Origin of the sequence: Mammaliicoccus sciuri (assembly GCF_025561425.1) — a bacterium.
In the GTDB taxonomy this organism is placed as follows: domain Bacteria; phylum Bacillota; class Bacilli; order Staphylococcales; family Staphylococcaceae; genus Mammaliicoccus; species Mammaliicoccus sciuri_A.
On sequence record NZ_CP094824.1, the window covers coordinates 230,686 to 288,356 of the forward strand.

At 33.7% G+C, this 57,671-nt stretch carries 49 protein-coding genes and 6 pseudogenes (2 of these 55 only partly in view); 39 read left to right on the forward strand and 16 right to left on the reverse strand.

The genetic code is table 11. The features are described 5' to 3' along the window. On the forward strand, positions 1–921 hold the 3' portion of the coding sequence (locus MUA60_RS01025; RefSeq protein ID WP_262649211.1) for an LLM class flavin-dependent oxidoreductase. It extends 45 nt beyond the left edge of the window; the window shows 921 of its 966 coding nt (coding positions 46–966); the start codon falls outside the window, past its left edge; it ends in the stop codon at positions 919–921. Positions 922–1,106: 185 nt separating this feature from the next. Here MUA60_RS01025 and MUA60_RS01030 read toward each other — a convergent pair whose 3' ends face one another. The 3 genes from MUA60_RS01030 to MUA60_RS01040 form a co-directional block, all read right to left on the reverse strand. After that, the gene (locus tag MUA60_RS01030) at positions 1,107–2,909 is read right to left on the reverse strand and encodes an acyltransferase family protein (protein WP_262649212.1); all 1,803 of its coding nucleotides are present in this window, start codon (positions 2,907–2,909) and stop codon (positions 1,107–1,109) included. Between the two features lie 193 nt (positions 2,910–3,102). Further along, positions 3,103–4,197, reverse strand: a complete 1,095-nt coding sequence (locus MUA60_RS01035) for an IS30 family transposase (protein WP_262649213.1) — start codon at positions 4,195–4,197, stop codon at positions 3,103–3,105. A 201-nt stretch (positions 4,198–4,398) separates the two neighbouring features. Then, positions 4,399–4,701 carry a hypothetical protein gene (locus MUA60_RS01040; protein WP_262649214.1) on the reverse strand — a complete coding sequence of 101 codons (303 nt, stop codon included), beginning with the start codon at positions 4,699–4,701 and terminating at the stop codon, positions 4,399–4,401. Positions 4,702–4,956: 255 nt separating this feature from the next. Here MUA60_RS01040 and opp4A point away from each other — a divergent pair. Both opp4A and MUA60_RS01050 read left to right on the forward strand, forming a co-directional pair. After that, a pseudogene (gene opp4A, locus MUA60_RS01045) lies at positions 4,957–6,690 on the forward strand (oligopeptide ABC transporter substrate-binding protein). Between the two features lie 125 nt (positions 6,691–6,815). Beyond that, positions 6,816–7,826 (forward strand): ABC transporter ATP-binding protein, encoded by a 1,011-nt coding sequence (locus MUA60_RS01050; protein ID WP_262649215.1) that lies wholly within the window; start codon positions 6,816–6,818, stop codon positions 7,824–7,826. A gap of 76 nt (positions 7,827–7,902) precedes the next feature. Here MUA60_RS01050 and MUA60_RS01055 read toward each other — a convergent pair whose 3' ends face one another. From MUA60_RS01055 to MUA60_RS01065, 3 genes are read right to left on the reverse strand one after another with little or no spacing between them, the layout of a single operon-like run. Next, complete coding sequence (locus MUA60_RS01055; protein WP_262649220.1) at positions 7,903–8,766, reverse strand: IS3 family transposase; 864 nt, start codon at positions 8,764–8,766, stop codon at positions 7,903–7,905. Next, on the reverse strand, positions 8,730–9,062 hold the full coding sequence (locus tag MUA60_RS01060) for a helix-turn-helix domain-containing protein (protein WP_262649221.1): 333 nt from the start codon (positions 9,060–9,062) through the stop codon (positions 8,730–8,732). Before MUA60_RS01060 ends, MUA60_RS01055 begins: the two co-directional genes overlap by 37 nt. After that, a complete protein-coding gene (locus MUA60_RS01065; RefSeq protein ID WP_262649222.1) occupies positions 9,022–9,282 on the reverse strand; it encodes a transposase in 261 nt (86 codons plus the stop codon). Before MUA60_RS01065 ends, MUA60_RS01060 begins: the two co-directional genes overlap by 41 nt. 55 nt (positions 9,283–9,337) lie before the next feature. Here MUA60_RS01065 and MUA60_RS01070 point away from each other — a divergent pair, with 55 nt between their 5' ends. From MUA60_RS01070 to mqo, 4 genes are all read left to right on the forward strand, one after another. Beyond that, positions 9,338–10,291 carry an ABC transporter ATP-binding protein gene (locus MUA60_RS01070; protein ID WP_262650551.1) on the forward strand — a complete coding sequence of 318 codons (954 nt, stop codon included), beginning with the start codon at positions 9,338–9,340 and terminating at the stop codon, positions 10,289–10,291. Then, entirely contained in the window at positions 10,272–11,234 is a 963-nt protein-coding gene (gene opp4B / locus MUA60_RS01075) for an oligopeptide ABC transporter permease (protein WP_262649224.1), read from the forward strand. Before MUA60_RS01070 ends, opp4B begins: the two co-directional genes overlap by 20 nt. Positions 11,235–11,245: 11 nt before the next feature. Continuing rightward, on the forward strand, positions 11,246–12,139 hold the full coding sequence (gene opp4C, locus MUA60_RS01080; protein ID WP_262649225.1) for an oligopeptide ABC transporter permease: 894 nt from the start codon (positions 11,246–11,248) through the stop codon (positions 12,137–12,139). A 212-nt stretch (positions 12,140–12,351) separates the two neighbouring features. Next, positions 12,352–13,836 carry a malate dehydrogenase (quinone) gene (mqo, locus tag MUA60_RS01085; RefSeq protein ID WP_025907630.1) on the forward strand — a complete coding sequence of 495 codons (1,485 nt, stop codon included), beginning with the start codon at positions 12,352–12,354 and terminating at the stop codon, positions 13,834–13,836. A gap of 105 nt (positions 13,837–13,941) precedes the next feature. On the opposite strand, the gene MUA60_RS01090 is transcribed toward mqo, so the two are convergent. Next, a protein-coding gene (locus MUA60_RS01090) for an IS3 family transposase (RefSeq protein ID WP_262648726.1) occupies positions 13,942–15,494 on the reverse strand; the annotation gives its coding sequence in 2 pieces (ribosomal slippage) (positions 13,942–14,817 and positions 14,820–15,494; 1,551 coding nt in all). A 625-nt stretch (positions 15,495–16,119) separates the two neighbouring features. Here MUA60_RS01090 and fadX point away from each other — a divergent pair. From fadX to MUA60_RS01115, 5 genes are all read left to right on the forward strand, one after another. Next, the gene (gene fadX / locus MUA60_RS01095) at positions 16,120–17,697 is read left to right on the forward strand and encodes a fatty acid degradation protein FadX (RefSeq protein ID WP_262649227.1); all 1,578 of its coding nucleotides are present in this window, start codon (positions 16,120–16,122) and stop codon (positions 17,695–17,697) included. A 14-nt stretch (positions 17,698–17,711) separates the two neighbouring features. Continuing rightward, a complete protein-coding gene (gene fadD, locus MUA60_RS01100) occupies positions 17,712–19,211 on the forward strand; it encodes a long-chain-fatty-acid--CoA ligase FadD (protein WP_262649228.1) in 1,500 nt (499 codons plus the stop codon). An 80-nt stretch (positions 19,212–19,291) separates the two neighbouring features. Further along, positions 19,292–20,497, forward strand: a complete 1,206-nt coding sequence (fadE, locus tag MUA60_RS01105; protein WP_262649229.1) for an acyl-CoA dehydrogenase FadE — start codon at positions 19,292–19,294, stop codon at positions 20,495–20,497. 54 nt (positions 20,498–20,551) lie between these two features. After that, positions 20,552–22,810, forward strand: a complete 2,259-nt coding sequence (gene fadB, locus MUA60_RS01110; RefSeq protein WP_262649231.1) for a 3-hydroxyacyl-CoA dehydrogenase/crotonase FadB — start codon at positions 20,552–20,554, stop codon at positions 22,808–22,810. A gap of 31 nt (positions 22,811–22,841) precedes the next feature. Then, a complete protein-coding gene (locus MUA60_RS01115; RefSeq protein ID WP_262649232.1) occupies positions 22,842–24,029 on the forward strand; it encodes a thiolase family protein in 1,188 nt (395 codons plus the stop codon). Between the two features lie 157 nt (positions 24,030–24,186). On the opposite strand, the gene MUA60_RS01120 is transcribed toward MUA60_RS01115, so the two are convergent. Next, entirely contained in the window at positions 24,187–25,062 is an 876-nt protein-coding gene (locus MUA60_RS01120; RefSeq protein WP_316964796.1) for an IS3 family transposase, read from the reverse strand. Next, positions 25,059–25,595 (reverse strand): transposase, encoded by a 537-nt coding sequence (locus MUA60_RS01125; protein ID WP_262648361.1) that lies wholly within the window; start codon positions 25,593–25,595, stop codon positions 25,059–25,061. The genes MUA60_RS01120 and MUA60_RS01125 overlap by 4 nt, the downstream gene beginning before the upstream one ends. A gap of 19 nt (positions 25,596–25,614) precedes the next feature. Here MUA60_RS01125 and MUA60_RS01130 point away from each other — a divergent pair, with 19 nt between their 5' ends. From MUA60_RS01130 to MUA60_RS01170, 10 genes and pseudogenes are all read left to right on the forward strand, one after another. Further along, positions 25,615–26,481 (forward strand): NADH dehydrogenase subunit 5, encoded by an 867-nt coding sequence (locus tag MUA60_RS01130; RefSeq protein WP_262649233.1) that lies wholly within the window; start codon positions 25,615–25,617, stop codon positions 26,479–26,481. Position 26,482: 1 nt separating this feature from the next. Beyond that, positions 26,483–27,013, forward strand: a complete 531-nt coding sequence (locus tag MUA60_RS01135; RefSeq protein WP_262649234.1) for a proton-conducting transporter membrane subunit — start codon at positions 26,483–26,485, stop codon at positions 27,011–27,013. After that, on the forward strand, positions 26,985–27,152 hold the full coding sequence (locus MUA60_RS15420) for a hypothetical protein (RefSeq protein WP_316964763.1): 168 nt from the start codon (positions 26,985–26,987) through the stop codon (positions 27,150–27,152). The genes MUA60_RS01135 and MUA60_RS15420 overlap by 29 nt, the downstream gene beginning before the upstream one ends. Before the next feature lie 9 nt (positions 27,153–27,161). Next, entirely contained in the window at positions 27,162–29,534 is a 2,373-nt protein-coding gene (locus tag MUA60_RS01140; protein WP_316964764.1) for a DUF2309 domain-containing protein, read from the forward strand. 51 nt (positions 29,535–29,585) lie between these two features. Beyond that, positions 29,586–30,068: a carbonic anhydrase gene (locus tag MUA60_RS01145; RefSeq protein ID WP_262649235.1), complete on the forward strand. Its 483-nt coding sequence runs from the start codon at positions 29,586–29,588 to the stop codon at positions 30,066–30,068. 29 nt (positions 30,069–30,097) lie between these two features. Beyond that, positions 30,098–30,466 carry a Na-translocating system protein MpsC family protein gene (locus MUA60_RS01150; protein ID WP_126477819.1) on the forward strand — a complete coding sequence of 123 codons (369 nt, stop codon included), beginning with the start codon at positions 30,098–30,100 and terminating at the stop codon, positions 30,464–30,466. A gap of 148 nt (positions 30,467–30,614) precedes the next feature. After that, positions 30,615–32,267, forward strand: coding sequence for a Na/Pi cotransporter family protein (locus MUA60_RS01155; protein ID WP_262649236.1), 1,653 nt, complete (start codon positions 30,615–30,617; stop codon positions 32,265–32,267). 403 nt (positions 32,268–32,670) lie between these two features. Beyond that, a complete protein-coding gene (locus MUA60_RS01160; RefSeq protein ID WP_262649237.1) occupies positions 32,671–33,747 on the forward strand; it encodes a Gfo/Idh/MocA family protein in 1,077 nt (358 codons plus the stop codon). 15 nt (positions 33,748–33,762) lie between these two features. Further along, complete coding sequence (locus MUA60_RS01165; protein WP_262649238.1) at positions 33,763–34,479, forward strand: ThuA domain-containing protein; 717 nt, start codon at positions 33,763–33,765, stop codon at positions 34,477–34,479. 17 nt (positions 34,480–34,496) lie between these two features. Continuing rightward, a pseudogene (locus tag MUA60_RS01170) lies at positions 34,497–34,979 on the forward strand (Gfo/Idh/MocA family protein); the annotation flags it as partial. Between the two features lie 30 nt (positions 34,980–35,009). Here the strand turns inward: MUA60_RS01170 and MUA60_RS01175 are convergent. Beyond that, positions 35,010–35,873: an IS3 family transposase gene (locus tag MUA60_RS01175; RefSeq protein ID WP_103361549.1), complete on the reverse strand. Its 864-nt coding sequence runs from the start codon at positions 35,871–35,873 to the stop codon at positions 35,010–35,012. Beyond that, a complete protein-coding gene (locus MUA60_RS01180; protein ID WP_025907016.1) occupies positions 35,837–36,388 on the reverse strand; it encodes a helix-turn-helix domain-containing protein in 552 nt (183 codons plus the stop codon). Before MUA60_RS01180 ends, MUA60_RS01175 begins: the two co-directional genes overlap by 37 nt. Positions 36,389–36,442: 54 nt before the next feature. Here MUA60_RS01180 and MUA60_RS01185 point away from each other — a divergent pair. Together MUA60_RS01185 and MUA60_RS01190 are read left to right on the forward strand one after the other, a co-directional pair. After that, positions 36,443–36,766: pseudogene (locus tag MUA60_RS01185) on the forward strand (Gfo/Idh/MocA family protein); the annotation flags it as partial. A 12-nt stretch (positions 36,767–36,778) separates the two neighbouring features. Continuing rightward, on the forward strand, positions 36,779–37,747 hold the full coding sequence (locus MUA60_RS01190; RefSeq protein ID WP_262649239.1) for a sugar phosphate isomerase/epimerase family protein: 969 nt from the start codon (positions 36,779–36,781) through the stop codon (positions 37,745–37,747). Positions 37,748–38,150: 403 nt separating this feature from the next. Here MUA60_RS01190 and MUA60_RS01195 read toward each other — a convergent pair whose 3' ends face one another. The 5 genes from MUA60_RS01195 to scdA form a co-directional block, all read right to left on the reverse strand. Continuing rightward, complete coding sequence (locus tag MUA60_RS01195; protein WP_262649240.1) at positions 38,151–39,317, reverse strand: IS256 family transposase; 1,167 nt, start codon at positions 39,315–39,317, stop codon at positions 38,151–38,153. 463 nt (positions 39,318–39,780) lie between these two features. Further along, positions 39,781–40,422 carry a nuclease-related domain-containing protein gene (locus MUA60_RS01200; protein ID WP_262649241.1) on the reverse strand — a complete coding sequence of 214 codons (642 nt, stop codon included), beginning with the start codon at positions 40,420–40,422 and terminating at the stop codon, positions 39,781–39,783. Positions 40,423–40,533: 111 nt separating this feature from the next. Further along, the gene (locus MUA60_RS01205) at positions 40,534–40,971 is read right to left on the reverse strand and encodes a VOC family protein (RefSeq protein ID WP_262649242.1); all 438 of its coding nucleotides are present in this window, start codon (positions 40,969–40,971) and stop codon (positions 40,534–40,536) included. 58 nt (positions 40,972–41,029) lie between these two features. Beyond that, positions 41,030–41,785, reverse strand: a complete 756-nt coding sequence (locus tag MUA60_RS01210; protein ID WP_262649243.1) for a class I SAM-dependent methyltransferase — start codon at positions 41,783–41,785, stop codon at positions 41,030–41,032. Between the two features lie 25 nt (positions 41,786–41,810). Next, entirely contained in the window at positions 41,811–42,494 is a 684-nt protein-coding gene (gene scdA, locus MUA60_RS01215; protein WP_262649245.1) for an iron-sulfur cluster repair di-iron protein ScdA, read from the reverse strand. 214 nt (positions 42,495–42,708) lie between these two features. Between scdA and MUA60_RS01220 the strand changes: the two genes are divergently transcribed. From MUA60_RS01220 to sat, 15 genes and pseudogenes are all read left to right on the forward strand, one after another. After that, on the forward strand, positions 42,709–43,272 hold the full coding sequence (locus tag MUA60_RS01220; RefSeq protein ID WP_394812730.1) for a PadR family transcriptional regulator: 564 nt from the start codon (positions 42,709–42,711) through the stop codon (positions 43,270–43,272). Positions 43,273–43,285: 13 nt separating this feature from the next. Beyond that, the gene (locus MUA60_RS01225; RefSeq protein ID WP_262649246.1) at positions 43,286–44,434 is read left to right on the forward strand and encodes an FAD-dependent oxidoreductase; all 1,149 of its coding nucleotides are present in this window, start codon (positions 43,286–43,288) and stop codon (positions 44,432–44,434) included. A 70-nt stretch (positions 44,435–44,504) separates the two neighbouring features. Further along, entirely contained in the window at positions 44,505–45,839 is a 1,335-nt protein-coding gene (locus MUA60_RS01230) for a sodium-dependent transporter (protein WP_262649247.1), read from the forward strand. Positions 45,840–45,874: 35 nt separating this feature from the next. Beyond that, positions 45,875–46,771, forward strand: coding sequence for a cidABC operon transcriptional activator CidR (gene cidR / locus MUA60_RS01235; RefSeq protein ID WP_262649248.1), 897 nt, complete (start codon positions 45,875–45,877; stop codon positions 46,769–46,771). 148 nt (positions 46,772–46,919) lie between these two features. Next, positions 46,920–47,303, forward strand: a complete 384-nt coding sequence (locus MUA60_RS01240) for a CidA/LrgA family protein (RefSeq protein WP_058612111.1) — start codon at positions 46,920–46,922, stop codon at positions 47,301–47,303. Further along, positions 47,300–47,989 (forward strand): LrgB family protein, encoded by a 690-nt coding sequence (locus MUA60_RS01245; protein ID WP_262649249.1) that lies wholly within the window; start codon positions 47,300–47,302, stop codon positions 47,987–47,989. Before MUA60_RS01240 ends, MUA60_RS01245 begins: the two co-directional genes overlap by 4 nt. A gap of 337 nt (positions 47,990–48,326) precedes the next feature. Then, a pseudogene (locus MUA60_RS01250) lies at positions 48,327–49,640 on the forward strand (BCCT family transporter); the annotation flags it as partial. 63 nt (positions 49,641–49,703) lie between these two features. Beyond that, a complete protein-coding gene (locus MUA60_RS01255) occupies positions 49,704–50,435 on the forward strand; it encodes a phosphoadenylyl-sulfate reductase (RefSeq protein ID WP_262650555.1) in 732 nt (243 codons plus the stop codon). 100 nt (positions 50,436–50,535) lie between these two features. Next, positions 50,536–52,356 carry an assimilatory sulfite reductase (NADPH) flavoprotein subunit gene (locus MUA60_RS01260; protein WP_262649250.1) on the forward strand — a complete coding sequence of 607 codons (1,821 nt, stop codon included), beginning with the start codon at positions 50,536–50,538 and terminating at the stop codon, positions 52,354–52,356. A 53-nt stretch (positions 52,357–52,409) separates the two neighbouring features. Continuing rightward, a pseudogene (cysI, locus tag MUA60_RS01265) lies at positions 52,410–54,074 on the forward strand (assimilatory sulfite reductase (NADPH) hemoprotein subunit). Between the two features lie 20 nt (positions 54,075–54,094). Beyond that, entirely contained in the window at positions 54,095–54,862 is a 768-nt protein-coding gene (cobA, locus tag MUA60_RS01270) for a uroporphyrinogen-III C-methyltransferase (RefSeq protein WP_262649252.1), read from the forward strand. 18 nt (positions 54,863–54,880) lie between these two features. After that, on the forward strand, positions 54,881–55,621 hold the full coding sequence (locus MUA60_RS01275) for a sirohydrochlorin chelatase (protein ID WP_262649253.1): 741 nt from the start codon (positions 54,881–54,883) through the stop codon (positions 55,619–55,621). A gap of 25 nt (positions 55,622–55,646) precedes the next feature. Then, the gene (locus MUA60_RS01280; protein ID WP_262649255.1) at positions 55,647–56,261 is read left to right on the forward strand and encodes an NAD(P)-binding protein; all 615 of its coding nucleotides are present in this window, start codon (positions 55,647–55,649) and stop codon (positions 56,259–56,261) included. Between the two features lie 21 nt (positions 56,262–56,282). Further along, positions 56,283–57,190, forward strand: a pseudogene (locus MUA60_RS01285) (sulfite exporter TauE/SafE family protein). Between the two features lie 15 nt (positions 57,191–57,205). Then, positions 57,206–57,671, forward strand: partial view of a sulfate adenylyltransferase gene (gene sat / locus MUA60_RS01290; protein ID WP_262649257.1) — the 5' end (the start) only. It continues 713 nt past the right edge of the window; only the first 466 of its 1,179 coding nucleotides appear in the window; it begins with the start codon at positions 57,206–57,208; its stop codon lies beyond the right edge, outside the window.

Sequence of the window (57,671 nt, forward strand, 5' to 3'; positions counted from 1 at the left end):
ACAGCGAGTGACGCTTTTAAAGATTCTTTGGCATTAGCACAATTAGGAGAGAAACTAGGTTATGAAAGGTATTGGTTAACTGAACATCACGGTTTGTCTAACCTTGCAAGTTCAGCGCCAGAAGTATTACTTTCTTATATTGGTGCGCATACAAACCGTATAAGAATTGGTGCAGGTGCCATATTGTTACCACATTATAGACCGTATAAAGTTGCCGAGCAGTTTAATACTTTGGCTACTTTATTTCCTAATAGAGTAGATTTAGGTATAGGTAGAGCACCTGGTGGCTCAGCTGAAGCAACGAATGCATTATCGACGCAGTTTTTGAAGCAAGTGTGGGCTTTACCAGAACTGTTAGAAGAATTATTGATGTTCTTGGAGGGGCAGTTTCCTTTAGATCATGAATATCATAAAGTAAACGTGTTACCTCAACCTGATGTACCATCAACACCATGGTTATTAGGAACAAGTGAGAAAAGTGCTTTACTTGCTGCTAAAAATGGCATGCCATATGTGTTTGGAGCTTTTATGAGTGATCAAGATGGCCGTGCAATTGTGGATCGTTACCGTGAACATTTTGAACAAAGAAATCAAGAAACACCTAAAGTGATTGTAACGGTATCTGTCATATGTGCAGAGACTAATCAAGAAGCGGAAACACTTGCTATAGAAAGTTTAATACCTAAAGCACAAGGTGAAGATAAAAAAGAAAAAGTACAAACGTTTGATGCGTTAAGTGAACGTGAAAAAGAAATGCTTTATGACATGAAAGACAATATGATTATTGGTGATGTCGAAACCGTTCAATCAAGACTTCAAGCGATTCAAGCAGAATATCAATGTGATGAAATCATGGTGAGCACAAATACAATAACACATGATGATAGAATGCAATCTTATAGATTATTAGCACAAATATAAATACTTGTTTCAGAACTCAAATATGATATTAAAGGGTGATTTCGTATGATTTTATTAATAGGAAAAATCATCATCTCAGTCGGTCTCATAGTCGGTTCAATTATAGAAGAAACAATACGAGCTAAACGAAAGAAACAGTCTAGAACAAAATAAGGTTCTAGACTGTTTTTTGTTAATTTCATGTATCATGACTTGATATGTTTATTAATTTCGGATACGAGTGCTTGTACGCCTTTATATTCTAAATGCACGCCGTCATAGGCGAAGTATTCTGAATGGCCGTGTGCTTTACTATACCAATCTATCAGTTTGACGTTCTTATGTGCTTGAGCAATCTTTGATAATTTCTCATTCACACTTTGTTCCCAATCTCTTGGTACGTGTGTATTCACGACATATACATGCGCATTACCAAACATTTTAATGAGCTTCGTCAAATCATCAAATGAAAAATCTCCATTCGTACCAAGTTCAAGTACAACTTGTTGATTGGCTTTGTTAAATGTACTGTATTTCTCTTGAACGAGTGGGATAGCATCATTTAAATTACGACCGACTTTACCATCTATTATTGCATCTGGATATGCTTTATGTATTTCTTCGCCGATATCAACCATGACGGAATCACCGATAAATAACATCTTATCTTGATGTTTCCCTTTATGATTAATGGTTTCTTCGCTATTTACATTAATTTTAGGAATAGGTAATATCAAACTATTTTTATGGTCGTGATTTGAAACTTTAAAAGTCGTCTTGGCATGATGATGTTGCGTTTGTTGTAAATAATCAAAATGTCCTGAAAGTATTGTTAACATAAGACCAATTAATACTAAAATAATGCTACTCTTAGCAATGAGTGATTTTAATTGAGCTTTTCCAGGTTTGAAATATGCTAACCCACGTACTCTAATGGGTACTTCAACATAGCGATATGAACATTCAGCTAACAGTAACGTTAATACGATTTCTATCAATATCATATAAAAGGGGATTTGACCTTGAACGAAATGTTTATTGATAAATGTTATGACAGGGTAATGCCATAAATATAAACTATAAGATCTCTGTCCAATCCATAACAATAATCGATTACCTAATACTTTAGATAATAATGTGCTAGGGTGAACAGCACTCGCAATGACAGGTAATGAACTTAAAGAGATAAGATAAATACCACCAAAGTATAACCAATTGTCATTGGATGAAACAGTCAACATAAAGTAAATTAATAGCGCAATTGAAATACAACCTATCGTTTCAATTCCAATCTTTAACGGTGTTATAATTTGCTGTTTCAATCTAAAAGGCGACCATATGTATGCTAGTAATACACCTAATAACAAAGTTTGTAATCTAGTGTCTGTTCCAAAATATACTCTTGAATTATTAACATTCGGTTCAGCAATTAATATCATTAACAATAAAGAAATAAGAGAAGCTATAAATACAACTAAAACAAAATGCCTTTTTAACTTTTTAATGCGAAGTAATATCATTAATAAAATTGGCCAAAAAACATAAAATTGTTCTTCAATCGCTAAACTCCATAAATGTTTAAGTGGCATCACTTTGAAGCTATCAAAATAACTAACATGATGAAAAATATACCACCAGTTGGATACATAAAATAAAGCAGCAAACGTATCTTGTTTTACACTTTTAATAATGCTCGGTTCAAATAATAAGGTATATGTAAGTACAATACTTAATAAAAATAAGACTGCCGGCAGTATCCTTTTAATACGTTTCTTCCAAAAATGTAAGAGGTCTATCGTGCCTGTATGTTGATATTCATGGATTAATAAGCTCGTAATTAAATAGGCAGAAATGATAAAAAAAGTATCCACACCTAAAAAACCACCCGATAACCACTTAGGATTAAGGTGATAAATGATGATAGCTATAACCGCAATTGCACGTAAGCCATCTAGACCATATAAATAGCGAATTGGGTGTGACTTTATCTCTTTCATTTGATCATTCATTTCTCATTGACTCCTCAATAAATTGTAAAAATCTCTAATAAGAAATATTGTACCATAATTTACCGAGGATTTCAAGTTTAAGTTAGCCACCTATAATGACTGAGGTGTACACAAGGGTTAACCGTATTCGAACCTGTTGAGGATTGATTGGTTTTAATCAATTAATACTCAACAGGTAACCAAAGCTAAGACTTTAGCTTTGGAAAGATTCATACAGATTGAGGTGCTTTAAACTTTCTGCCATATTATGATGAGCTGTGTTGTAATTTAAAGTCTTTCTAGGATAGTCATTCATATATTGTTGTATGGCTTTTATGAAGCGTTTTTGAACATTGGATAAATCATGTGCTTTTGGAATAAAACGACGAATCATTTTATGTTGGTTTTCACTTGTCCCACGTTCATATGATGAGAATGGATGTGTGAAGTATATTTCTATCATATGGCCAAATTCTTCATACAGCGATGCAAATTCTGAACCATTGTCAGATGTGATAGATTTGAAGATTTTTGGTGCTTTTTCGTCTAAGGAGTCAAATAAGTTTTTCAATGCGTGAGACACCGCATCAGCACTTTTACTCTCTATTATTTCTAGTATTTCAAAACGCGTTTGTCTCTCAACAAGTGTTAAGATAACTGGCTTTGACTTGTTTTTAGTTCCTATTACGGTATCTATTTCCCAGTGACCAAAAGACTGACGTGATTCAATTTCACTAGGACGTGTCTCAATACTTGGACCGAGCACTCGACTGTGTGGATGATTATGGTAGCTATTCTGAGTAGAGTGACGTCTTTTTAATTTTTCTAGTAGATCAATATTCTTAGTTTCCATGATTTGTTGATCTATCCAAGCATATACTGTCGTTGTTGAAGGGATTTTTTCTCTTTCAAAACATTGTTCCTTGTGAGCATATGCCACGACTGCTTCAGGTGACCAGCGTTTCTTTTTCATGAGGTGATCTGCCCATGGAATAAATAATGGGTTCTTCTTCCATAAGGGCTGAGCACCACATTGTTGTCTGTTTTGTCGATAACGTTGTTGACCTAGTGAAGAAAAATAAATTTGCGTCTCATATTCATAGACTTTATGTTGTTGTTTTTGTCGTTTAATTTGACGTGTTGTTCCTCGATGAATTTCGTTATTGATTGTTTGAGGTGCACGTCCTAATTCACGCGCGATTGCACGATTTGAAAAACCTAAATTTTTAAGTGTTTCTATTTGAACACGTTCTTCATAACTTAAGTGTGTTCCTTTATGGTTTGTCATGTTAGAATAAGTATGCGTCATGTGAATTCATTCCTTTATTGATTTGGTCTGGTAGCCTCAATAATAACATGAAATTCACGTGGCGTTTTTTGTCTAAAGGTGGCTAAGTTGATTATAAAATCCACCAAACCGAAACAAGATCGTTAGCCGACAAAAAATACAAAAAAATACAAAAAAACTGGACCATATCAATCATGGTCCAGCCTCATAATATAAATCTACTTAACACATTCGTTTCAATAACTCAGCTTTAATAATATTTTGTGCTTCTTTGTAATTCTCTGCAGTATGTTCCTGTGCATTTACAATAAGTAAGTCAATTAAATCAGAATCACTTTTTTGACTAACTTCAACTTCGAATTGGAAAATGTTTTCTTCTGTTTCCCTATGGCTCGCGTTTGGCTTAATAATTTGATAGTAATTATCAGCGCCTAATCCACCTTCTTCAATCATAACTGAAATCTCTGAAGATCTTTGTTCATTCTGCCGGTTCACTTTTATAAGATTCTTACCTTCAACAGTCATTTGAAAAACCTCCTTGATTACTCATAATGAATATCCAAAATTCAAAGCAAGAGACAAATATCTATTTAACAATAGTGTATTATTACACAGTCGAAATTACAAATAGAACGCTCAAATAAAAATGCAATATTTTACATACGTCAAATTTGGAAAATAGTAAAATTATAATTATTTTACCAGTTATTGACAAAGTTTACAGAATAATTAAAATATTTATTACATATATATAACTTAAATAAACAAGGGGGTCTGAAAATGAAACCATATTGGAAAACTTTTTTATTAGTATGTTTAAGTTTAATGCTTGTATTAGCAGCATGTGGCAAAGGGGAAAATAAGGATTCTAAAAAGGAATCAGCTATGGAAAATAAAACTGGAAAAAGTGATGCTAGAGGTGGCACTTTGAAAGTTGGTATTGGCGATGCACCTGAAGGTAATTTCCAAGGTATTTTTGCTGGTACGGCAGGTGATTCTGAAGTTATCGGTTATTTCAACGATGGCTTAGTAGATTTCGATGACCATTTACAAATAAAGCCACATATTTTGTCATGAGATAAGAAAGATGGAGACAATCTAACTTATACATTCAAAATGAAAAAAGGCATTAAGTGGCATGATGGCAATCCACTTACTATGAACGATTGGATTTTTACTTTAGAAACATTAGCAAATAAAGATTATGATGGTCCACGTTATAGTGGTGTTGAGCTAATTAAAGGTGCCGAAGAGAAACATGCTGGTAAAGCAGACAAAGTAGAAGGTATTAAGAAAATAGATGACTACACTGTAGAAATTACATTTAAGAAAGAAAAATCAAACAACTTATATGCTTTATGGACTGGATCGCTTATTAGTGAAAAAGTATTTAAAGATATTCCTGTAAAAGAGATGGCTAAATCTGATGCAGTACGTAAACATCCAATAGGAATAGGTCCATTTAAAGTTAAAAATATTGTTGATGGTGAGTCAGTTGAATTTGTTAAGAATAAAGATTACTGGCAAGGTGAACCTAAGTTAGACAAAATTAATTTAAGAGTTGTAGAACAAACTTCAATTGCACAAGCTTTAGAAAAAGGTGAAATTGATATGTCTTCTGTTTCACCACCGATTGCTAAAGAAATTAAAGATAGTAAATCTGAAAACGTTAAATTATTAGAAGCACCTTCAACGTCTTATGCAATTATTGGTTTTGTGTTGAATGATTATGATAAAGAGAAGAATGAAATTGGTAAACCACGTCCTAAATATCAATCTAAGGAATTAAGACAAGCTATGGCATATGCGATCAATCGTGATGAATGGATTAAAGCATTCTATCATGGTTATGGTAAACCGTTAAATGGTTTAATTCCATCATCACACTGGAGTGGTGCTAAAAAAGGTGAAGTAACAGAATACAAATATGATGTTAAAAAAGCAGAAAAATTATTAGATAAAGCTGGATACAAAGATAAAGATGGTGATGGCTTTAGAGAAGATCCAGATGGTAAAAAGTTTGAAATCAATCTTAAGCACTATGCAGGAACGAACCCAACATTTGAACCTCGTACAGCAGCACTTAAAGGATATTGGGAAAAAATTGGTCTAAAAACAAAAGTAGAAATGGTTGAGTTTGGTAAATATAACGATGATTTAGAGAAAGGCTCTAAAGATATGGAAGTTTACTTCCGTACTTGGATTCAAGGAGCGGACCCAGATCCATCAGAAATGTACAAATCAACAGCACTTTGGAACGAAACAAGATATAAAAATGAAAAAGCTGACAAGTTATTAGATGAAGCTATCGACTCTAAAATTGTTGGTGATGACCAAGATAAACGTAAGAAGAAATACTTAGAGTGGCAAAAAATCTGGGCAGAAGAAATTCCAGCAATACCACTTACTGAATTAATTGATACAACAGCTGTAAATAAAAGAGTTAAAAATTATGAAGTTTCATTAAAAGGTGCAAATCCAATCTACGAATGGACTGTAGAGAAAGACAAATAAATAATTTAGTGCGGTAACTTTTAGGAGTCTGGAACAGTCTGTCGTTCCAGGCTCTTATTATATATAAGCGTTACATTAATAACTTTAAAAAGTGTAATGGATTTATAAGCTATCGGGGGGATAATATGCATGGTAATCATTTGTTAGAAATACATAATTTAAGTACAGGATTTGATATAAACGGTAAGAACTACAATGCGATTTCTAATGTTAATTTAACTTTAGAGAAAGGTGGAATATTGGGGGGTGTAGGAGAATCTGGTTCTGGGAAACCAGTGTTAAGTATGTCGATTTTAAAATTATTACCTGAAAAAATTGCGAAAATTAATTCTGGTGAGATCAAATATATGGGTGAACGTATTGATCAATATACGAATGAACAATTAAATAATATTAGAGGAAAAGAACTTGCTATGATTTTCCAAGAGCCGATGACATCACTTAACCCAGTATTTACAATAGCTAATCAATTGATCGAAATGATGCTATTACACTTAAATATTTCTAAGAAAGAAGCTAAAGAAAGAGCGATAGATCTATTGAAAAAGGTAGGCATACCAAGAGCGCAGCAAGTTATTAACGAGAACCCTCACCAATTATCTGGAGGTATGAGACAGAGAGTCATGATTGCTATGTCGATTTCTTGCTACCCTAAATTACTTATTGCGGATGAACCTACAACAGCACTCGACGTAACTGTTCAAGCGCAAATATTAGATTTATTGAAGAAGGTTCAAGATGAAACGGATATGGGCGTTATCTTTATATCACATGACTTAGGTGTTATTGCAGAAATATGTGATACTGTCGCAGTTATGTATGCAGGTAAAATTGTTGAACGTGCTTCAGTAGAAGAAATATTTAATAATCCTAAACATCCATATACGAAATTACTATTACAAACAATACCAAGATTAGATATCAAACAAGATAAATTAGAAACAATTAAAGGTTCAGTACCTTCTATAGATAAAATACCGAGTGTTGGATGTAACTTTTATGATAGATGCCCATTTGCGATGGACGCCTGTGCAACGACAAATTTAAAAGATATCTCTATAAATGAACATCATAAAGTTTCGTGTCATTTATATGATGAATCGATATCAGAAAAAGGGGGTCCATTACATGTCTAATGAGTATGTATTAGAAGTTAAAAATCTTAAACAGTACTCCCCAATTGGTAGTGACCCCCCAAAGTTAGAGTTTCCATTATGCTATTAATTGGCTGGATTGAGTTCGGTATTGTACTGGACTTCGTCCAGCCAATTTTAATTTCAAACGTTCATTGTTATACCAATAGATGTAATCCTCAATTATTCTTTTTAATGTTTCATAGTTAACAAGTTCTTCTCCATGATACATTTCCTGCTTCATGATGCCAAAGAAATTCTCCATAGAAGCATTATCCGCACACGTCGCTTTACGTGACATACTTTGATAAATCCTTTGTTCCGATAATCTTCTAATCCATGCATTATGCTGATAATGCCAACCTTGATCAGAATGTATCGTCGTACGATATGGTGCTTCATGCTTAATGATTGTAACTGCTTTATCCAATGATTGAAGTACTAAGTCTAATGTTGGTCTTCTGGATATACCATAAGAAATGATTTCCCCATTGTATAAATCCATAATAGGGCTGAGATATAATTTTTGTTCTTCAGCACATTTAAATTCAGTGATATCTGTCACTAATTTTTGAAGTCGAATAGATGTATGGAATCTACGATTCAAGCGATTTTCAGCCACTTTACCAACTGTACCTTTGTATGATTGATAGCGTGATTTACGTGTGAATTTTTGACATTTTAATCCTAGTTCTCGCATAATTCGTTGTACTTTCTTATGGTTAATGAGATAACCTTGATTTCTCAAAGCTAAATATATACGACGATAGCCGTATTTACCGTTGTGTTTTTGAAAAAGTTCAATGATCTTTTTCTTCCAACCTTTATCTAAATCTTCCTTTTGTAATTGTTTGGCATGGTAATGATAGGTTGCTTCTGGTATACCAACCTTTACTAAGATATCTTTTAATTTGAATCCTTCTTCTTTGAGTTCGAATGCCACTGCTGCTTGTGCTTTTCTAGAAAGGCACTCGGATTCTCTCGAAAAGCATTCAACTTTTTTAAATAAGCATTCTCTAATCGAAGATTTTCATTTTCTAGCTCTAACTCTTTTTCTCGTGATAGGTTTTGATTAGATTTCTTCTGTTTCTTCTTTTTCATGGGAGGTCGTCCTTTCGGCTTTTCGAGTCCTTCCACACCTTCTTTGTCATATATCTTTTTCCATCGCACAATAATAGATGGGGTATTTAGGCCAAATTTAATCGCTGTATCTTGGAAGGAATCGTCTGTTCTTTTCATATAGTTTAATACATTTATTTTGAATGTAACAGAATAAACTGTCTTTTTCTGTTTCTTTTTTAATGCCATCTACACCGAATGATTGAAAGGCTTTTACCCATGTTCGTATAATAATTTTATCAGGTATATTATATTTTTTAGCTAATTTTCGATAACCATAATGGCCATCTAGATAATCTCTTACAACTTTCAACTTAAATTCATCACTATATTTTGTCATATTAAAACACCCCCTAAAGTTAGTTTTTTTACTCTAACTTTAGGGGTGCAGTACCATTAAAGGTGGCGTTTTTCAGCGTAAAGTTGGAGAAGTAAAAGCAGTCGATGGTATTTCTTTTAATATTAAAGCCGGACAAACTGTCGGACTTGTTGGTGAATCAGGATGTGGTAAATCTTCAGCTGGTAGAACCATTTTACAATTACAAAAGGCAACATCTGGAGAAATTATTTTTTGTAATCAAGACATTACAAAATTAAAAGGAAAGTCTTTAAGACAAGTGAGAAAAGGATTCCAAATGGTATTCCAAGATCCTTATGCTTCTTTGAATCCAATGCAGATGATTGGAGATATTATTGGAGAGCCAATTAGAAATTATTACAAGAAATCTCAAGAAGAAGTGAAATCAGAAGTGTTAGAGCTTCTAGAAAAAGTTGGACTTAATGAAGAAGCTTACTATAAATATGCGCATGAATTTTCTGGAGGACAAAGGCAACGTGTAGGTATCGCTAGAGCGCTTGCGTTAAAACCTAAATTGATTATTGCGGATGAACCAGTAAGTGCATTAGACGTATCTGTTCAATCTCAAGTATTAAATATCATGGCAGACTTACAAAAAGAATTTGGACTGAGTTACTTATTTATTGCGCATGATTTAAGCGTTGTTAAACATGTAAGTGATTATATATGTGTGATGTATTTAGGACATATCATAGAAAAAGGACCCGCTGATTTAATATATGAAAACCCTAGACATCCTTATACACAATCGTTAATTTCAGCAATACCGGAAATAGATCCTGCGAAGCGGAAGAAGAGAATTTTATTAGAAGGTGACTTACCATCACCGAGTAATCCGCCAAAAGGTTGTCCATTCCATACAAGATGTCCTTATGTGAGAAAAGAATGTTCAGTTGAAAAACCGAGCTATCGTAAAGTTGGAGACGAACATTATGCTACATGTATTCTGCTAGAAGATGAGGTGAAAATAAATGATAACTCTAATCATTAGAAGATTATTACTTATGATTCCATTACTATTTTTAATTTCTATCGTCATTTTTGCTTTAGCCAAAATGCAACCAGGAGATACGTTTACTGGTCAAAAATTGCCCAATGTTAGTTCGAAATATTATGAAGAACAAAGAGAAAAATTAGGACTCAATGATCCTTTGCATAAACAGTATCTTACATGGGGGAATAAGATACTTCATGGAGAATTAGGAGATTCGATTAGATATAAAAGACCAGTTATGGATTTAGTAAAAGAACGTATGCCTAATACGATTTTATTAGGTGTTATCAGTTTAGTCATTACATATATGATTGCCTTTCCGCTTGGCATAGTTTCGGGTAGGAAACCATATAGTTTATACGACTATAGTATACAAGTGTTGAATTATCTTATGTTGGCTATTCCTTCCTTTGTTGCAGGTGTGTTTGCGATATATGTATTTGCCTTTCAATTGGGATGGTTCCCATTTTCAGGTTCAGTTGAAATCGGACTTGAAGAAGGTAGTTTGTCATATTATATAAGTAAGTTATATCACGCTATTTTACCAGGAATGATATTGGGGTTATTATCAACTGCAAGTTATATACAATTCTTACGTAATGACATTATTGAAGTATCTAGAAAAGATTATATACGTACAGCACGTTCAAAAGGGTTATCGGAATCTAAAATTTATAATAAACACATTTTAAGAAATTCAATCATTCCGATTGTTACATTCTTTGGGTCTGACGTGTTATCTGTATTTGGTGGTGCAGTTATAACTGAATCAATCTTTTCATATCCTGGAATTGGGAAGTTGCTGATTGAATCTATTGGTGGTAAAGATTATCCACTCATGATGTCGTTGTTATTGTTCTTTTCATTTTTAGGGTTATTAGCCAATTTAATTTCGGATATTTCATATAGTTTAGTAGATCCACGTATCAAGAGTAACTAAGGGGGGATAATATGAGTAAGCAAAATAAAATCAAAAACAAATCGCCTTTGATAATCGCAAGAAACAAATTTATACGTAACAAACCAGCTATGTTTGCGACCTTAATATTATCTTTAATATTCTTTGTATCTATAATATCACCACTCATAGCACCATATGATCCAAACTTGCAAAATTTAGTCATGATTAAAGGCGAAATGACAACTGAGCATTGGTTGGGGACAGATTCAGGTGGTAGAGACATATTAAGTAGATTATTATATTCTGGTAGAGTTTCACTCATTTTCGGTCTCGTTACGACTGTCGGATTAATGTTAATCGGAATATTAGTCGGCATGCTTTCAGGATATTATGGAGGATGGGTTGATACGATACTTATGCGATTCACAGAGTTTGTAATGCTCTTTCCTTTTATACCATTCGCTGTTGTATTGAATGCGAATTTTAGCGTTAAAATTGAAAACAAATATGGATCTGCTTTAATACTTGCAATCGTACTGATTGCATTGTCATGGGTTGGTATTGCACGTATTGTTCGAGGTAAAGTATTGCAAGAAAAAGAAAATGAATATTTTTTAGCAGCTCAATCAATTGGAACACCTGTTTATAAAATTTTGTTAAAGCATTTATTACCTAATATACTGAGCGTTATTATTGTACAAGCAACGTTAGTATTTGCAGTCCAAATTGTAGCAGAATCGGGATTAAGCTTTTTAGGATTTGGTATTGATAAGACTGTTCCGACATGGGGTAATATGCTAACAGATGCGCAAGAAGGAGATATTTTGAGAAGTAAACCATGGATTTGGATGCCACCAGCGATTATCATTACGGTTACGATATTATGTATTAACTTTATAGGTGAAGGTTTAAAAGATGCACTGAATCCAAAATCAGTTCGTTAAGTATATAAAGCTAAAAATTTTTGATGTATTTTTACAACACATCATGTGACCTGCACACCTTATGATTTACTTTTACACAATATTGATTTAGAATTGATATATAAAGAATTAAGATATCTCTTAAAGAAAGTTGCAATTCTTTCAGACTTTTATATTTATGTATACCCAATTCATGAATATAATACATCTTAAATTTTAGAAAGGTGATCAAAATGGATAATAACCAACCAAAAGACGTTATTCTCATTGGTGCTGGTATTTTAAGTACAACATTTGGTTCTTTTTTGAAAAATATTGAACCAGATTGGAATATTAAGTTATTCGAAAGATTAGAACAACCAGCTATTGAAAGTTCAAATGAAAAAAATAATGCTGGTACAGGTCATGCTGCGCTATGCGAATTAAACTACACAGTTGAGCAAGAGGACGGTTCAATTGATGTTGAAAGAGCGAAAGAAATTAACGAGCAATTCGAAATTTCTAAGCAATTTTGGTCATACTTAGTTAAGAGTAAAGCTATCGAGAATCCTCAAGAATTCATTAGACCATTACCACACATCAGTTTCGTAATGGGTATTCGAAATGTAGATTTCTTAAAACGTCGTTATGATGCATTGAAATCTCTACCAATGTTTGAAGGCTTAACTTATACAGAAGATCATAAAGTATTAGCTGAGTGGATGCCTTTAATGATGAAAGGTCGTAATTCAAACGAGCCACTTGCAGCAAGTAAAATTGACGAAGGTACAGATGTTAACTTCGGTGAATTAACACGTAAATTAGTTAAAAATATCGAAAAACATGAAAATGCACAAGTTCATTTTCGTCATGAAGTAGTAGACTTTAAACAACTTTCTAATAGTAAATGGGAAGTTAAAGTTCGTAACTTAGAAACTGGTAAAGTAGAAACGCATGTTGCTGATTATATCTTTATCGGTGCAGGCGGACATGCCATTCCATTACTACAAAAAACAAAAATTCCTGAAAGTAGACATCTTGGAGGATTCCCAATTAGTGGTGCATTCTTAGTATGTAACAACCCTAAAGTTGTAAGTGAACATAATGCCAAAGTTTATGGTAAAGAGCCACCTGGCACACCACCAATGACTGTACCTCACTTAGACAGACGTTATATTCAAGGCAAAGAAAGTTTACTATTTGGTCCATTCGCAGCAATCGGTCCAAAATTCTTGAAAAATGGATCTAACTTAGATTTATTTAAATCTATTAATACAAGTAATGTTGTGACAATGTTATCTTCAGGTGTTAAAAACTTATCACTTGTAAAATATTCAATTCAACAAGTATTACAACGTAAAGAAGATCGTATGAAAGAATTGCGTCGATTTGTACCAGATGCAAAAGACGAAGATTGGGATATTCATATCGCTGGTAAACGTGTACAAGTTATTAAAGATACAGAAGAACATGGCCGTGGATTTATTCAATTCGGTACAGAAGTTGTAAATTCAGAAGACCATACTGTAATTGCTTTATTAGGTGAATCACCAGGAGCATCAACATCAGTATCTGTAGCTTTAGAAGTAATCGAGAAGAACTTCCCTCAATATATGGATAAATGGGAATCTAAAATTAAAGAAATCATTCCTTCATATGGTGAATCTTTAATCGAAGATACTGCTTTATTGAAGAAAACTCGTAAACAAACAGCAGAAGCTTTAGAATTAAATAAATAATGTTGAACAACAGAAGCCATTCCGTTCAGTCGGAATGGCTTTTTTATGTTTAAACGCACGAAGACTGTGAACATAACCCTGTCAAGTAGACACTAAAAAAAGTAATCAATATGTTGGCTGTGCTTTTATAAGCGCAGCCATTTTTAATGAAATTCTTTTAGAATTATAAAATTTTATATATTCATTTATTTGCTTTGTGGCGTGTTTTATATCATTGAATGTTTGAGATTTGTCTTTGAATACCTCTGATTTGAGTAACCCCCAAAAGCCTTCCATAGGACCATTATCAATACATCTACCTACACGAGACATGCTTTGCTTCATAGAAGCATTTTTAATCATCTCTCTAAATAGAACACTCGTATATTGGAATCCTCTGTCGCTATGAAATATAATGCCTTCGGTATTTCTTTTAATTATGGCTTTGTTAAAGGTATCGTATACAAGCTTATTATTGTTTTGAGATGAGACTACATGGCTGATGACTTTCTTAGCACCTAAATCATAAATAGCGCTTAAATACACTTTAGATCCATTTTTCAATTTAAATTCTGTCACATCTGTTAACCAGACCTTATTAACTTTACTTGTTGTAAATTTTCTGTTTAGGATATTTTGAGAAGTGATTTCTGGCTTACTAAGTTTATATTGCCTTCTCTTTTTTCTAATGACAGCTTTTAATCCATACTTCTTCATAATTCTATATACGCGTTTATGATTAACCTGGAATTTAGTATATAATCTCAGATAAATATAAATTCTTCGATATCCATATATGCCATCATGTTCATGATAAATCCTGAAAATCTCATCTTTTAATTCGTTATTGAATCTTTCAGATTCTGAAACCTCTCTGTTTTTCCATTTATAATAACTTGCTCTCGATATTTCAAGTGCGGCGCATATCCATTTGATTGGATACTTATCTTTTAATGCTTCGATTGTCTTGTATGCTGCTATTTGCTTGATTTTCGATTCATCAACTGCCTCTCTATTTCTTCCTGCTTTTTTAATACCTCATTCTCCATTTGGAGAAATTTATTTCTTTGTTCAAGTGCTTTTATTTTTAATTCAAGTTCTTCTTCTCTAGTTAAAGCTTCAACTGGTTTTCCTTTACCTCTACCATCTACTAAACCAATATCACCATGTTTTTCATACTTTTTTACCCAATTATAGACTTGTGAATAGTTAACTTGGTACTTTTCAGCTGTCTTATTAAAGTCTCTATTATTTTCAATACAATATTTAGCTATTTCAATTCTCTCTTCAAATGTTGTTTTTCTAGTATTCATAGTGTCTACCTCCAGATATGGAAAATAAGATTTATTTTCCTTTCCTTCAGTATACTTTACCACCCAATTTTTTAAAGTAGCATGATGTGAAATATTGTAATAGGCTGCTAGATCTGAATACGTCTTATTAGTCTCTAGATATTCTTTAACAACTTTTTCTTTAAATTCGCGTGTATAGATTTTATTTCGATTCTTATTTATAAGTGCTGTTATACCATGTTGCTTATACACTTTATATTTAAATCGAATCACACTATCACTAATATCTAAATTTAACTTATCAATTATATTTTGAAAGGAATAACCCTTTTCATGCAAATCGAAGATTTCCTGATACAGTTTAACAGGTAGTCTAGTTTTATACATAAAAATACCCCCTATAGAGTTTTAGTTTTTTTAATGTCTACTCTATAGGGAATAATACACTGAGAGATATCGTGCGCTAGGGTACAAAATAAGGGCATAACGCACGAAGACTGAGAGATATCGTGCGCGTATAAATGAATCATTCAATTTTTAAGAAATCCTACTTTTAGAATTGTCCACTCCAACTATTCCTTCTAATTATTTGCTTGTGTATTATTTCATTTATCAAACAATAATATTTCAAATTATTTTAGAGTGAGATGTGATTTTTTCGCTTGGTGATTAGTGTTTCAATGATTGTATATATACGATGCATGAGTAATTTAATGGTCTAAATATTTTATTAATATAATGAAGTTTTTTATATGCGTGATAATTTTCGAGATATACGTATGTTCTGAACCAGCGATAATTATTAAAAAATATTACAACTACAGTATGTGAGGAGGTACTAAGTGTTAGTTGTAATTATTTCGATTTTGTAATTAAAAAGATATTGTCGTATACTTTTTTTACTTTTCTTTCATATTTATACTGTGTTATATTTACTAATGTAAGGGCTTACATTTTATTGGGGAGGTCTTTTATGGAATGATTGTAATTATGAAAGATAGGGGATAATCGTATGCAAATTATTTCGTTCGAAGATTTGAAAGACATTGTCAAAAGTGGAGATGTTATTTCACTGGCAGCATTATCAGTGAGTAATTTACCTGTGAGTGTCTTAAAACATTTGGTTAAAGCTCATGATGAATATGGAAATCTTAATGATTTAACTTTTATGGTTGCGAATGATATTAGTGATTATCGTGGTGATGGTTATGATTTAGATTCATTTGTGAGTAGAGGTATGGTTAAAAGGCTCATTATGAGTATTATCATTGGTTCACCTAAAACGATAGAAGCCATAAAGAATAATGATGTAGAAGCATATTTTGTACCGCAAGGATTGTTAGCTACACATTATCGAAATTCGTTAGCCAAATTTCCAGATATGATTTCTGAAATAGGTTTACACACTTCCGTTGATCCTAGATTTGATGGCGGAAAAGTCAATGATGTGACTAAGGAAGATATTGTTTCTTTATTAGAAATTAATAATGAAGAATATTTACAATATAAATTTCCTAAAGTTGATATTGCATTGCTTCGTGGTACATACGCTGATAGCGAGGGGAACATTTATATGCATCATGAAGCACACTTAGGAGAAGGCTATGGTGCTGCTCTAGCAGCGCATCAAAATGGTGGAAAAGTCATTGTACAAGTTAAAGAAATTGTACAACATGGTAGCTTTAAGCCGACAGAAGTCTTTATTCCTGGAGAGCTTGTGGATTATGTATGTGTAAATGATGACCCAAAACATCATAGACAAACCATTCAAAATTATTATGACCCAGCTATTTCGGGTGAATATAAAGTACTTAGTATGCCTGAACCAGTTAATGAATTGAGTACACGTAAAGTGATTTTACGACGAGCTGCCCAATTTTTAAATGTAGGTAATGTTGTCAGTATAGGGTTTGGTATTAACAATGAATTATCGAATTTATTAGTTGAGGAGAAAGCTGAAGATTTAGTGCAACTGAATATAGATACGGGTGTATTTGGTGGAATGATAGGAAGTGGTCAAAACTTCGGATTAAATTACAATTTAGATGCGAAGATGCGACATGAAATGACATGGGACTTTATTTATAGCGGAGGCATAGATGTAGCTTATTTAAGCTTTGCTGAAGTGGATCAGTTTGGTAATGTCAATGTTTCAAAATATGGCGATAGAATGAATGGTTGTGGGGGATTCATAGATATTAGTCAAACGGTCCAAAAAATTATTTTCTCAGGAACAATGGTAGTCGGAAGTAAGACTACTTGGAATGATAAAGGTTTAGTTGTTGAAAAAGAAGGTCATGCTCAGAAATTTGTTGAACAAGTGCATAATATGGACTTCAATGCATCATATGCTAAGACGTTAAATCAAGAAGTCTATTATGTGACGGAACGCGCTGTATTCCAATTAACCGATGAAGGTGTCAAATTAATTGAAATTGCAGCTGGATTAGATTTAGAGAAAGATATTCTATCCAATATAGCATTTCAACCGATAATTGCTGAAGAACTTAAAGTAACGGATCAGCAAATTTATCAAGAAAATTGGGGAGGATTGCAACAATGTATTAAAGACAATGGTTCAAACTATTAAGGGGGTAGTTTAATATGAATTACGATTGGATTAAAACGAGAGCGCAATATGACGAAGAAAAGGCAGCAGTTATCGATCCACTAAAAGGAACAGAATGGACTTATCAAGATTTAAATATTCGTGCTGAAAACTTAGCCAACCATCTTGAAGAACAAGGTATTAAAAAGGGAGATGTCGTTGGGATATTTGCACCAAATGATGTAGCGGTTCTTGACTTACTATTCGCTTTATTTAAGATAGGCGCAGTATACTTCCCAATGAACTGGAGACTCAAACCGAACGAAATTGAAAGTGTTATTGAAGATTCAGGTGTGAAGTTTATATTCTATGCGAATCGTCATTTAAGTAGTTTACAAGGGATTGCAGATGACTATTTACACATGGATATCGATTCACCTGAATATGATGAACTTGTAAATCCTAAAAATCATAAACCATTCAAGACAGTAGATGTAGGTCGTGATGATTTAGCGGCATTAATGTACACAAGTGGTACAACAGGATTACCAAAGGGTGTCATGTTCACTTATGATTCATTTACATCAAATGCGATTAATACGATACTCACTTATAAAGTGAATTCAGGATTTTCATCTATTATTTCGTTACCGATGTTCCATGTATTTGGATTTAATGATTTAGTCATTCCATTGTTGATGGCAGGTGGTTCACTCGTATTACATCGTTACTTCGAAGGTGAACAACTCAACGATTTAATGGCTAAATATAAACCGAATTACTTATCGCTTATTCCAACAATGTATTATGCCATGTTAGTAGCACCTAACTTTGATGTGAAGAACTTTGATAATATTGATTTTCTTATTCAAGGTGGTTCAGCACCGTTACCTGGTGTTCAGAAAAAATTTGCAAGCATGGGGTTAAATATTATTAATGGTTATGGCTTAACAGAAGCACCATTAGCGATGATTAATACACCTACTAATTCACTTAAAAAGCCATTGAGTATAGGTAAGCCAGTCATGTATGTAGAATCAAGATTATTTGATGAAGATTTCAATGACGTACCTGTAGGTGAAATTGGTGAATTAGCGATTAAAGGTAAACAAGTTACACCTGGTTATTGGCAAAAACAAGAAGAAATGAATAAATCTTTCCATGATGGTTATTTCTTAACAGGTGATTTAGCACGTATAGATGAAGATGGCGATATATTTATCGTAGATAGAAAAAAAGAATTGATTATTACAGGTGGAGAGAACGTCTTACCATCTGAAGTAGAAATTGTTCTAGCTGGTCATCCACTCGTAGCACAATGTGTTGTCGTAGGTTATGAAAATGAAAAATTCGGAGAAACTGTAGCGGCTGCTGTGTTACTGAATGAACAAGATCCAGATTTCGTAGAGAAATTAGATGCTTATATGCGTGAGAACTTAGCGAGTTATAAAGTACCTAAAAATTATCTATCCGTAATGAAAATGCCATTAACTTCAACTGCTAAACCAGACAAATTAGAAGTGAAAGCTATGATGAAGAGAAAGTTTCAACAATAAACAAAGATGACGCTAACATGAATACTAAATTTTTTTAGATGTAAATGTAAGCGCTTTAATAACATTTGGAGGTCATATATATGTCAACAAAATTAGAAACATTAAAAGCATTATTTCCAGAGGATGTATTGAATATTTCAAAACAATTAACAGAAGGTGAAGTCAAGTTCTTAAAACAACTTGATGATTTATTAGAAGAAAAATATCGTCCAACAATCAACGAACATTGGGTGAATGCGACAGTGCCAGAAGACTTCTTCGATGATATGGGTAAGCTCAACTATTTCCAAAATCCATTATTATTTGAAGGGCGTGAAGGTGCAAAGACACCTAGTCAATTATTCCAATTTTTCATGTCTTATGTCGTAGCACGATTCGATGTATCTTTAGTGACATTATTAGGTGTCCATCAAGGTTTAGGACATAATTCATTCTTATTTGGTGGTAGTAAAGAACAAATTGCTTACTACATCCCTAAATTACAATCACATGAATTAAGAACATGCTTTGCGTTAACAGAACCAGAACACGGATCAGATGTTGCAGGTGGACTTGAAACAACTGCAAAACGTGAAGGCGATAAATGGATTTTAAATGGTGAAAAGAAATGGATAGGCGGCGCGAATTTAGCAGATGTTATTCCGGTATATGCTGTTGATGTTGAAACAGGTAAACCTAAAGGCTTTATTATCAGACCAGAACAAGCTGGTGTGGATATTGAAGTGATTGAAAATAAAATCGCTTTAAGAATCATTCCAAATACAATTATTAAATTAGACAATGTAGAAGTTGAAGAAGATCAAAGACTTCAAAATATAAATGGCTTTAAAGATATTGCGAAAGTACTTTATTCTACACGTGCAGGAGTTGCATATATGGCAACGGGTGCTTTAGCAGGTGCTTTACGCGCAACGCTTGATTATGTAACAGAACGTAAACAGTTCGGTAAAGAAATTAGTAAATATCAATTAATCCAAGAGAAATTAGCTATGATGCAAGGAAATTTAGCACATTCAATGTCTATATGTGCCCAGCTTGCTAGAATGCAAGAAAATGGTGAATATGACGAAGTTGCCACTTCAACTGCTAAGATGATGAATTCACTTAGATTAAGAGAATCTGTCGCAATGGGTCGAGGTATCACAGGTGGTAACGGTATTTTAGCTGAATATGATATTGCGAGATTCTTCTCAGATGCAGAAGGGGTATACACATATGAAGGTACACACGAAATCAATGCACTGTTAATTGGACGTGCATTAACTGGAGATTCAGCATTTATTTAAGCTAACTGAGCAAGACGAAACACACTCAGAATATATGAATTTGGAGGACTTTTTATGACGATAAGTAAAGCGACCGTTCTAGGTGCAGGTACAATGGGGAGCCAAATTGCTGCACTATTAGTGAATGCAGGTTTAAAAGTAAAATTATTAGATATAGTAATCGATGAAAAAGACCCAAATAAAATTTCTAAAAAAGCATATGATGTGATTACAGATGCTAAAAGACCTTTATTATTCGATTTAGAATTTGCATCTAATTTATCTTACGGTAATTTCCAAGATGATTTAACAGGTGAAGATGATGCGGATATTTATATTGAAGCGGTTAAAGAAGAATTAGATATTAAACATCAAGTATGGAAACAAGTTACTCAAGTTGCGAAAGATAATGCGATATTCGCAACGAATACTTCAGGTATTCCAATTGAAGCAATATCTAAAGCATTTAGTGATCAAGATAAAGAAAGATTTTTAGGATTACATTTCTTTAATCCACCTCGCATTATGAAACTTGTAGAGGTCATTCCGAATCGTAATACGTCAGATGCAATCGTTGAAAGAACACAAGTATTTGCTGAAGAAGTACTTGGTAAAGGCGTTGTCGTTGCGAATGACGTACCTGGATTTGTAGCGAACAGAGTCGGTACACAAACGATGAATGACATTATGTATCGCGGAGAAGAACAAGGATTTTCAATTATTGAAGTAGATGCTTTAACGGGTAGAGCAATTGGAAGACCGAGTACCGGAACATACGGTTTATCTGACTTAGTTGGTTTAGATATAGCCGTTACTGTTACGAGAGGGCTCCAACAAGTGCCTGAAGAGCAACCATATTTCAAAGATACTAAAGTTGCCGATACACTTGTGAAAAATGGCTCGTTAGGTAGAAAAACGAAACAAGGTTTCTATAAAAAAGATAAAAAGACAAGACTTGTTTACGATATAGAAAGTGATTCGTACGTACAACCTGAGCCACCTAAATTCGAAATTCTTACTAAATTTAGTAAAGACTTAAAATCCAATTTAGATGTCATTTTTAATGCTGAAGATGATGCAGGTAAATTCTTATGGGAAACATTAAGAAATAATTTCTATTATTCAGCGATTAATGTCCCTAAAGCTGCATCTGACTTTAAAGATGTAGACCGTGCGCTTGTATGGGGATTTAACTGGAAAAAAGGACCATTCCAACTTTGGGACTTAATGGGCTTTGACCGTGTTAAAGATAGAATGAAACAAGAACTCGGTGAATTACCTGAATGGATTGAACAACAAAGCGGTGGCTTCTATAAAGAAAGCGAATCAATAGAGCGTGTCACACCGACATCAGCTTTCATTGACCGTGAAGTTTGGAATAGAGAAGATTCTAATTTATCAGTAGCAAACAAAGATCAATTATTACTTAAAATTCAAAGTAAAAATAATATTATATCTGATGGCTTTGCGAGCGACTTAATCGAATCGATTGATTTATTAGAACAAGAAGATTATACAAGCATGGTTATATATGCAGATGGCAATAATTTCAGTGTCGGTGCAAACTTGTTCTTAATGAAACAAGCACATGAAAGTCAGAAAGTAGATGAATTAGTAGGTCCAGCAATTGATAAATTACATGAAAGTTTCGGTAGAATGAAATATTCACTTAAACCTATCGTAACTGCAGTTCATGGTAGAGCTTTAGGTGGCGGTTGTGAAGTTGTCTTACATTCACCATTTATCGTTGCAGCGAGTGAAACATACATTGGACTAGTTGAAACTGGTGTAGGTCTATTACCTTCTGGTGGTGGATTAGCAGAGTTTGCAGATAGAGTGCTTAGAACAAATCATAAAAATGATGACAAACAAGCATCGATTACGAAAGTATTAATGAATGTAGGCTTAGCTAAAGTATCTACAAATGCATACGAAGCTAAGAAATATGGTTATTTAAGAGATATCGATACAATTATTTTCAACAAAGAAAGACGTGTTGAAGTTGCTTTAAATAAAGCGAGATATGAATCTGAAGAAAACTATATTCCTAAACCTAAAGCTCAATATCCAGCGCTAGGCAGAGATTTTAAAGCTTTAGCACAAGCTGAACTAGATGCGCAAAGAATTGGTCACTTCATTAGTGATTATGATTACGAAATTACTTTAAAAGTTGCACATATACTTGCAGGTGGAGATTTACCTCGTAATACGTATATTAATCAACGATATATTCAAAAGCTTGAACGAGAAGGCTTTTTATCTCTACTCAAAAATGAAAAAACATATGATCGTATTACGCATATGTTAGAAAAAGGTAAACCATTACGTAACTAATGAAGTGTTGAATAAGAGAGGATGGATATCAATGCAAGAGGCATATATAGTAGCATACGGACGTTTTGCAGCAGGTAAAGCTAAACCAGGTGGTGCATTATTTCATGAAAGACCTGATGAAGTTGCAGCTCAAGTATTAAAAGGTGTACTCAATCGTGTAGGTGGTACATTTGATGGTAGTATGGTTCAAGATGTTATCGTGGGGAACTCTTTTCCAGAAGGATTACAAGGTCAAAATATCGCACGTTCAATAGCATTACTTGCTGGATTACCAAATGAAGTTCCTGGACAAACGGTTAATCGTTATTGTTCTTCAGGCTTGCAAACTATTGCGATAGCAGCAAATGAAATTATGTCTGAACAGGCAGATGTGCTTGTAGCAGGCGGCGTTGAATTAATGAGTGCCGTACCAATGGGCGGTAATGAGCCAACAAATAATCCAGAGTTACAAGAAGCGGATACAGGTGTTTCTTATCCTATGGGACTAACGGCAGAAATGGTTGCTGAAGAATATAAAGTTTCAAGAGAAGAACAAGATGCTTATGCAGTAGAAAGTCATAAAAGAGCATCAGAAGCACAAAAATCAGGTAAGTTTGAAGATGAAATTATACCAATTGAAGTGCATAAAGTTAAATACGATGAGAACGGTCCAAATGTAACGAAAGAAATATTTAAACAAGATGAACTCATTCGTCCAGAAACAGATTTAGAAACATTATCTAAATTAAGAACAGTATTTAAAGCTGACGGCACAGTTACAGCAGGTACATCGGCTCCACTTACAGACGGAGCAGGATTTGTTGTATTGATGTCAGGCGATAAAGTAAAAGAATTAGGCGTGAAACCAATTGCTAAATTTGTAGGATTTAAAGCAGTAGGTGTAGACCCTAAATTAATGGGCATAGGACCAGCTTATGCAATACCAGAAGTATTAGAATTAACGAATTTATCAGTAGATGATATCGATTTAGTAGAACTCAATGAAGCATTCGCATCACAAACAGTAGCATCTATAAACGAAGCAGGGTTAGATATTAATAAGACAAACGTTAACGGTGGTGCAATAGCACTCGGACACCCACTCGGTGCAACAGGTGCTATGTTAACAGGCAAACTATTATCAGAAATGAGTAAACGCCCAGACTCCAAATACGGTATGGTAACAATGTGTATCGGCGTCGGAATGGGAGCAGCAGGCATATTTGAATATGTAAGATAATATATGTAAAGCATTCGATCATACGGTCGAATGCTTTTTTTGTTGGGGTTTGGGGGGTTAGAGATTTTGGGGAGAGGTGGGGTATTCTTGGCTTAAGTATCGAGTAAAGCCAAGAGATCGTGTAAGTCTGTACTGAACCCAAAAATCTAAACCTTAATTAGTATATTATTTCAAAGGTTTGTCTCCTGTAATTTTTGGGAGATAAGCCTTTTAATTTTGATTTGATTCTTTCGTTATTATAAAAATCGATATATCGATGAATAGCTTGTTCAAGGTCCTGAAAATCTTTAAATTCTTGGCCATAATACATTTCTTGTTTAAGTAACCGAAAAAAGTTTTCCATAACTGAATTATCTAGACAATTACCTTTTCTAGACATACTCTGAAATATTTTATGGTCTTTTAATAATCTAGTGTATTGTGAATGTTGATAATGCCAGCCTTGATCTGAATGAATCGTTAAACGATGATCTAGGTTTGGACGACGCTTTATCATTTCTTTTAATGGATTGATGACTATATCTAATGTAGGACGACTTGAGATTTTAAAGCTGATAATCTCTGAACTATATAAGTCCATAAAAGGTGATAAATATAATTTCTGACCATTCATTAATTTGAACTCTGTAATATCTGTTACGACTTTTTGAAATGGGAGACTTGTTTTAAATCTACGATTTAATATATTTTGAGCTACTTTACCAACTTTACCTTTAAAGGAACGATACTTACGACCTCTATGTGTGAACTTTGTACAAGTTAGATTATGTTCTTTCATAATTCTTAGTACTTTTTTATGATTTACGATAAGACCTCTATTTCTTAGTGCTTGTGTAACACGACGATAACCATAGGTATGGTTTGATTCTTCACATATTTCTTTTATTACTTGAATCAATGTTTCATCTTTATCAGCTTTACTAAATTTATTTATCCAATAATAGTATACAGATTTAGCTATTTGAGCGACTTTAAATAAGATACTTAATCGTATATTATATGTTTCATTTAGTTCCTTAATGACCTTTACTATTTCTGATTTTTGCTTCCGTAAATGTCGGTCAAGGCTTGTAACTTTTTTTGATAAGCTATACCTGCCTTTAACGTCTCATTTTCATTTCTAAGTCTTTCAAGTTCTTCACGTTCATTTTCATTTAAAGGTAAATTTTTATTATCTGATTTAGATCGTTTTTTAGTCATAGTGTGAGATCGTCCCTTTTGTTTATTATCTATATCAAGACGACACTTTTCATCAAATTGATGTTGCCAATTGGCAATGATAATAGGATTAATAATTCTAAAGTGATTCGCAGTATCTTGATAAGACAACATATTTTCTTGTCTAAATTTTAAAACAGATAATTTAAATTCGCTAGTATAAACAGTATTTCTACTTTTTATTTCTAAACCTTCTTCTCCAAACTCTTTATATTGATTGACCCAAATCCGAAGGACAGACCAACTTGAAATACCATATTTTAAAGCAATTGTTCTATAACTTTGATGTCCTTCTAAATATTCTTTTACAAGTTTTAGTTTGAATTTAAATTCATATTTTTTCCTCATTAGAATGCACCCCAATATTTTGATTTGTTTAGTTCAAATATTTGGGTTCACATCATTTTGGCATTTAGATAAATTGTCATGGTTGCTCGTACTTTTTATTTTGAGTATTGGTCTTATTATACAAAGATTTTCGGTACGCTATTTAGATGGAGATGCACAGTATCGAAAATATTTTTCATTATTTACATTTCTGACGGTGTTTGCTTCAGTTGCTTGGTTAAGTAATGATTTAAGATTAATGGCGATATTATGGGGGTTAACGTTATTTTGTTTAACGCGTTTAATCGGTTTAAACAAACATTGGCACATTACGAAACGTTTAGCGAAAAGTACTAGAATGATCTTTATTGTTAGTTGGATCGCTTTAGTAATCGCGATTTTGCTGACATACAATGTAACGGGTGAATGGCAACAGTCTACTATATTCAGTGAAAGCCATCTTGACCAATTTGATTCGTGGCAAGGTGTGGTTATTCAGTTGATGTTAGTGATATCGGTCATCATTCCAGCAGCTCAGTGGCCATTTCATAGATGGTTAATAGAATCTGTAGCGGCGCCAACACCAGTTTCAGCGATTATGCATGCCGGTATTGTCAATGTTGGTGGCGTCATTTTAACGAGATTTGCACCGATTTTTGCAAATGAATGGATAATTGGGTTACTTATCATTATCGCAACGATTTCAGTATTGATGGGAGCGGGCATTAGTTTAGTACATGTGGATTATAAAAGGCAGTTAGTAGGTTCAACGATTGGACAAATGGGCTTTATGCTTATCCAATGTGCTTTAGGTGTTTATTCAGCAGCTATCGTTCATCTGATGTTACATGGATTATTTAAAGCGACATTATTTTTTACGTTCTGGTTCTGCTGTAAGAACTTTTGATATGCCTTCAAGAATGAATGATAGTGTGTCGTATATATGGGTTCTAGTTGGCCGATTATTATCCATTATGATTGGTATTATCTTTTGGCTTATGGATCCGACAAGTAGTTACCAAATCATTAGCGCGCTTATTTTAGCTTGGTCATTATCTGTTTCATGGACACAACTGGTCGCGTATGGTGAGGGCAAGTTAGGTAGAATCATTGGATTACTAGCACTGTTAATTGTTGGTTTATCTTACTTTGGTGTACATCATTTATTCCATGATTTGTTACATCAATACGCAACAAATGTGAATCATACACCTATATTTGCAGTCATTATTATGATTGTATTGCTGTTAATAGGAAGTGCACTGAACTTGTGGGTTGCAAGAAATCATTCATCTAAAATCGTCACGATTATATATTTATGGATTGTACATTTAGGTGAATCGAAAGTGCAAAATATTGAAACACATCCACGCTATTTGAAAAATCATACGTTTAAAGGAGGTTATCAGCATGACGCAAACAATCGAATCAATAAATGACATCACATATTCAATTAAAGAGGCGAGTCGTGTCATAACACCACTTTCTCCTATTAATATATTTGCAGCGAGGCATCCTTGGGCGGGTATAGAAGATCGTACTTTTGAAGATGTCGCGAGATGGTTTCAAAAGGTATAGAATGTCGATTTGTATCCGAACAAAAGTTTATTATTTGCTGCAATTGAAAATGGAGAAATTAAACAGGAATATATAGAAGAACGATTATCAGTATGGCTATCGAACAATAATACGCCATTAAATAAAGATATGTTAAGAGAATATGCTGAAAGTATATTGTTTAATAGAAATAACAAGATAAACCTTACTGAACAAGAACTACAACAATTAAGAAAATCAATAGAAAATGTTTCACTAAATAAACAGCAAGATGATGACGTTATATTAAGTACGCGTATAGAACAATATTCTGGACAGGCGTATTTAGATAAGTTGAATGCACAAATGATTAAGTGGAGTAAATTATATCTTGATGATAATCAATCAGGATGGGCAATCCATAAAGATGGTAAAGGATTCTTTAAAAATTGGAAGAGGTTAGCTTATTTGGATCCCGCTTTATCGAAGGCAGAGAGACGTAAAATAAAAATGTTACCCTCAACATCTATTGAAACAATAAAATGCTGTTTAGACAAATTGGGTATATCAGAAGCACAAGTACAATCATATCTTGAAATACACTTGTTAACTTTACCAGGGTGGGCAGGTATGATGCTTTGGAAAGACGAACGTTTAAACTTGCTGACGGATTATTTAGCCATAAGATTGGCTTTGGAATGGACATTGATGAGTGAGCATGCTCAAGAACAACAACATACTGAACAAGACATTTCTCAAGTAGGATCTTGGTTTGAAAGTGGTATCTTAACGTTGGAAAATTGGTTCGCATTATCTCAAGGTGAACGAGAAGATTATATAGCATTTGCGCATCAATTTGATCGCATTACACAACATAAATTATTGCTAGAAGCTTGGGAAGATACGTATGAAGCACAACTCCAAAGTGAAATTCAATCTCATATCCATCATGAAGATGATGAAGCACCTGTCGAGGCACAGCTCGCTTTTTGTATTGATACTCGTTCGGAACCTTTTAGAAGACAATTAGAAATGGAAGGTCCTTTCGAAACAATCGGTATCGCAGGCTTCTTTGGATTACCGATTGAAAAATGTGAACTCGGACATCAACATACACATAATGCTTTACCAGTAATGAATAAACCGCAACATAAGATTTATGAATACGAAGATGCACATCAATCCAATCATTACGTTGAAAAGAAAAAAAGTATTTCGTCAATATTTTATACATTTAAAAAAATGAAACAAAATGTATTACCAAGTCTATTGCTTCCAGAATTAACAGGTTCATGGCTAAGTTTACAAACGATTGCGAGAAGCTTTATGCCTAAACGTACGGGAGATTTGGTCAATAGATTTAATAAAAATCTTATGAATAAACCGGAAACGAAACTTTCTATAGATCATGCGCCGAATCGGTTTGGTGATTTACCTATTGGGTTTACGAAACAAGATCAGCTTACTTACGCACGAGAAGCATTGAAATTAATGGATTTAACGGAAGATTTTGCGCCGTTAGTGGTCATATGCGGACACGGTAGTCATAGTGCAAACAATCCTTATGCAGCTTCATTAGATTGTGGCGCGTGTGGTGGTTCAGCGAGTGGCTTTAATGCGAAAGTATTAGCGACTTTATGTAATTTGCCTGAAGTTAGAGAAGGTCTCAAAAGCAATCACATTATAATTCCGGAAGATACAGTATTTGTTGCAGCCGAACATAGCACGACAACTGATCAATTAGAATGGCTATATGTGCCAGAACTTTCAAATCAGGCTGAGCGCGCTTTAGAAAAATTAAAACTAGCGTTACCTAAAGCTGGACATGAAGCAAATCGTTTAAGACTTGAAGATATTCCAGGTATGGAACATTCAAACGAACAATCCACAGCTAAAGCAGAACAGTTGGCAAGTGATTGGAGTGAAATCCGACCAGAATGGGGCTTAGCTAGAAATGCAACATTTGTTATTGGTAAGAGAACATTAACAGAGCAATCTCAATTAAATGGTCGCGCATTCTTGCATAATTATGACTGGACGAAAGATCATAATGGTGAAATTTTAAATACGATTTTAAGTGGCCCGGCGACAGTTGCTCAATGGATTAACTTACAATATTATGCTTCAACAGTTGCACCTTACTATTACGGAAGCGGCAATAAAATCACACAAACGGTGACGAGTGGCATTGGTGTTATGCAAGGAAACGGTAGTGATTTACTGACAGGTCTTCCTTGGCAATCAGTCATGAAAGCAGATGGAGAATATTATCATGCACCGATTCGATTATTAGTTGTGATACAAGCGCCGAATGATTACATTAGTAAACTACTTAAAGAAAATGCTGCGCTTAACACGAAAGTTAAGAATGACTGGTTATTGCTATCAAGTATAGATGAAAATGGTGAATGGCATAAATGGTAAATAAATGAGCAGGACAACTATTTATGTCTAGGACTCGAGAGGATGTATAATATGAATGATGAAAAAAATATACTCATACTATCTGATTTAAATACACATCTAGAAAGACAACTTGTTGAATCTTTAAATTTCAACCCAAATCATGTGATGTCGATACAAAGCTTTCAGGCAGAAATTGCGCATGCATATGGTGATGTGATGCGGTCTATTATTATCGCGATTTACGAATATGATATAGAGCATGTATATATCATTAGAAAGTCAAACGATAAACAAGTTATCGCATTATCTGAAAATGTCAAAAGGCATACAGAAAAAATAAAAACACTCGATTACTTATTTGAAAATTGTAAGCCTGAGTTTAGTAGTGACAATATTCATGAGTGGTTAAATGGTGAAAGTGATATTCATCAAAGTATTAAACAAAGCATTCATCAAGTTTCTAATCATCCACTTATTCCATCAGGTATTACAATAAACGGTATGACCATCAATCAAAACAATATTGAAACAATTGCTGAACATTTAACATAAAGCAAAATTAGCATTAAGGAGAGACAAATATGGAAATGACTAAAGGAGCATGTGAATCAAAAATTAGTAAAGCCATTACACAATGGGAAAAAGAATATCTAGGTAGAGGCTCTCTATCTGTTAAGACAGATATTTTAAGAGATATGATTATTGTTGATTTACAAGGTGTCCTTACACCTGCAGAATATAGCGTATGTGAAACACAAGAAGGTTTACTGAGTATAAAACGTACGCGTTCAAAATTAGTAGAATCAGATATGGATCATTTATACCAAATGATATTTGATATTACCCAACAAGACGTCAAAAGTTTCCATACAGATTTAAGTTCACGAACAGGTGAACGTATGATGATTTTTAAAATGCATCATAATATAGAAGAACTTTTTAATAAATAATTGGAAAATATCCATAATGAAAACCTTTTAAAAATGAAATAGCAAAGAATAATGATAATTTTAATAAAAGTTAATTAAAAATTTACATTAGCTTAACAATTATAGTTTATTATTCACAATGGTTACAATAACTTTAAAGAGGTGTGTTATGGAACTCTCGGCATTACAAATGATTTTTACATTCATCGGTGGATTAGGTATCTTCCTTTACGGGATTAAACAAATGGGCGATGGCTTACAAGCAGCAGCAGGCGACAGATTAAGAGGTATATTAAATAGATTTACAAGTAATCCGATTATGGGTGTACTTGCAGGTATGATCGTGACAATTTTAATACAAAGTAGTTCGGGAACAACGGTTATCACAATCGGACTCGTAAGTGCTGGATTTATGACGATGCGACAAGCAATAGGTGTTGTGATGGGTGCCAATATCGGTACGACGGTCACAGCATTTATTATTGGGATTAACATTGGTGAATATGCTTTACCAATACTAGCATTAGGTGCATTTTTAATTTTCTTCATTCAAAAAAGAAAATTTAAAAATATTGGTATGATTTTCTTTGGATTTGGATCACTATTCTATGGTCTAGAATTAATGAGTGGTGCAGTGAAACCACTTGCTAATTTAGAAGGCTTTAAACAAATTATGTTAGATATGTCTTCTACTCCGATATTAGGTGTACTTGCAGGTACATTTTTGACGTTAATCGTGCAAAGTTCAAGTGCAACGATTGGTATTTTACAAGGTTTCTATACCAATGATTTAGTTTCATTGCATGGTGCAATACCTATCTTATTAGGTGATAATATTGGAACGACGATTACAGCTGTATTAGCAAGTTTAGCAGGCTCTATCGCTGCTAAGCGTGTTGCAATGGCACATGTTATGTTTAATGTTATCGGTGCAGCAGTATTTCTATTAATATTACCATTCTACGAAATGACGATGGAATGGATTCAACACGCTATGAATTTAAATCCAAAAATGGTTATAGCATTTGCACACGGAACGTTCAATGTTACAAATACACTTATACAGTTACCATTCATCTTCGCTCTAGCTTGGATTGTAACGAAAATTATTCCTGGTGATGATGTAAATGAGAAGTATAAACCGAAATATCTTGATAATAATTTAATTAATAGAGCGCCTAGTATTGCACTTCAAGAGGCTCAAGATGAAATTCAAAATATCGGTAAAATGACTGTTTCAATGTTGAATAATGTTGAAAACATTGATGAAAAAGCAATTAAAAAGCATAAAGATAAACACCTTGCAGTAGATAATATGTATGATAATGTACGTCAATATTTAAATAAATTATCTGAGAAGAAACTATCAGCTAAAGATGCTGAAAGGCTATCTGTTTTATATGATGTTAATAGAACAATATTGAAAGTATCTACATTAACAGAATCATACTTAGAAGAATTGCAGAAGAAACAATCAGCTGATATTCAAATTTCATCAAAAGCAGAAGAAAGCATTGAACGATTATATGATCATGTAAAAATTTCATATGAAAAAACGTTTGAAGTATTTGATGTTTATGACAATTTGAAAAAAGACGAAGTTGTGAAACGAAGCCAAGATTCATATATACTAGAGCATGACTTACGTAAAAAACATATCAAGAGATTAAGCTCTGGAGAATGTTCACCAGAAGGTAGCCTTGTATATATCGACATGATATCAATCCTTGAAAGAATTGGTTACCACTCACGAAATATATCAGAATCCATGATTAACCTCGGAGAGTATTCATACACACAAACAACTGAAGTGAAAATATAAATAAGTACCACCTCATTTTGCTGATTTAATTAGGTAGAAATGAGGTGGTATTTTTACAACCTGCGATTTTGTTTGTGCAAGCTTGCCTAGGGTATGGTTCGAGCCTGTAGTCTCTCACACATACTATTCCCTCAGGCGTCAGCACAGCACAAAATCGCTATAGTAATTAATAATAATTTAGAAAAATTTTTTATTTCATATAATTCAGTTGTTTTTCTATTTATCATACTGAAAATATTTTTAACTTATGAAAATATATTCAGATGTAAAATATAAGTGTCTTTACAAGTGTTATTCGTTGGTGTTTATTGGTTTTTATTTTAACATAGTTATATAAACAAAAATGTAAGCGATTGCTTAATGTTATTAACTGTCGCATAAATACATAAAAGGGGTTGTACATATGAGTTTGAATGTAGGAATTATTGGTTGTGGTGGTATTGCGAATGGTAAGCATTTACCGAGTTTACAAAAAATAAGCGAAGTGAACATTGTTGCTTTTTGTGATATTGATATTAATAAAGCACAAGCAGCAGCTAAGGAATATGGTACGGAGAATGCGAAAGTTTACGAAGATTACCAATCACTTTTAAAGGATGATGCTATTGATGTCATTCATGTATGTACACCGAACAGTTCTCATAAGGAATTAACGGTTGCGTCATTAGATGCAGGTAAACATGTTATGTGTGAAAAACCTATGGCTAAGACAACAGAAGAAGCGCAAGAAATGATTGAAGCGGCTAAACGTAATGGTAAGAAACTTACGATTGGTTATCAAAATAGATTTAGACCTGACAGTCAATATTTACATAAAGCGACAGAGCGTGGTGACTTAGGGGATATTTATTTCGGAAAAGCACACGCTATTCGTCGTAGAGCAGTGCCGACTTGGGGTGTCTTCTTAGACGAAGAACAACAAGGTGGTGGTCCTTTAATTGATATCGGGACACATGCACTCGATTTAACGTTATGGATGATGGATAATTATGAACCAGAATCAGTAATGGGTTCAACTTTCCATAAGTTAGGTAAGAAAGAAAATGCAGCTAATGCATGGGGACCATGGGATCCTGAAAAGTTCAAAGTAGAGGACTCAGCTTTCGGTTTTATTAAGATGAAAAATGGTACGACAATCATGCTTGAATCAAGTTGGGCGTTAAACTCTTTAGAAGTAGATGAAGCAAAATGTTCATTATCTGGTACTGAAGGTGGTGCGGATATGAAAGATGGCTTAAGAATCCACGGAGAAAACTTTGGTTCTTTATATACAACGCAAGTAGAACTTGAGAATAAAGGCGTTGATTTTTATGAAGGTGAAAAAGTAGACGAAGCTGAAGTAGAGGCACGTAGTTGGATTGACAGTATTCTTAATGATACAGAGCCTGTTGTGAAACCAGAACAAGCAATTGTGATTACACAAATATTAGAAGCACTTTATGAATCAGCTAAGACAGGTAAAGCAGTATATTTTGACTAAGAAGGAGTATTATTAATGAACATAACAGTATGGAATGAATATAGACACGAAGTAGAAAGTGAAGTAATTAAAGCAGTTTATCCTAATGGTATTCACAATGTTATTGCTGAATTTTTAGGAGAAGAACATGACGTTAAAACAGCAACATTAGATCAAGCAGAACACGGATTAACGGATGAAGTATTAGCTGAGACTGATGTCTTCTTATGGTGGGGTCATAAAGCACATGATGAAGTGAAAGATGAAATCGTCGAAAAAGTAAAAGCACGCGTACTAGATGGTATGGGTCTTATCGTGTTACATTCTGGACATTTCTCTAAAATATTCAAAAGTTTGATGGGTACGACATGTGATTTAAAATGGCGCGAAGCAGATGATAGAGAGCGACTTTGGGTAGTTGATCCAACGCATCCAATTACAGATGGGTTAGGGCAATATATTGAATTGGAAAAAGAAGAAATGTACGGCGAACACTTTGATATACCAGCACCAGATGAAACAATATTTATTAGTTGGTTTGAAGGTGGAGAAGTGTTTAGAAGTGGTGCAACATTTAAGCGCGGAAATGGAAAGATTTTTTATTTTAGACCGGGACACGAAAGTTACCCTACTTATTATAATGAAGAAATTCAACAAGTTATTAAAAATGCTGTTAAGTGGGCGAAAAATGACCGCACACCTAAACATCAATATGGTAATGCACAACCTTTAGAAGAAATTAGTAAGAAATAAAATAGGAGATTATATTTATGGATAAACTTAAACTAGGTGTTATAGGTGTCGGCGGTATCGCACAAAACAGACATATACCAGCTTTACAAAAATTAAATCACTTAGTTGAAATTCTTGGTGTGCAAGATGTTAATCAAGAACTCGCTAAAAAAGTATCATCACAATTTCAAATTCCAAATGTCTTTTCTGAATATGAGGAGATGTTTAATAGTGTAGATGCGGTCGTCATATGTACACCAAATAAATTTCATGCAGAAATAACAGTTGCAGCGTTAAATGCAGGTGTACATGTATTTTGTGAGAAACCAATGGCTATGAATCGAGAAGAATGTGATGCAATGATTGAAGCGGCAAATCAATCCGGTAAAGTGCTCGCAATAGGCTATCATTACCGCTTTACAGACGCTGCAATAACAGCTCGTCGTGCAATTGATGAAGGTGTTGTAGGTGATGCGCTTGTAACGAGAGTACAAGCATTGCGTCGAAGAAAAGTGCCAGGTGGTAGTGCCCCCCCAAAGTTAGAGTTTCCATTATGCTATTAATTGGCTGGATTGAGTTCGGTATTGTACTGGACTTCGTCCAGCCAATTTTAATTTCAAACGTTCATTGTTATACCAATAGATGTAATCCTCAATTCTTCTTTTTAATGTTTCATAGTTAACAAGTTCTTCTCCATGATACATTTCCTGCTTCATGATGCCAAAGAAATTCTCCATAGAAGCATTATCCGCACACGTCGCTTTACGTGACATACTTTGATAAATCCTTTGTTCCGATAATCTTCTAATCCATGCATTATGCTGATAATGCCAACCTTGATCAGAATGTATCGTCGTACGATATGGTGCTTCATGCTTAATGATTGTAACTGCTTTATCCAATGATTGAAGTACTAAGTCTAATGTTGGTCTTCTGGATATACCATAAGAAATGATTTCCCCATTGTATAAATCCATAATAGGGCTGAGATATAATTTTTGTTCTTCAGCACATTTAAATTCAGTGATATCTGTCACTAATTTTTGAAGTCGAATAGATGTATGGAATCTACGATTCAAGCGATTTTCAGCCACTTTACCAACTGTACCTTTGTATGATTGATAGCGTGATTTACGTGTGAATTTTTGACATTTTAATCCTAGTTCTCGCATAATTCGTTGTACTTTCTTATGGTTAATGAGATAACCTTGATTTCTCAAAGCTAAATATATACGACGATAGCCGTATTTACCGTTGTGTTTTTGAAAAAGTTCAATGATCTTTTTCTTCCAACCTTTATCTAAATCTTCCTTTTGTAATTGTTTGGCATGGTAATGATAGGTTGCTTCTGGTATACCAACCTTTACTAAGATATCTTTTAATTTGAATCCTTCTTCTTTGAGTTCGAATGCCACTGCTGCTTGTGCTTTTCTAGAAAGGCACTCGGATTCTCTCGAAAAGCGTTCAACTTTTTTAAATAAGCATTCTCTAATCGAAGATTTTCATTTTCTAGCTCTAACTCTTTTTCTCGTGATAGGTTTTGATTAGATTTCTTCTGTTTCTTCTTTTTCATGGGAGGTCGTCCTTTCGGCTTTTCGAGTCCTTCCACACCTTCTTTGTCATATATCTTTTTCCATCGCACAATAATAGATGGGGTATTTAGGCCAAATTTAATCGCTGTATCTTGGAAGGAATCGCCTGTTCTTTTCATATAGTTTAATACATTTATTTTGAATGTAACAGAATAAACTGTCTTTTTCTGTTTCTTTTTAATGCCATCTACACCGAATGATTGAAAGGCTTTTACCCATGTTCGTATAATAATTTTATCAGGTATATTATATTTTTTAGCTAATTTTCGATAACCATAATGGCCATCTAGATAATCTCTTACAACTTTCAACTTAAATTCATCACTATATTTTGTCATATTAAAACACCCCCTAAAGTTAGTTTTTTTACTCTAACTTTAGGGGTGCAGTACCGTTCAACGATGCAGTTTGAATGCTCATGGTCTGCAAATATTAAAGAAGATAAAATTCCCTTAAGTATGTCTGGTGTAGATGGTGGCATTAACCTTTATCCATTTGAAATATATCAACCTCGATTTGGTACATTTTTCAACGAACAAGCATATGCTGAACATAATGAAAATATTGCTGCAGAACGTCAGACATTAAACTTTGTGAACAGTTGTTTAGGACTAGAGTCGTTAGTCGTGAAACCTGAAGAAGCTAGACGCGTGAGTGCATTAATAGATGCAATTTATGAAAGTAGTGAACAAGGTACGAGTGTTAAATTAAAATAAGGGGTGTTACATATGAAAATTGGTGTATTTACAGTACTTTTTCAAGATAAAACGTTTGAAGAAATGTTAGATCATGTTGCAGATTCTGGATTGAAAATGGTCGAAATCGGTACAGGTGGGAATCCGGGTAACCATTTTTGTAATGTAGATGAATTGTTAGAAGATGAAAGTAAAAGACAATCATTTATGGATGCTATCAAGAAACGTGGATTAGAAATAAGCGCATTTAGTTGTCATGACAATCCTGTTTCACCAGACAAAGAACATGCCAAACAAGCACATGAGACATTTATTAAATCGGTGAAATTAGCTTCGATTCTAGGTGTCCCAGTTGTTAATACATTTTCAGGTATACCAGGATCAGATGAAGACGCTAAACATCCAAACTGGCCAGTAACACCGTGGCCAACAGCTTACTCAGAAATATTAGAGTGGCAATGGGAGAAGAAGTTGATACCTTATTGGAAAGAAGCGGCGCAGTTTGCTAAAGACCACAACGTTAAAATAGGTATTGAACTACACGCTGGATTCTCAGTACATACACCACATACACTTTTAAAACTTAGAGAAGCGACAAACGATGCTATTGGTGCGAACCTAGATCCAAGTCATTTATGGTGGCAAGGCATTGATCCGATAGCAGCTATTAAAATTTTAGGTAAAGCTGGTGCGATTCATCATTTTCATGCAAAAGATACTTACATCGACCAAGAAAATGTCAATATGTACGGTTTGACAGATATGCAGCCGTATAGTTCAGTTCAAACACGAGCTTGGACATTCAGAACAGTCGGTTATGGACATAGCCCACAAGTATGGGGAGATATTATAAGCGCATTGAGAATCAATGGATATGATTATGTCGTGAGTATAGAACATGAAGACCCAATCATGTCAGTAGAAGAAGGATTCCAAAAAGCAGCACATAATTTACAAACAGTGAATATAAACGAATCATTAGATAATATATGGTGGGCATGAAGAAAACCATGGTTTCAGCTTGAGTGCTGATACCATGGTTTTAATTTTTGAGGGGGTGAATCTAGGGAGATGGGGTCTGTGAGTAGAGGGCGACGATTTTGAGGTAAAAAGCTTAGTTAACGTCGAAATAAACTCACGAGATTCACTTTTAAATATTAAAAATATACAAAAACATATAGTCAATTTATAAATTTGGGCTCAAGTCTTGGCTTAAAGAAGGAGTAAAGCCAAGAGATCCCCCAGGTCTTGGCTTAAAGTAGTCAAGTCCATATGTTTGTGTAATATCTTTAGAATGTAATCAACCTTTGGTTTTTTAATGAATCGAACAACTATATTTGTTTTGAAGTTTAAACAGATATAGTTGTTTGATCACTACTTATTTTTTAAAAAATAAGTAGCTTAATTAAGCGATAAATGGTCTGTTAGACTTATCAAATCTTTCTTGAATATCCATAAGTACTGCGCCAATTAATCTAAAAGCTGAATCTAGATTAGGGAATGTTTTAACTATTTTTTCTCGTTTTCTGAGTTGCATATTAATATTTTCAACTGAATTAGTAGTTCTTAGATTTTTATGATGTTGAGCAGGAAATCTATAGAATTGTGAGGCATCTTCGAAGCCTTCATCCAATATTTTAATAGCTTCCACATACTTAGGATTACTTTCATATTGTGCAATGAATTCATCTTTGAGCTGAACAGCGTGACGATATGTTGGTGCTTGGAATATTGATTTAAGTAACATTCTAGCTTCTTTAGAGTTCTTTTTAGGAAATCTCTCTACAATATTTTTAAGAAAATGGAATGTACAACGTTGCCAAGATGAATCAATAAACTGTGACTTAATAGATTTAATAAGTCCAGAATGCGCATCAGAGATAATAAGTTCAGGTGTTGTTAAACCACGCATTCTTAAGTCTTCAAAAAACTCTGACCAAGCTAATTCTGACTCTTGATTAGAAATTTTAAGGCCAATAATGTCGCGTTTTCTATTTTCGTTGATACCCATAGCGATATAAACACCTTTAGAAACAATTTTATTATTCTCTCTTACCTTAATGTGCATAGCATCAACAAATACATACTTATACTGATGACTAACAATAGGTCTACCAGCCCATTCTTTAATTTCAGGATCTAGGTTTTTTATTACGCCTGAAACAGTTGATTTAGACACAGATTTTCCCGTTAGGGATTCCACAATTTTATTAACATTTCTAGTTGAAACACCATTAATGTATGCTTCTGTCATCGCTAAAATAAGCGATTGGTCAGAACGCGAATATTGATTAAATACTTCAGTTGTAAATTCACCGTCACGTGTTCTTGGAACTTTTAATGTCAGATTGCCAATAGGCATCAGGAAATCACGCTCATAATAGCCATTAAGTTGTGCGTTTCTTCCTGAATTCTTTTGTTTATATCCAGCATTAACATACTTGTCTCTTTCCATTTCCATGTATGCATTTATGACAGTCATAGCTATTGTTTTCATAGACGCATTCATATCACTTCCAAAAATAGCACTTGCCAATTCTTCATAATCTAAGTTAACATTTAATTGAGTCATATATAGTCACCTCTACAATTTTTTCTTAGTCGATTACATTGTACCAAAGTGAGCTATATGTGGCTCTTTTTTTATTACACAATTATATGGACATATTCCTTAAAGTAGGAGTAAAGCCAAGAGATCCCGCAAGTCTTGGCTTAAAGTAGGAGTAAAGCCAAGCGATCCCCCAAGTCTTGGCTTAAAGAAGGAGCAAAACCAAGAAGAGCCCAAATTCCTTACTTAAGAAGGCACTATTCTATAAATAAAAATAACTTTTATGTTTTCCCTTCTTTTTAAAATGACGTTTGCATACTCTTCTGATAGCATGCGCATCCCCACCACACCACAATTCTGCTTCTTTCAATGTAAATGGCCCATTTTTTAATACGTATAATTCTTTTAAATTTTCTAAGTAGAGTAACTGTCTCTGTATATGTCTTGAGCAATACATACAATGACCGAATCTCATTCGTTTATCTAATTATATTTGGTTGATTTTACGGCAATGTGGACATCTTAAGCCTGGTTTGATTTTTTCGAATGGAATCATATGTCTAGGATAGGTCTTCGAAAAATCTTGCTTAAGTGTTTTGATTTTGTTGAGTATGGCTCTATTTTCGTCTACTTTAAAATTATTAAATAGCCTAGGAATTTTGTGTAACTCTGTTGGTAACAGTACCTGTTTACGATTAGGTATGTCAGAGTGAAGTGTAAATGTGGGGTTTGTAAATACGAGATAAGATATAATATCTCGTTTAATATTGAGATGTGATTTAATCAGTTCAAGTTCATATTCGGCTCTTTTCATTTGTGAAAAAGGGGTTTGGAATATGTTCCCGTAACTATTTTTCATTTGATTATCGATGATATAGTAGTCGCCTTTATAGTGTTTGACCTCTAAATTAATCATCTTATCATCATCTACAATGAGGAAATCGAGTTGAATTTTGTTCTTTATATTTAATTCAATGTTATGTACATAATTTAACTTAAGTTCTTGTTCTAACATTTGTTGTACAATTTGTTCACCTTCTTCTCCTTGGATTTGTCGATAAATTTCTTGGGTGTCTTGATTGGCATCTATTCGACCAAAGATTGCCTTATGATATCGAGTGAGTTCCATCTATCAACCTCCTATTTTTTTACATTTATTATATATAATATTCCACTAAAATACAAATAAAAACATTTTAGAAACCATTTATCTTGATTTCCAAAATGTTTTTATCATAACTTATTTGAGTTTTTCTGCTAATTCGATATATATACCTTCTGGACCTTTGATATAACACAATTTGTACATGTCTTCGAATTGCGTAATTTCTCCAATCACATGAGAAGATGTTGTGGCCAATTGTTCTACAACTTGTTCAATATTTTGAACTGAAAATGCAAAATGACTAGCACCTATATTTCTTGGGAAATGTATAGATTTGTTAGTCGTTGATGATTGGTCACGAAATTGTATGAGTTCTATAGCTGTTTCATCATGAGGAACTTTCATCATAGCAATGCTTGCTTCTAAAGCATCTACACCATAAATATTGCCGATCCATTCACCGTTAATATTTTGTTCTCCAATCAGGTCCAACCCTAACGTATTAAAAAATGCTTTAACTGATTCTAAATCTTCAACGATAATACCTACATGGTCCATTTTATTTAATTTCATGTTTACATCTCCAATTCAGTTAATAGTTATATAATAACTATTATATCTGTTGAGACGGTTATTTCCTAACAGCATGAACAATATAATTCATATCTTTTTTATATCGTTTCATTGTTTTAAACATATTAAAGAACATAAATCGATTTTCTTTTTTTAAGGCATTTTTAATGATTTTAAGCGTACCTAATACACCTTCATCACGTATCATGCCAGCAGGTGTCATGAGTGTTAACGCGCCAATGTGCGATTCTATTTGTTTGAAACCAGCATCTTGATAAAGTTTATACCATTCTGCTGTTGGTAATGGGGTTACTTTAACGTTAATGGCATCACTTAAATGATGGATGATTTCATCTTTAGATTTAACATTAATAATGGCGATATCATGTGTTAATACGATGCCGCCTGGTTTCAAGACACGATAATATTCTTTTAATGCTTGTTCTTTCGCTTTAATCGGCAACATTGTAAGCATCGCTTCATTTAATACGATATCAAATTGTTCATCTTCAAATGGTAAATTCATGGCATTAGCTTTTTGAACATTAATTAAATGAGATAAGTTTGCAGATGATACATTTTTAATACCTTTTTCTAAAGCTTTAGCATTTAAGTCGACACCTTCAATTCTGCAACCATAAGTTTTCGCAATTTGCATAGCTGTTGTACACATATTGCATCCAACTTCTAATATATATTTATCTCTCGTAAAATGCCCTTTTTTAATGAGACAATCTGTCGCAATTTTTCCACCAGGTCTTAATCTTTTCTTACCTAACTTCGCTAAAAATGTATGTCCAGCTTCTTTTTTCATAATGAATCATTCCTATAAAAAGTTTTTAAAGTAGATGTTTGTATTTCTTGAATAATACGTGGTTTTCTAAATGAACATGTTCATGTGTGTCGCGTTCTAATTGTTCTAAACGTTGATAGACAAGTCTCCATGTACCACATGCTTCTAGAGGTGGTTGGTAATCGTTTGTGATGGCACGCATCTCTCGTAACAATTGTCCAGCTTCATCATGGTCATCAACTAGGGATGTAATCGTTTCGTTTAAATAATCAACTTGTTTACCTGCTGATACATCTAATAATTTAGGGAACGACTGATGATCTTCTTCGTCAATATGTGCTAATAATGCAGACTTCAATTTAGTATATAAGTCCTTCGGTTCTAATAAATATGGATGATTTGAACCGTGTACTTTAGCTAACTTTGTAACATAAGGCGTTAAGTTTTGGAATTCAGTTCTCAAAGCTTCGTGATATCGAGATTGAATGTACTGAATAAGTGAAGAAGCATCTAAATATTTAATATCAATTCCGCCATTTTGTTGATCGGCAGGTATGCTATTGAGTTGATTCAACAATGTTTCTAAATCGACCTTTTTATTATTAGACACAGCTTCATCGATGGATACATCACCTCCACAACAAAAGTCGATACCGTATTTACGAAAAATATCAGCAGACTTTGGAATATCTGCTACGACATCAGCAACATGACGCTCTTTAGTAATCATGTAATGACCTCCTTTAAAATATTTACCTTCTATATATCTCAATTATATTATATGAGAAACATTCTCAGTATTAGGGAATTCCATGAAAATTACATAAAATTGTAAAAAATATGGTGTGAAAAGATGTCGATAAAATTTATTCCGATATATCGCTTGACACTTTTCGATATATCGGATAATATAACGATATATCGAAAAGAAGAAAGGTGATTATATGTTTAGAAGAAATTTTGAGGGAAGATTTAACAATCACAGAGCTCATATGATGAATCGTGATGGCTTTGATTTTGGCAGAGGTTTTGGCGGTCATCCGGGAAGAGATCGTTTCTTTAAGAAAGGGAACTTACAATTTATTATTTTAAAAATGTTAAAAGAAGAACCGAAACATGGTTATCAAGTCATTAAAGATTTAGAAGAAAGATTTAAAGGATTCTATGCACCAAGTCCGGGTTCAGTTTATCCAATTTTACAAATGTTAGAAGATAAAGACTTTGTATCAATTTCTAAAGATGGTAATAAAAAAGTTTATACAATTACAGATGAAGGCGAAACATTTTTAAATGAAAACATCGATCAAGATGAATTTACGAAACGATTAGAAGGATTCCAAAATGTTGATATTAAAGCGATGGAAGATGCACGAAATCAACTTAGAGATTTATTTAAAGAAATTATGTTAGCGGGAAGAGAAGCAGTGGAAGATGATGAGAAAAAAGCGAAATTCGAATCATTTATAAATGAAACAAAAGAAAAAGCAAAAAACTTATATAAAAACTAAAAAGAAGGTAAAAATGTTGAAAAGCAATAAAAATAATAAAGTCGCAATTATAGGTGGAGGTCCTGGTGGCTTAATGCTCGGTTTGTTATTACAAAAACAAGGGATTCCATTTACGATATTTGAAAAAGGTGAGCGCAATATTAATGGGAACAGAGGTGGTTCGTTAGACATTCATGAAGAATCCGGACAATTGCCGATTAAAGAAGCTGGTCTTATTGAAATATTTAAAAGTATGGCAAGATTTGAAGGCGAAGATACAAAAATTCTAGGACCAGATGGCACATTGTATTTTGAAGATGATGCAGAAGGTGAAGGCGGAAGACCAGAGATTGATCGAGGTGAACTTTGCGATATGATTCTTAACGAAATCAATCCAGAAAACATCCGTTATCATTATGAATTTAAAGCAATAGAAACGTTAGATAATCATAAAGTTAAAGTCACTTTTAATCATAATGTGAGTGAAATCTTTGATGTTGTAGTAGGTGCAGACGGATCATTTTCTAAAGTGAGACCATTTATAACAGAGCAAGATATTATGTACACAGGTATTTCAATGGTCGAACTAAATATTTCTGATGTGAAACAACAATTTCCAGATTTAGCTGCTTTTAATAAAAATGGTAAAATCATGGCCCTTGGCGGAGATCAAGCTATACTTGGACAATTGAACGGTGATGGATCAATTAAAGTTTATGTCACTTATCGCATGCCTTATAAAGATTTAGATACGTATAAAGCTTTGTCACCTGAACAACTTAAATCACGTTTATTACAAGATTTTAAAGATTGGGATAAAGAGCTTTTAAAATACATTTCATATGCTGATGATCAAGCTTTATTTAGAAGAATTTATAAATTACCAATTGGTTTCAAATGGGAACGTCAATCTAATGTGACATTGTTAGGTGATGCCGCTCACGTTATGAGTCCGTTCGCTGGTGAAGGTGTTAATACAGCACTATATGATGCGTATTTATTAGCACGTGCATTTAAAAATCATGACAATTTAGAAGATGTGATAGCAGCTTACGAAGATGAAATGTACAAAGCATCTGAAGAACACGCACAAGAATCTCAAGATAATTTAGATTTAATGTTTTCAGATAATGCTGCTGAAAAAATGGGCAGTATATTTACAGATGTAGAACAAATGTCATAAAAATTCTTACTGTGTAGATGATTAATTTACGTTATACTTCAATTAAGGAAGAAGTGAATGGAGTGATAACATGGTCAAACAAAGAGATCAATGGTCATCTAAGATAGGATTTATTATGGCATCAGCAGGTGCTGCAATCGGTATTGGCGCAATATGGAAATTTCCTTATGTTGCAGGTCAATTCGGTGGTGGCGCCTTCTTATTGTTATTTATTATATTTACATTATTTATCGGATTACCGATGTTGATTTCGGAATTTATCATTGGACGTGCAACAAACAAAGAAGCTGTTGCGGCTTATGATACGCTAGCTCCCAAATCACCATGGAGAATAACGGGCAGACTTGGTGTTATTGGTTGTTTCTTATTATTATCCTTTTATAGTGTTGTAGGTGGTTGGATTACAATCTATGCAGCATTGGGATTAACAGGCAATCTTATATCTGATGGTACAAACTACGGTAAATTCTTTGAACAAATTATAGGAGAACCATTTACTGTATTAATCGGTGTGTTTGTCTTTATATTGATGGATGTTGTTGTGTTAAACTTCGGTATTAAAAAAGGTATTGAACGTGCCAATAATGTATTAATGCCTTTATTATTTATATTCTTTATTATACTGGTTGTGAGAGCAGTAACTTTAGAAGGTGCGTCTGAAGGATTATCGTTCTTCTTTAGTTTCAACTTTAAAGATTTCTCAGCTGAAGGTGTATTGTATGCGTTAGGTCAATCATTCTTCGCGTTAGCTGTTGGATTCTCATGTATGGTTACTTATAGTTCGTATTTAAGTAAAAAAGAAAGCTTACCAACGTCAGCAATGTCGGTATCGATTATGAATATTATCGTGTCTATATTAGCAGGAATGGCGATATTCCCGGTTGTATTTGCATTCTCATTAGAACCTACTGAAGGTCCTGGATTATTATTTATTGTATTACCTAATGTATTTGGTCAAATGGCATTTGGTTCAGTATTCTTAACGTTATTTTTACTGTTATTCTTATTTGCGACATTGACTTCTTCATTTAGTCAATTTGAAATTATCATTTCAGCTTTCGAAAAAGAAGGCAAAAGATCACGTTCAAAAATAGTGTGGATATTAGGATCACTGACATTTATCGCTTGTATTCCATCTTCACTATCATATGGTGTTCTTGCAGATGTTTCGATTTTTGGAAAGTCTATATTTGATGCAACAGATTATTTAGTGAGCAATATATTGTTACCAATTGGCTGTTTACTAATCGCTATATTTATTTCGTTTAGAATGGATCAAGCTATCGTAAAACGAGAATTCCAAATGGGGAATCAACTGTCTTTAAAATGGTTTAAATTATGGAAATTCTTAATGAGATATATCATTCCGATTATTATACTTATCGTATTTATATGTTCACTTTAAGTCTGTCATGAAATCTATGAAATGAGGTATAGCAAATGGAGTTTAAACAGTTAAAATATTTTATGGAAATTGTTAGAAATGGTGGTATGACCCAAGCTGCAGAACATTTATTTGTAGCGCAATCTACAATTAGTAAAGCTGTAAAAAACCTTGAAAATGAATTTGATGTCACGCTGTTTGATCGTTCACAAAAACACATTAAACTAACAGATACTGGCGAAGTATTTTACGATAAAGCAGTAGAATTCTTAACGCTATTTGATCATTTGACGCTCGAACTGAATGATATCTTTGAAGTGCAACGTGGACATATTAGATTAGGTTTGTCGCCTATGATTAAAGTGGATCTTATAACAGATAGTCTCGAGAATTTTCATGGTAAATATTCTAACGTCACATACGAAGTTACTGAAGGTGGCGGTAAAGCGGTAGAACATTATATTAATAAAGATGAAGTAGATATTGGTGTGACGACATTACCTGTAGATTCATCTAAATATAACAGCGTGCCACTTTATAAAGAGGAATTGTTTTTAGTAGTGAATAAGTCACATAAACTTGCTGAAAGACATCAAGTATCAATCAGTGAATTGAAAGATGAAGAATTTGTCTTATTTCACGATGACTATTATTTAAGAGATATGATTATTGAGAACTGCCGGAAAGAAGGTTTCTATCCAAAGACAGTTGCTAAAATATCACAGCTTACCTTTATTAGCAATATGATAGAAAGAGGGCTTGGTCTATCTATTGTGCCACAAAGTATTGCTGAACAAATGAGTGATGATGTGACAATGATTGAACTTGAAGGTGAAAAGATATATTGGCATCTCGGATTAATTTGGAAAAAAGGTGCTTATGTGAATCGCGTTACTAAAGAATGGATATTATTTCTAAAAGAATCACTAATCAAGAAACAGGCTGGAACATAATGTTCTAGCCTGTTTTTTGCTTTGAACAGTAAAATATAATCAAACTATTCCAATACGGAATATGTTAAATCGATAATATGTATTTTATTAATACTTTGGACCGTCCTATAATATTGTCTATAACGTCTTATTAAAAGGATGAGTTTAGATGATTAAAACGTTTATAAAGATACTATTTCAAGTATCTCTCATATATATGATTACTCAAATTGGTAAATGGCTTCAAGAAATATTACATATACCAATTGCAGGTAGTATTGTTGGACTAGCATTATTATTTTTATTACTTCTAACAGGTATTTTACCTGAACGATGGATAGAAGTCGGTGCTAATAAATTAATTAATGTTATGATTTTATTTTTCGTGCCTTCCATCGTAGGCATTATGGATATTGCAGATCAGATTGGACCAGGTTATATCATTATGGTCGTGTTACTCATTGTGAGTACAAGTTTAGTAGCACTCTCATCTGGTTATGTTTGTGAGAAGTTTTTAAATATTAATAAAACGGATAAGGAGAATGCATCATGATTATACAATCTTTTTTGATGGTACTTTTAACATTAGCTTGTTTTATCATCGCTAAGAAACTACAAATTAAATACAAACATCCTATACTCAATCCAGCACTGATAGCTTCAATTATGATTGTCACTATTTTATTAGTGTTTGGTATGAATTACAAAGACTACATGGTAGGTGGTTCATGGATTCATCAATTTTTAGATTGTTCAGTTGTCAGTTTAGCATATCCGTTATATAAATATAGAAAGTTGATTGTCGCGAACTTTAAAATTATTATTTCAAGTGTATTAGCAGGCATCATGGTTAACTTTGTCCTCATTTATGGCGTTCTATATTTAATGGGATATCCGAGTTCAACGATTGTCACAATTTTACCTAGATCGATGACAGCAGCAGTAGGTATTGAAGTGTCTCACCAAATGGGTGGAACAGATACGATAACCGTTATGTTTATTATAGCGACAGGTTTAATTGGTAGTATTTTAGGTAATTTTTATATTAGTAAAGCGAAGTTTACAAGTGATTTAGCAAAAGGTTTAACGTATGGTAATGCTTCACATGCGTTTGGTACAGCCAAAGCTTTGGAATCTAATATTGAAGCAGGTGCGTTTAGTACAATTGGTATGATTTTAACAGCTGTCCTCAGTGCGATTATGTTACCAGTACTTTATTTAATGACCACTTATATTTAATGAGATCTAGAAGGAGATATGGCAAAATTCATGTCATATTCCCTTCTTTTTTATATAAATTAATATTCATAAAATATGTATAAAAATACATAATAAAAGAACGTTAGATTTGTTACGTTCGTTAAATTTTAACTTAACACAACCGTTGTAGCAATATTTATAATGATTATAAAATGCATATTATATATTTATTCATAAGTAATGATATTTTTCATTGTATGTGATTTGCATTTTTATTAAAAATTCTATATCGTCTTCATTGTGATTTAAATCATCGTGTTCATTAAAAATGATTATTTAACGATGTACATTAATCGACAACGAGGAGTGTTCAGAAGTGAAGAAACATAAAGTAATGGACTGGTGGACATTTTATGGGACGGTTGCAGTATTACTTATCGCTGTTATACCGATGATGGTATTCCCTAAAGCTAGTCAAGAAGTCATTACAAGTATCAATGATATTATTTCGGATTCATTAGGTGCATGGTATCTATTACTTGGATTGATTGTTTTTGCATTTGTATTATACATAGCGTTTGGAAAATACGGGAATGTCACTTTAGGTAAAGCAAGTGATAAACCTGAATTTAATAATTTTAGTTGGATTTCGATGCTATTTTGCGTGGGTATCGGTTCAGACATTTTATACTGGGGTGTCATCGAATGGGCATACTATTATCAAGTGCCGCCGTATGGTGCAGGTAGTATGATAGATGAAGCACTCGAATATGCAACAATGTATGGCATGTTTCATTGGGGACCAATAGCTTGGGCGATTTATGTGTTACCTGCTTTGCCAATTGGTTATTTAGTATTTGTTAAGAAGAAACCAATCTATAAAATCAGCCAAGCATGTAGACCAATTTTAAAAGGTCAAACGGATAAATTACTCGGTAAAATTGTAGATATTTTATTTATTTTTGGATTATTAGGCGGTGCAGCAACATCATTAGCACTAGGTGTACCACTGATTTCTGCTGGGATAGAGCGGCTCACAGGACTAGATGGTGAGAATATGGTTATGAGAAGTATTATCTTACTCATCATTACGGTCATCTTTGCATTTAGTTCTTATACAGGTCTGAAAAAAAGTATACAAAAATTAAGTGATATTAACGTTTGGCTAACGTTCTTAATTTTAGGAATCGTACTGATTGTTGGGCCAACGATATTTATTATGGAGACGACTGTATCAGGTTTAGGAAATATGCTGAAAAATTTCTTTAGAATGGCAACATGGTTAGAACCATTTGGCGGGATTAGTGATAGAAAAGAAACAAACTTCCCGCAAGATTAGACGATATTCTATTGGTCTTGGTGGTTAGTATATGCGCCATTTATTGGCTTATTTATTGCCAGAATTTCCAAAGGCCGTACGTTAAAAGAAGTCGTATTAGGTACAATTATTTATGGAACTTTAGGATGTGTATTATTCTTTGGTATCTTTGGTAACTATGCAGTGTTCTTACAAATTTCAGGACAATTTGATGTCATTCAATTCTTGAATCAACATAACGCAGAAGCCACTATTATAGAAGTGATGCATCAATTACCATTTCCAAAAGTAATGATTGTCCTATTCTTAATCTCAGCATTCTTATATTTAGCAACAACATTTGATTCAAGATTATTTATATTAGCAGCAGCTAAAAACATTGATTTTAAACTTAAAAAGCTTGTAGAAATAAGCATAAGGAGGACGTTATATATCATGACCGAAGTGTTAACATATGAACGTTTTGACACTGATCCTTTTAAAGATATTGATATTGACGATGAAACGAAAGGTGCATATCAAATAATTAAATGGGCGTACGAACATTATGGAGATTCTATCGTATATTCATGTAGTTTTGGGGCAGAGGGTATGATTTTGATAGATTTAATATCAAAAGTTAAACCAGATGCCAAAATTGTTTTCTTAGATACTGACTTACATTTTCAAGAAACATACGATTTGATTGACCGTGTGAAAGAAAGATATCCAACGTTAAATATTGAACTTAAAAAGTCAGATTTAACGCTAGAGCAACAAGCAGATCAATATGAACCGGCACTATGGACAAGTGACCCGAATCAATGTTGTTATATCAGAAAGATTAAACCGTTAGAAGAAGTATTATCGGGTGCTACTGCTTGGGTCTCAGGATTAAGAAGAGAACAATCTCCAAGTAGACAAAATACCGATTTTATTAATAAAGATGAAAGATTTAAATCTATAAAAGTTTGTCCTTTAATTTATTGGACTTGGGACGATATATGGGCATATATCGAACGCCACGATTTAACCTACAATGAACTTCATGACTTTAATTATCCAAGTATTGGATGTATTCCTTGTACAGCTCAAGTATCTTCGTCAGGTGATTCACGTGAAGGAAGATGGACGAATTTCAACAAAACTGAATGTGGTTTGCATACAGTAAATAATAAACCTAAGTAATCTAATAAAGAGATTTATTAATCTTTTTTAGCATAAATCATACTATTCCAATAAGAATAGTATTTAAACTTAAATAATTGGACAGGATGAGGTGACATCTTTGGAATTATCAGTAACAAATAGCCCTTTTAATCAAGAGCAGTCAGAAAAGTTAAATCAAGTATTTGCAACACTTACAAATGAACAAAAGATATTGTTGAGTGGTTACTTATCAGCATCAGTCGTACAAGGTGGTCAAGTAAGTGCGCCTGTAGTTGAGCAATCTACAGCAGTGAGCAGTGAACCTAAGTTTAAGAAAAGAGATATTACGGTATTGTTTGGTTCTGAAACAGGTAATGCGCAAGGTTTAGCTGAAACGTTAGAAAGTAAATTAAAAGAAAAATCATTCAATGTCAATCTTGCATGTATGGAAGATTTTAAGACTAAAGATTTAAAGAAAGTAGAAGATTTATTTATTATCACAGCGACTCATGGAGAAGGAGATCCACCAGATAACGCAATTACGTTCCATGAGTTTTTACATAGTCGTAAGGCACCTAAGTTGAATGATGTGAGATTCTCAGTGTTAGCACTTGGAGACGAATCGTATGAATTCTTCTGTCAGACTGGTAAAGATTTTGATAAGAGATTAGAAGAGTTAGGTGCAGAGAGGATACATCCAAGAGTAGATTGTGATTTAGACTTTGATGAACCTGCTGAAAAATGGATGGAAGACATTTTAAATTCAATCGGCCAAGTATCAGGTCAAACAGCAGAAGAACCCGTTAAATTAGATGCTGAAGATTTATCAGCTACTCAAACGTATTCACGCTCTAATCCATACGAAGCAGAAATTTTAGAAAATATTAACTTGAACGGTAGAGGTTCAAATAAAGAAGTTAGACATATCGAACTTTCTTTAGAAGGTTTCAATGATTCATTTGAACCAGGTGATTGTATCGGCATATTCCCGAAAAATGATCCTGAAATTGTTTCAGCGTTAATTGAAACACTCGTTTGGGATCCTGAAGAAATCGTACCAATTAATGATTCTGGCGATACGTTAACTTTACGTGATGCATTAACTAATCATTTCGAAATTACTAAATTAACTAAACCAATCGTTACAAAAGCTGCGAATATCTTTGGTAATGGCGTGTTATCTGAAAAAGTTAAAAAAGATAGATGGATTTATGGATACGTTGAAGGTCGTGATTTTATAGACTTATTAAACGATTTTCCACCTGAAGATTTACAACCAGATGCTTTACATCAAATATTGAGAAAATTGCCAGCTCGTGAATATTCAATCGCAAGTAGCCATCAAGCAGCACCTGATGAAGTACATTTAACGATTGGAGCAGTTCGTTACCATTCTCATGATAGAGATAGAAAAGGTGTTTGCTCAGTACAATTTGCAGAACGTCTACAACCTGGTGATACAGTACCAATATACTTGAAGAAGAATCCGAACTTTAAGTTCCCTAAAACAAGTGAAACGCCAGTCATTATGATTGGTCCAGGTACAGGTGTTGCACCATTTAGATCATATATTCAAGAAAAAGAAGAATTAGAGCTTACTAATAAAGCTTGGTTATTCTTCGGCGAACAACACTTTACGACAGACTTTTTATACCAAACAGAATGGCAAGGTTGGTTGAAAGATGGCGTGCTTGATAAATTAAGTGTCGCGTTCTCGAGAGACTCAGAAGAAAAAGTATATGTACAACACAGAATTGAAGAAAACAGTAAAGAATTTTATCAATGGATTCAAGAAGGTGCAGCTATCTATGTATGTGGAGATGAAAAACATATGGCTAAAGATGTGCATCAATCCATTTTAAATGTCATTCAAAAAGAAGGACATTATAACGAAGAAGAAGCAGAAGCATTTTTAACTGAATTGAAAAAAGAGAGAAGATATCAAAGAGATATTTATTAAGAGGGGGCAATATTGTGAGCACTCAAACTAATTTATCCGACAAATTAGATGAAATGGAACACATTAAGTATAGAAGTAATTATTTAAGAGGAACAATTAAAGAAGGTTTAGCAGATGAAATAACTGGTGCAATAGCTGAAGACGATACAAAATTACTTAAATTCCATGGTAGTTATATGCAAGATGATAGGGATATTCGTGATGAGCGTCGTAAACAAAAGTTAGAACCAGCATATAGTTTCATGATTAGAGTAAGAGTTCCAGGTGGTACGGCTACAGCTGATCAATGGATTGCGATGGATGATATTTCAACAGAATACGCTAATAACACAATCAAACTGACAACAAGACAAGCCTTTCAATTCCATGGCATCTTAAAAAGAAACTTAAAAAGTTCAATGCAAAGTATCCACCATGCTGTCATGGATTCATTAGCAGCATGTGGTGACGTTAACAGAAACGTCATGTGTAATCCAAATCCTTATCAATCAGGCGTGCACAAAGAAGTAGATACACTTGCTACAAAAATAAGTGATCACTTATCACCTCAAACTGGTGCGTATCATGAGATTTGGTTAGATGATGAAAAAATAGTCGATACAAAAGAAGAAGTAGAACCAATGTACGGTAAGACATACTAACCAAGAAAATTCAAAATCGGTATCGCTGTGCCACCATCAAATGATATTGATGTTTATTCACAAGATATCGGACTGATTGCAGTTATTGAAGATGATCAATTAGTCGGGTTTAATGTGACAGTAGGTGGCGGTATGGGTATGACACACGGTGATACGAAGACATACCCTCAAGTAGGACGTCTATTAGGCTACTTCCCTAAAGAAGAAGCGGTAGATGTTTGTGAGAAGATTTTAACTATCCAACGTGATTATGGTAATAGAGAAAACAGAAAGAATGCACGATTTAAATATACTGTTGATCGTCTTGGTGTTGATTTTATTCGTGAAGAATTGAATAAACGTTTAGGTTGGGAAATTGAAGAGGCGAAACCATTTGAATTTAAACATAATGGTGACCGATACGGTTGGACTGAAGGAAGCGGAAAATGGCACTTTACATTATTTATTCAAAATGGACGTGTCAAAGATACTTCTGATTACAAATTGAAGACAGCACTGAGAGAAATAGCTGAAATTCATACAGGTGACTTCCGTTTAACACCAAACCAGAACTTAATTATTGCCAATGTTGCCAAAAGTAAAAAACAACAAATTCAAAAAATTATTGATCAATATGGCATAACAGATGGTGAACATTATACAGGACTTAGAAGAAATTCAATGGCATGTGTTGCATTTCCAACGTGTGGTTTAGCGATGGCTGAATCAGAACGTTACCTTCCAACACTAATCAATAAAATTGAAGGACTTTTAGATGAAGCAGGTTTAAATGAAGAAGAAATTACGATTCGAATGACAGGTTGTCCAAATGGATGTGCAAGACCAGCATTAGCTGAAATTGCATTTATCGGTAAAGCGCCAGGTAAATATAATATGTACCTTGGCGGCGGATTCACAGGAAATCGTTTAAATAAATTATTTAAAGAAAATATTGGTTAAGATGAGATTTTAGAAAGCTTAAAACCAATTCTGATTCAATACGGTAAAGAAAAAAATGATGGAGAACACTTTGGAGACTTTGTTATCCGTAAAGGCATAATTAAAGAAGTGCAATCAGGGCAAGACTTCCATAGTTAATCAGAAAATGGGGTGTAAGAATGGGGAAAGTATTCTTGGTTGGTGCTGGACCGGGCGATTCAGATTTAATAACGGTTAAAGGTATTAAAGCCATTAAACAGTCTAATGTCATATTATATGACCGACTCGTCAATAAAGCATTATTAGATTATGCAACTGAAGACACGAGAATGATTTATTGCGGTAAAAGTCCGAATAAGCATTCTTTAACTCAAGATGAAATTAATGAATTGCTCGTAAAACTTTCTCTAGAAGGTTACACCGTAACAAGACTTAAAGGTGGCGATCCATTTATCTTTGGTCGTGGTGGAGAGGAAGCAGAAACATTAAAGAACTATGATATTGCGTTCGAAGTAGTTCCAGGTATTACAGCTGGTGTTGCAGCACCAGCTTATGCTGGTATTCCAGTGACACATAGAGATTATAGTTCATCTGTTGCCTTTATAACAGGTGTTATGAAAGACAGTGTTGATGAAGATGAATATTGGAAACACTTAGCACTAGGACCAGAAACACTTTGTATTTATATGGGTGTAAAGAAGTTACCTGACATTCAAAAATTATTAGTGAAACACGGTAAAGATATTCAAACACCAGTAGCATTAATTCATTGTGGAACTTCACAGAAACAAGTCACAGTGACAGGGACTTTAGAAGACATCGTAGAGAAATCACATCAAATCACAAACCCTGCAATGATTGTTATTGGAGAAGTCGTCAAACTGAGAGATCGCATGAGCTGGTTTGAAGAAGTGGCATTAGAACAGAACGTTCCACAACTTATTTAATAATACTGGAGGGGTACAATGATAGGCGTGTTATATGTCAGTCACGGTAGCAGAATTAAAGAAGCGACAGATGAGGCAATTTCTTTTATAGAATCTGTGAAACAGTCTATTGATATACCGATACAAGAAATTTGCTTCTTAGAATTAGCACAACCAGATATTCATCAAGGCGTTGAAAAGCTTATAGCGAAAGGCGCAACCGAGATATCCGTTATACCCGTATTGTTACTAAGTGCAGGTCACTATTTTAAAGATATACCGAAAGAGATAGATGAAATTAAGACGCAATATCCAGAAGTAACATTTACTTATGGAGAGCCTTTAGGTGTTCAACCAAGATTAACAGCCATTCTTAAAGAACGTATTGAAGAAACGAAAGTTGCGATTAAAGAAGATGCTAAATTACTTGTTGTTGGAAGAGGTAGTTATAATCCGCAAACGAAGATAGATATTACAGCTATAGGCCAATCCTTATACGAAACGACAGCATTTAAAAATGTAGAAGTGTGTTACTTAGCTGCCTGTGAGCCATCTTTTGAAGAAGCTTTACAAGATGCATTACATGAAGAATATTCACAAGTATTCATTGCGCCATATCTTTGGTTTACAGGTGTCTTGGAGCGTCACATAGAGCAAACAGCAGCGGAGCATAATACGAAAAGCGGCATCATCGTATGCGAACATTTAGGTCATCATCCATCCATACAAGAAGCATTGAAAGATCGCGTGTTAGAAACACTAACGACTCAAACAGTTTAAATATCAGATTAAAGGATGATTTATTGTGGCATACATTCCAATCAATTTAGATTTACAAGATAAAATCGTCAAAGTTATTGGTGGCGGTAAAATTGCTGAACGCAGAGTGAACACACTGATAAATAATGAAGCGTTAATTCATGTTATTTCACCAGAACTTACAGACAATTTAAAGCAGTATGAAATTGAAGGGAAATTGAATTGGCACAAAAAGGACTTTGAAATATCTGATATAGAACATGTTGATTTTATTATAAATGCCACAAACTCACCAGAAATAAGCGATGTCATTAAAGATAATGCCCCTAAACATTGTCTTATCAACATGGTCGGTGATGCACAAGATGGCAATGTGATATTTCCTGGGACATTAAATAGAGGTAAGTTGCAGATAAGCGTCACATCAAATGGTGCAAGCCCAAAGTTAGTGCGTAATATTTTGAAAGATTTAGATCAACAATATTCAGTAGATTATACAGAATATGTAGATTTTTTATATGAATGTCGCACAATCATTAAACCACTAGAAATAGATCAAACAGAGAAAAACCAATTATTAGAGAATATTATGTCTCATCAATATTTCGATACTGATGAACAGAATAAATTCATTAATTGGTTGAAACGACAACTTAAATAGAAAGCCAGAGAGGAGTAGCGTATGCGAAAGTTAACGATATTTGCATTAGTAGGTTTTTTAGCACAACTTATAGACGGTTCTCTTGGGATGGGATTTGGTGCAACCTCTTCATCATTACTATTAACTTTTGGAGTGGTACCAGCAATCGCATCTGCAACCATTCATTTTTCAGAAGTGGCAACAACAGCAGCATCAGGACTTTCACATTTAAAGTTTAAAAATGTTGATAAGTCCATCATTCTAAAGCTTGCTTTACCAGGCGCGATAACTGGATTTATCGGTGCAGGTGTTTTGAGTAATTTGCACAGTGATTTTATTAAAACATTCATCGCCTTATTCTTATTATCAATGGGGATTTATATTATTTATCAATTTGTATTTAAAAAACAGCAAAATCAACAAGTGAAAGACGGGAGATTTTCAGCTTTATTACTTGTTCCACAAGGTGCAATTGCAGGATTCTTAGATGCAATTGGTGGTGGTGGCTGGGGTCCAGTCAACACGCCATTATTACTATCAAGAAATAAAATTGAACCAAGATATGTTATCGGAACAGTTTCAGCGAGTGAGTTCTTTGTGACAATCTCAACTTCATTAGGATTTATTATCTTCTTAGGTTGGAGCCAAATCAACATTTTGCTTGTCGTTGCGTTAGCATTTGGTGGCGTCGTAGCAGCACCGTTCTCAGCATGGCTCGTGAAGACTTTACAGTGTATGTTCTAGCAGTACTTGTCGGTGGTCTAATCATATTTACAAATAGTAGCGTGTTATTAGGTACTTTAATTGGCAGTGAAGCAACAGTCAATATTATAAAAGGTGTTATTATCCTTGCTTGGTTAGGTTTAGTACTATTCACACTTTACCAACATAATAAATTTCCTTTTAATATTCAAAATCAAAAATCAAAAGAAGTAGATCAAATTAATTAGTAGGAGTGAATATTGATGGTATCAGCAACTCAAAAGACTAAAGAAACAATCGAAGCTCATGGTGGAGAATTAATTAATCGCCAAGTAACAGGTCAAGAAAGAGCAGAACTTATTGAAGCGGCACAATCATATCCTAAATTAACATTAAATCCTTGGAGTCTATCAGATTTAGAATTAATCGCAATTGGTGGCTTCAGTCCACTGACAGGATTTTTAGGTGAGAAAGATTATATCAGTGTCGTTGAAAATCTACGTCTAGAAAACGGACTTGTATGGAGTATTCCAATTACATTACCGGTTACTGAAGAAGAAGCAAACAACTATGAAATAGGTTCAGACATCGCTTTATATGGTGAAGACAATCATTTATATGGTGTGTTAAAGCTTGAAGAGAAATATACGTATGATAAAGTTAAAGAAGCTCAAAATGTATACGGAACAACAGATGTGGATCACCCAGGTGTGAAACGTGTATATGAAA

What these genes read in the sequence shown, in the direction of transcription:
- MUA60_RS01030 (WP_262649212.1), bottom strand. Translation starts at nt 2,909, where the DNA reads ATGAATGATCAAATGAAAGAGATAAAGTCACACCCAATTCGCTATTTA.
- MUA60_RS01035 (WP_262649213.1), bottom strand. Translation starts at nt 4,197, where the DNA reads ATGACGCATACTTATTCTAACATGACAAACCATAAAGGAACACACTTA.
- MUA60_RS01040 (WP_262649214.1), bottom strand. Translation starts at nt 4,701, where the DNA reads ATGACTGTTGAAGGTAAGAATCTTATAAAAGTGAACCGGCAGAATGAA.
- MUA60_RS01050 (WP_262649215.1), top strand. Translation starts at nt 6,816, where the DNA reads ATGCATGGTAATCATTTGTTAGAAATACATAATTTAAGTACAGGATTT.
- MUA60_RS01060 (WP_262649221.1), bottom strand. Translation starts at nt 9,062, where the DNA reads ATGAAAAGAACAGACGATTCCTTCCAAGATACAGCGATTAAATTTGGC.
- MUA60_RS01065 (WP_262649222.1), bottom strand. Translation starts at nt 9,282, where the DNA reads ATGACAAAATATAGTGATGAATTTAAGTTGAAAGTTGTAAGAGATTAT.
- opp4B (WP_262649224.1), top strand. Translation starts at nt 10,272, where the DNA reads ATGATAACTCTAATCATTAGAAGATTATTACTTATGATTCCATTACTA.
- opp4C (WP_262649225.1), top strand. Translation starts at nt 11,246, where the DNA reads ATGAGTAAGCAAAATAAAATCAAAAACAAATCGCCTTTGATAATCGCA.
- mqo (WP_025907630.1), top strand. Translation starts at nt 12,352, where the DNA reads ATGGATAATAACCAACCAAAAGACGTTATTCTCATTGGTGCTGGTATT.
- fadX (WP_262649227.1), top strand. Translation starts at nt 16,120, where the DNA reads ATGCAAATTATTTCGTTCGAAGATTTGAAAGACATTGTCAAAAGTGGA.
- fadD (WP_262649228.1), top strand. Translation starts at nt 17,712, where the DNA reads ATGAATTACGATTGGATTAAAACGAGAGCGCAATATGACGAAGAAAAG.
- fadE (WP_262649229.1), top strand. Translation starts at nt 19,292, where the DNA reads ATGTCAACAAAATTAGAAACATTAAAAGCATTATTTCCAGAGGATGTA.
- fadB (WP_262649231.1), top strand. Translation starts at nt 20,552, where the DNA reads ATGACGATAAGTAAAGCGACCGTTCTAGGTGCAGGTACAATGGGGAGC.
- MUA60_RS01115 (WP_262649232.1), top strand. Translation starts at nt 22,842, where the DNA reads ATGCAAGAGGCATATATAGTAGCATACGGACGTTTTGCAGCAGGTAAA.
- MUA60_RS01125 (WP_262648361.1), bottom strand. Translation starts at nt 25,595, where the DNA reads ATGAGGAAAAAATATGAATTTAAATTCAAACTAAAACTTGTAAAAGAA.
- MUA60_RS01135 (WP_262649234.1), top strand. Translation starts at nt 26,483, where the DNA reads ATGCCTTCAAGAATGAATGATAGTGTGTCGTATATATGGGTTCTAGTT.
- MUA60_RS15420 (WP_316964763.1), top strand. Translation starts at nt 26,985, where the DNA reads ATGACGCAAACAATCGAATCAATAAATGACATCACATATTCAATTAAA.
- MUA60_RS01145 (WP_262649235.1), top strand. Translation starts at nt 29,586, where the DNA reads ATGAATGATGAAAAAAATATACTCATACTATCTGATTTAAATACACAT.
- MUA60_RS01150 (WP_126477819.1), top strand. Translation starts at nt 30,098, where the DNA reads ATGGAAATGACTAAAGGAGCATGTGAATCAAAAATTAGTAAAGCCATT.
- MUA60_RS01155 (WP_262649236.1), top strand. Translation starts at nt 30,615, where the DNA reads ATGGAACTCTCGGCATTACAAATGATTTTTACATTCATCGGTGGATTA.
- MUA60_RS01160 (WP_262649237.1), top strand. Translation starts at nt 32,671, where the DNA reads ATGAGTTTGAATGTAGGAATTATTGGTTGTGGTGGTATTGCGAATGGT.
- MUA60_RS01165 (WP_262649238.1), top strand. Translation starts at nt 33,763, where the DNA reads ATGAACATAACAGTATGGAATGAATATAGACACGAAGTAGAAAGTGAA.
- MUA60_RS01180 (WP_025907016.1), bottom strand. Translation starts at nt 36,388, where the DNA reads ATGACAAAATATAGTGATGAATTTAAGTTGAAAGTTGTAAGAGATTAT.
- MUA60_RS01190 (WP_262649239.1), top strand. Translation starts at nt 36,779, where the DNA reads ATGAAAATTGGTGTATTTACAGTACTTTTTCAAGATAAAACGTTTGAA.
- MUA60_RS01195 (WP_262649240.1), bottom strand. Translation starts at nt 39,317, where the DNA reads ATGACTCAATTAAATGTTAACTTAGATTATGAAGAATTGGCAAGTGCT.
- MUA60_RS01200 (WP_262649241.1), bottom strand. Translation starts at nt 40,422, where the DNA reads ATGGAACTCACTCGATATCATAAGGCAATCTTTGGTCGAATAGATGCC.
- MUA60_RS01205 (WP_262649242.1), bottom strand. Translation starts at nt 40,971, where the DNA reads ATGAAATTAAATAAAATGGACCATGTAGGTATTATCGTTGAAGATTTA.
- MUA60_RS01210 (WP_262649243.1), bottom strand. Translation starts at nt 41,785, where the DNA reads ATGAAAAAAGAAGCTGGACATACATTTTTAGCGAAGTTAGGTAAGAAA.
- scdA (WP_262649245.1), bottom strand. Translation starts at nt 42,494, where the DNA reads ATGATTACTAAAGAGCGTCATGTTGCTGATGTCGTAGCAGATATTCCA.
- MUA60_RS01220 (WP_394812730.1), top strand. Translation starts at nt 42,709, where the DNA reads ATGTTTAGAAGAAATTTTGAGGGAAGATTTAACAATCACAGAGCTCAT.
- MUA60_RS01225 (WP_262649246.1), top strand. Translation starts at nt 43,286, where the DNA reads ATGTTGAAAAGCAATAAAAATAATAAAGTCGCAATTATAGGTGGAGGT.
- MUA60_RS01230 (WP_262649247.1), top strand. Translation starts at nt 44,505, where the DNA reads ATGGTCAAACAAAGAGATCAATGGTCATCTAAGATAGGATTTATTATG.
- cidR (WP_262649248.1), top strand. Translation starts at nt 45,875, where the DNA reads ATGGAGTTTAAACAGTTAAAATATTTTATGGAAATTGTTAGAAATGGT.
- MUA60_RS01240 (WP_058612111.1), top strand. Translation starts at nt 46,920, where the DNA reads ATGATTAAAACGTTTATAAAGATACTATTTCAAGTATCTCTCATATAT.
- MUA60_RS01245 (WP_262649249.1), top strand. Translation starts at nt 47,300, where the DNA reads ATGATTATACAATCTTTTTTGATGGTACTTTTAACATTAGCTTGTTTT.
- MUA60_RS01255 (WP_262650555.1), top strand. Translation starts at nt 49,704, where the DNA reads ATGACCGAAGTGTTAACATATGAACGTTTTGACACTGATCCTTTTAAA.
- cobA (WP_262649252.1), top strand. Translation starts at nt 54,095, where the DNA reads ATGGGGAAAGTATTCTTGGTTGGTGCTGGACCGGGCGATTCAGATTTA.
- MUA60_RS01275 (WP_262649253.1), top strand. Translation starts at nt 54,881, where the DNA reads ATGATAGGCGTGTTATATGTCAGTCACGGTAGCAGAATTAAAGAAGCG.